Source organism: Kiritimatiellia bacterium, from assembly GCA_018001225.1.
In the GTDB taxonomy this organism is placed as follows: Bacteria; Verrucomicrobiota; Kiritimatiellia; order CAIQIC01; family JAGNIJ01; genus JAGNIJ01.
Genome location: JAGNIJ010000032.1, coordinates 1 through 52,176, shown reverse-complemented (window position 1 = coordinate 52,176; position 52,176 = coordinate 1). Strand labels below are relative to the sequence as shown.

The 52,176-nt window shown below is 67.5% G+C and carries 33 protein-coding genes; 19 read left to right on the top strand and 14 right to left on the bottom strand.

Features of this window, described 5'->3' with window-relative positions; all coding sequences use genetic code 11:
• Both KA248_11060 and KA248_11055 read left to right on the top strand, forming a co-directional pair.
• The coding region (locus KA248_11060; protein ID MBP7830447.1) for a DUF459 domain-containing protein at nt 1–691 on the top strand (691 nt) is incomplete at its 5' end.
• A complete protein-coding gene (locus KA248_11055) occupies nt 688–4,383 on the top strand; it encodes a tetratricopeptide repeat protein (GenBank protein ID MBP7830446.1) in 3,696 nt (1,231 codons plus the stop codon). The genes KA248_11060 and KA248_11055, both read left to right, overlap by 4 nt.
• A gap of 146 nt (nt 4,384–4,529) precedes the next feature.
• Here KA248_11055 and KA248_11050 read toward each other — a convergent pair whose 3' ends face one another.
• The 4 genes from KA248_11050 to KA248_11035 all read right to left on the bottom strand — a co-directional run bounded on the left by KA248_11050 (nt 4,530) and on the right by KA248_11035 (nt 15,447).
• A complete protein-coding gene (locus tag KA248_11050) occupies nt 4,530–6,017 on the bottom strand; it encodes a glycosyltransferase family 2 protein (protein ID MBP7830445.1) in 1,488 nt (495 codons plus the stop codon).
• Nucleotides 6,018–6,099: 82 nt separating this feature from the next.
• Nucleotides 6,100–10,011: a polysaccharide deacetylase family protein gene (locus KA248_11045; protein ID MBP7830444.1), complete on the bottom strand. Its 3,912-nt coding sequence runs from the start codon at nt 10,009–10,011 to the stop codon at nt 6,100–6,102.
• Between the two features lie 86 nt (nt 10,012–10,097).
• Nucleotides 10,098–11,525 (bottom strand): glycosyltransferase family 2 protein, encoded by a 1,428-nt coding sequence (locus KA248_11040; GenBank protein ID MBP7830443.1) that lies wholly within the window; start codon nt 11,523–11,525, stop codon nt 10,098–10,100.
• A gap of 4 nt (nt 11,526–11,529) precedes the next feature.
• Nucleotides 11,530–15,447: a tetratricopeptide repeat protein gene (locus KA248_11035; GenBank protein ID MBP7830442.1), complete on the bottom strand. Its 3,918-nt coding sequence runs from the start codon at nt 15,445–15,447 to the stop codon at nt 11,530–11,532.
• 240 nt (nt 15,448–15,687) lie between these two features.
• On the opposite strand from KA248_11035, the gene KA248_11030 reads away from it, so the two are divergent.
• The 4 genes from KA248_11030 (at nt 15,688) to KA248_11015 (ending at nt 18,159) form a co-directional block, all read left to right on the top strand.
• Entirely contained in the window at nt 15,688–16,077 is a 390-nt protein-coding gene (locus KA248_11030; protein ID MBP7830441.1) for a response regulator, read from the top strand.
• Nucleotides 16,074–16,958: a hypothetical protein gene (locus KA248_11025; GenBank protein MBP7830440.1), complete on the top strand. Its 885-nt coding sequence runs from the start codon at nt 16,074–16,076 to the stop codon at nt 16,956–16,958. Before KA248_11030 ends, KA248_11025 begins: the two co-directional genes overlap by 4 nt.
• 14 nt (nt 16,959–16,972) lie before the next feature.
• Entirely contained in the window at nt 16,973–17,803 is an 831-nt protein-coding gene (locus KA248_11020) for an AAA family ATPase (GenBank protein MBP7830439.1), read from the top strand.
• 83 nt (nt 17,804–17,886) lie between these two features.
• Nucleotides 17,887–18,159, top strand: coding sequence for a hypothetical protein (locus tag KA248_11015; protein MBP7830438.1), 273 nt, complete (start codon nt 17,887–17,889; stop codon nt 18,157–18,159).
• A gap of 24 nt (nt 18,160–18,183) precedes the next feature.
• On the opposite strand, the gene corA is transcribed toward KA248_11015, so the two are convergent.
• Nucleotides 18,184–19,305 (bottom strand): magnesium/cobalt transporter CorA, encoded by a 1,122-nt coding sequence (gene corA / locus KA248_11010; GenBank protein MBP7830437.1) that lies wholly within the window; start codon nt 19,303–19,305, stop codon nt 18,184–18,186.
• Between the two features lie 87 nt (nt 19,306–19,392).
• The gene (locus KA248_11005; protein ID MBP7830436.1) at nt 19,393–20,301 is read right to left on the bottom strand and encodes a TIGR01777 family oxidoreductase; all 909 of its coding nucleotides are present in this window, start codon (nt 20,299–20,301) and stop codon (nt 19,393–19,395) included.
• A gap of 100 nt (nt 20,302–20,401) precedes the next feature.
• Here KA248_11005 and KA248_11000 point away from each other — a divergent pair, with 100 nt between their 5' ends.
• From KA248_11000 to KA248_10965, 8 genes are all read left to right on the top strand, one after another.
• A complete protein-coding gene (locus KA248_11000) occupies nt 20,402–21,628 on the top strand; it encodes an MFS transporter (GenBank protein ID MBP7830435.1) in 1,227 nt (408 codons plus the stop codon).
• A gap of 128 nt (nt 21,629–21,756) precedes the next feature.
• A complete protein-coding gene (locus KA248_10995; protein MBP7830434.1) occupies nt 21,757–22,641 on the top strand; it encodes an AraC family transcriptional regulator in 885 nt (294 codons plus the stop codon).
• A 439-nt stretch (nt 22,642–23,080) separates the two neighbouring features.
• The gene (locus KA248_10990) at nt 23,081–25,318 is read left to right on the top strand and encodes a YvcK family protein (protein MBP7830433.1); all 2,238 of its coding nucleotides are present in this window, start codon (nt 23,081–23,083) and stop codon (nt 25,316–25,318) included.
• A gap of 11 nt (nt 25,319–25,329) precedes the next feature.
• Nucleotides 25,330–26,757, top strand: coding sequence for a hypothetical protein (locus KA248_10985; protein ID MBP7830432.1), 1,428 nt, complete (start codon nt 25,330–25,332; stop codon nt 26,755–26,757).
• Nucleotides 26,758–26,858: 101 nt separating this feature from the next.
• On the top strand, nt 26,859–27,566 hold the full coding sequence (locus KA248_10980) for an ABC transporter permease (GenBank protein ID MBP7830431.1): 708 nt from the start codon (nt 26,859–26,861) through the stop codon (nt 27,564–27,566).
• The gene (locus KA248_10975) at nt 27,563–28,318 is read left to right on the top strand and encodes an ATP-binding cassette domain-containing protein (protein MBP7830430.1); all 756 of its coding nucleotides are present in this window, start codon (nt 27,563–27,565) and stop codon (nt 28,316–28,318) included. Before KA248_10980 ends, KA248_10975 begins: the two co-directional genes overlap by 4 nt.
• Nucleotides 28,315–29,205 (top strand): MCE family protein, encoded by an 891-nt coding sequence (locus KA248_10970; GenBank protein MBP7830429.1) that lies wholly within the window; start codon nt 28,315–28,317, stop codon nt 29,203–29,205. The genes KA248_10975 and KA248_10970 overlap by 4 nt, the downstream gene beginning before the upstream one ends.
• Nucleotides 29,206–29,219: 14 nt before the next feature.
• The gene (locus tag KA248_10965; GenBank protein MBP7830428.1) at nt 29,220–29,528 is read left to right on the top strand and encodes a hypothetical protein; all 309 of its coding nucleotides are present in this window, start codon (nt 29,220–29,222) and stop codon (nt 29,526–29,528) included.
• 9 nt (nt 29,529–29,537) lie between these two features.
• Here the strand turns inward: KA248_10965 and guaB are convergent, their stop codons facing one another.
• On the bottom strand, nt 29,538–31,028 hold the full coding sequence (guaB, locus tag KA248_10960; protein MBP7830427.1) for an IMP dehydrogenase: 1,491 nt from the start codon (nt 31,026–31,028) through the stop codon (nt 29,538–29,540).
• A gap of 371 nt (nt 31,029–31,399) precedes the next feature.
• Between guaB and KA248_10955 the strand changes: the two genes are divergently transcribed.
• Entirely contained in the window at nt 31,400–31,942 is a 543-nt protein-coding gene (locus KA248_10955) for a PEP-CTERM sorting domain-containing protein (protein MBP7830426.1), read from the top strand.
• Between the two features lie 222 nt (nt 31,943–32,164).
• Here KA248_10955 and KA248_10950 read toward each other — a convergent pair whose 3' ends face one another.
• Nucleotides 32,165–34,039 (bottom strand): hypothetical protein, encoded by a 1,875-nt coding sequence (locus KA248_10950; protein MBP7830425.1) that lies wholly within the window; start codon nt 34,037–34,039, stop codon nt 32,165–32,167.
• A 328-nt stretch (nt 34,040–34,367) separates the two neighbouring features.
• Here KA248_10950 and KA248_10945 point away from each other — a divergent pair, with 328 nt between their 5' ends.
• Nucleotides 34,368–35,657, top strand: a complete 1,290-nt coding sequence (locus KA248_10945) for an SUMF1/EgtB/PvdO family nonheme iron enzyme (protein ID MBP7830424.1) — start codon at nt 34,368–34,370, stop codon at nt 35,655–35,657.
• Here the strand turns inward: KA248_10945 and KA248_10940 are convergent.
• Together KA248_10940 and KA248_10935 are read right to left on the bottom strand one after the other, a co-directional pair.
• On the bottom strand, nt 35,597–37,495 hold the full coding sequence (locus KA248_10940; protein ID MBP7830423.1) for a tetratricopeptide repeat protein: 1,899 nt from the start codon (nt 37,493–37,495) through the stop codon (nt 35,597–35,599). The genes KA248_10945 and KA248_10940 overlap by 61 nt on opposite strands.
• Nucleotides 37,492–38,571: an SGNH/GDSL hydrolase family protein gene (locus KA248_10935; protein MBP7830422.1), complete on the bottom strand. Its 1,080-nt coding sequence runs from the start codon at nt 38,569–38,571 to the stop codon at nt 37,492–37,494. Before KA248_10935 ends, KA248_10940 begins: the two co-directional genes overlap by 4 nt.
• Before the next feature lie 182 nt (nt 38,572–38,753).
• Here KA248_10935 and KA248_10930 point away from each other — a divergent pair, with 182 nt between their 5' ends.
• Nucleotides 38,754–40,490, top strand: a complete 1,737-nt coding sequence (locus KA248_10930) for a tetratricopeptide repeat protein (GenBank protein ID MBP7830421.1) — start codon at nt 38,754–38,756, stop codon at nt 40,488–40,490.
• Nucleotides 40,491–40,577: 87 nt separating this feature from the next.
• Here KA248_10930 and KA248_10925 read toward each other — a convergent pair whose 3' ends face one another.
• Nucleotides 40,578–42,080: a tetratricopeptide repeat protein gene (locus tag KA248_10925; GenBank protein MBP7830420.1), complete on the bottom strand. Its 1,503-nt coding sequence runs from the start codon at nt 42,078–42,080 to the stop codon at nt 40,578–40,580.
• Nucleotides 42,081–42,401: 321 nt separating this feature from the next.
• Here KA248_10925 and KA248_10920 point away from each other — a divergent pair, with 321 nt between their 5' ends.
• Both KA248_10920 and KA248_10915 read left to right on the top strand, forming a co-directional pair.
• Nucleotides 42,402–44,576: a tetratricopeptide repeat protein gene (locus KA248_10920; GenBank protein MBP7830419.1), complete on the top strand. Its 2,175-nt coding sequence runs from the start codon at nt 42,402–42,404 to the stop codon at nt 44,574–44,576.
• Between the two features lie 50 nt (nt 44,577–44,626).
• The gene (locus KA248_10915; protein ID MBP7830418.1) at nt 44,627–47,014 is read left to right on the top strand and encodes a hypothetical protein; all 2,388 of its coding nucleotides are present in this window, start codon (nt 44,627–44,629) and stop codon (nt 47,012–47,014) included.
• 45 nt (nt 47,015–47,059) lie between these two features.
• Here the strand turns inward: KA248_10915 and KA248_10910 are convergent, their stop codons facing one another.
• The 3 genes from KA248_10910 to KA248_10900 all read right to left on the bottom strand — a co-directional run.
• Complete coding sequence (locus KA248_10910; protein ID MBP7830417.1) at nt 47,060–48,865, bottom strand: tetratricopeptide repeat protein; 1,806 nt, start codon at nt 48,863–48,865, stop codon at nt 47,060–47,062.
• 13 nt (nt 48,866–48,878) lie between these two features.
• Nucleotides 48,879–50,684 carry a tetratricopeptide repeat protein gene (locus tag KA248_10905; GenBank protein MBP7830416.1) on the bottom strand — a complete coding sequence of 602 codons (1,806 nt, stop codon included), beginning with the start codon at nt 50,682–50,684 and terminating at the stop codon, nt 48,879–48,881.
• A 71-nt stretch (nt 50,685–50,755) separates the two neighbouring features.
• Nucleotides 50,756–52,176: tetratricopeptide repeat protein (locus KA248_10900; protein MBP7830415.1), on the bottom strand; the 1,421-nt coding region annotated here is incomplete at its 5' end.

Here is a 52,176-nt window from a genome sequence, read left to right as displayed (position 1 = left end):
CGGGTGGGTGCTGGCGGCGGGGCTCGCGCTCCCGGGGGCGGGCCGGGCGGCGGACGCGCCCCGGCGCGTCCTGATCCTCGGCGACTCGATGATGCGCACCCCGGCCCATTCCATCGAGCTGGAGTTCTCCAAGCGCGAGGGTGTCGAGACGCGCCTCTTCACCTCCCTGGGCTCCGGGCTGGCCCGGCTGGACGTGATGGACTGGCTGGACCGCATCCGGCAGCTCGTTCCCGAGTTCAAGCCGGACGCGACGGTGATCTGGATCGGCACGAACGACCTGCAGCCGATGCGCACGCCCCAGGGCATCGTCCGGCCCGAGGATCCGGGGTGGGCGGCGGAATACGCGCGCCGGGTGGGCGAGGCCATGGACCTGCTGGGCTCGGGCGGCGGCCGGGTGTACTGGCTGGAGCTGCCGGACATGCCGAAGCCGGAGCTGCAGCAGAGCACGGAGCTCATCAACGGCATTTTCAAGGAGCAGGCGGCGAAGCGGGAGTTCGTGACCTTCTACGAAACGCGCCGCACCTTGAGCCGCAAGCCGGGCACGTTCTCGCGGTACATCTCCCAGCGCAACGGGATGCCGCTCTCGGTCCGCGACTCGGACGGGGTGCACCTGGACCGTAACGGCGCCGACCTGATGGCGCGGAAGCTGGCGGAAACCTTCTGGCCGCCCGCGCCGGCCGCCACGCCATGACACGACTCCTTCCAGAGATGCGGGATCGCCTCCTCCGCGCGGCGGCGGGCGGGGCGTGGGTCCTGCTGCTGGCCCTCGCGGCGGCGGCGGCGCGGGCGCAGGAGCCCGAGGCCGCGCCCGCGTTGCCGGAGGCGCGGGCCCCGGTGGAGGCCGTCGCGGGCGAGGCCGCGGCCGCTGCACCGGCCGAGGCGCGGGAAACCGAGGACGTGGCCCGCGTGACGCCCGCCATGGCCAGGATGTACGAGGCCATGGTGGACGTGCAGGACCAGCGATACGACGAGGCCATCCCGAAGCTGGAGTGGGTGATCGAACAGGACCCCAGCCTGCACGGCGCGTGGGAGGCCCTGTGCGCCGCCTACTGGCAGTCGGGCCGGCGCGACGAGGCCCGGCGCACGGGCGAGCGGTTCGTGGCCATCGCCCCGGAGCAGCCCCGGGCCTACAACTTCCTCGCGCAGGTGGCCACCTCGGACGGCGACCTCGACCGGGCCGAGGAACTCTACCGGAAGAGCCTGGCGCTGAACCCCAACCAGTACGACACGCGCTTCTCCTACGCCCGCGTCCTTTTCTGGAACGGCAAGCGGGAGCCGGCGCTGGCGGAACTGCAGAGCCTGTACCGGGAGGACACGGCCCGGCTGGACGTGGAGCTCCAATTGGCGCGCGTGCTCTACGCGAACGAGGAGTACGAGCAGTCGCTGGAACACTGGAACGCCATCAACGAAATGGTCCCGGACTACCCCGAGTACATGATCCCCCGCGCGCAGGTGCTGGTGCTGATCGGCGCGCTCAAGGAGGCCCAGCTCGAGGCGGAGCGCATCCTGGAGATCGATCCCGACAACGAGGCCGCCCTGAACATCCTGACGGACCTCGCCATGCGGGCGCGCCTGCACGACGAGGTGATCCGGAGTCTCCGGCGGGTACGGGACCTGGCCGACGGCGACCTGGCGAAGGCCAAGATCGCGCGGCGGCTGGCCTACTACCTGAAGAGCCAGTACGACCGCGACCCGAAGAACTTCACCATGAAGGCGTGCGTGCAGGCCGCCCAGGACGCCTACCGGTGGGACCCGGGCGACGTGGACGGCCTGCTGTTCTACGCCGAGATGCTGGTGCTGGACAAGGAGTACGGTCGGGCCGAAGAGCATTTCCGGGAGGTGCTCACGCAGCACAACCCGCACAACCTGCGGGCCAAGTACGGCCTCTACGAGACCTCCCTCGGGCGCATGCTGCTCGACGAGGCCGAGGCGCAGCTCGAAGACACGCTGATGAATTTCGATCCCAACGATCCCTACCGGCACTACTTCTGGGCGCAGCTCCACTTCGCGCGAGGCCGCTACTTCGACGCCCAGGAGTCGCTCGAGCGCCTCGAGCAGGAGGGCGCCGAGGGCTCGGTGTTCACGCTCCTGTACCACGGCCTCTCGCCCAGCGAGTGGTCCGCCATGCCCTCCGTCCGCCAGTTCCGCGACCACATGATGACCCTGAAGCGGGAGGGCTACCGGTTCATCGAGCCGGAGCAGTTCGCCGACTATTTCGCCCAGCAGAAGACGCCGGACCTGGTCGAGAAGCGCTCGCTGCTGACGCGGATGGTCCAGGCGGTGAAGCGCGCCTTCTCGGAGGAGACCCCCGAGCCGGTGGTGACGGTGCGCGATTACTCCCCGGAGCGCATCGTGTGCGTGACCTTCGACGACGGGATGCGCTCCAGCTTCCGTTGGGCCACGCCCGTGGCGGAGGAACTCCGCATCCCGATGACCATGTTCATCCCGGTTGGGAACATCTTGAGCAACGACATCCGCATCGCGAGCTGGCCGGAGCTGCGGGCCTACGAGCGGACCGGCTGGTGGACCATCGGCAGCCACCTGATGGACGCGAGCACCCCCACGATCACCAACCGGCCGGCCGGCACCAACCGGGTTGGGTGGGCCGACCGCGTGCTGGACGTCCTGACCCCCGACACGCCGGACCGCGCGGCGGAGACGGGCGCCGCGTCGGTCACCAACCGCGCGCCCCTGACCGAGCGCGACCTCCGGCGCGTGCACCCGCTGCCGAACCTGCTCTGGGTCCGGGACAAGGACCGCCAGGAGACCCTGCGCGAGTACTACCGGCGCATCCGCCACGAGTTCCTCGACAGCCGGAACATCCTGCGGCGCGAACTGGAGCTGCCGGAGGGCATCCTGGCCGTTTCCTATCCCATGAGCGACGTGGGCCAGCAGACGTACTGCAACATCGATCTCTTCAACGTGCCGGAGACCATCCTGAACGAGGCCGAGCTCCACTACCGCATGGGCTTCCGCCAGAGCCGGTACGGGTATGCCATGAAGCGCGACAACCCCCTGCTGTACCAGCGGTTCGAGCCGGACCGCCACGACTCGGGCCAGGACCTGCTGCGGGACGCGCTGCGCAACCACCCCGTGTTCCTCGCCCGCCGCACGCGGGCCGAGATGGCCGCCATGCAGGGCGAGATGCACACCGCCCTGGACATGATCGAGCTGCTCAAGCGCGACAACTACCCCGAGGAGGACCTCGCCGAGCTGTCCGCGTACGTCCAGCGCCGGCTGGCCCGCCTGGTCGCCGTGCCCGAGGCGGTCCAGGACGAGACCGACGAGGAGCGCAAGCGCCTCGTGGACATCCGCCACCCGTACCTCGGCATCGAGGGCGAGTCCGTGAAGGCCAACGTCATGATCGACGAGTGGCACGTGGCCTTCAAGGGCGGCTTCAACATCAACCCGCGCCTGCTCATCGAGGGGCGCGTCGGCTACGGGAACATCGACCAGGAGGTCACCTCCAACGAGTGGACCCAGGTCTTCGTCACCAACGTGACCACGCGCCAGACGATCAGCAGCACGACCGAGAACGGGACGAACACGGTGGAGGACGAGACGATCGTTTCGTTCGTGCAGTCGCTGCAGGGCACGAACATCGTGCACACCACGAACTACAGCGCCAGCGAGACGATGATCGGCGTGGCGGCCGCCTACATCTTCCAGAACGGCTCGATCGCGCACTTCGACCTGCGGCAGCGGAGTTTCGACGGCGACCTGGCGGGCGAGTCCGTGATCACGTACGCGCTCCAGTACATGTGGCGGCCGGCCCTGGCGATCGACATGGCCATCCGGTACGAACACGACATGATGCCGTCCGCCCGGGAGATCATCGAGTACGACGGGGCCAGCCTCGGGGCCGTGTGGCGGGTGCGGGACTGGTGGAACGCCACCGGCCAGGGCGTGTACCGGATCATGGACGACGACAATTCCCTGCTGCGCCTGATGGCCGAGAATTTCTGGCGCATCTCGCAGCGCTACGACATCTGGGTGGGCCTGCAGAACTCGCTGGTGACCACGGACATGGACAGCGACCTGTACTGGACCCCGTACTGGGACCAGCGGCACGTCGCGGTCATCCGCGTGCGGCGCACCTTCCCGGATTACTACGGCATGGTGCGCGTGAACGTCGGCGCGCAGAAGGCCAAGGGGCGGCCCGCGGACATCGAGCTCTACCGGTCGCGCGCGGCGGTCGGGGAGATCCAGGGCTGGTATCCCGGCGAGGGGCCGGACGAGGACTGGCACCAGGTGGTCGGCGTGGGCGCCAGCGTGGTCCGCCGCTGGGCCAACGGCTGGGAGATCAAGGGCGAGACCTCCATCAACGCCATCGGCGAGACGACCGAACGCCAGATGTACGGGAGCCTGATCTACCGGTTCTGATACCCCATCCGGGTGAAGGCGGGCAAGATTTCGGGCTCGCGGGAGCTCGCCCCTCCAAGGTTCCTGCCATTGGAGGGCGGAGCTCTGCGACGCCGTTTGTGCCGCCTCTCACCCCTGCGCGGTATGGCGGGCCCCCGCCGCCGAGGTCAGCGCGTGCCCCACTTGTTGGTCCGCATCGTGGCCAGCGCGTAGTACCCCTGCCAGCTGAAGAAGATCACGTAGGTCATCATGAAGAGAAAGGCCGTCCACCAGTGCGGCCGGCCGGTGCGCTCGAGGTAGTACAGCCCCCACAGCAGCGTCACCACGAAAACGCCGGTGATGTAGAACCCCGGCAGGTGGCCGGTCATCAGGGGGTAGGCGATCAGGGCGCGGAACATCACCAGCGGCGCGATCATCGGCAGCAGCGTCAGCGCGTACCACGAGATCGCGGCGACCGGGTGCTTGCGCCAGACGAAGCGCCCCGCGAACAGCAGCTCCCGCACCCAGGACCGCTTCCAGCGGCACTGCTGGACGATGTACTTCTTCCAGTGCTCGGGCACGATGGTCGTCGCCAGGGCCTCGTCGTCGTACAGGATCTTGTAGTCCCGCAGCAGGTAGTTCGTCAGGCTGCGGTCGTCGCCGTAGGTCGCGTAGTTGCCCAGGAACTTCTGGTGCAGCCAGCGGTCGAGGACGTGCAGCACGCAGGCCTTCCGGTAGGCCGAGAAGCAGCCGGGGCAGCAGCTCACGCAGCCGAACAGGCTCTCGGCGGCCTTCATGACCCGGTACGAAACGAAGTAGCGCACGTCCTGCATCTTGGTCAGCATGTTGACGTCCACGTTCTCGACGTCGGTATGCCCGGAGACGGCGGCGACCGTCGGGTCCGCCAGGCCCTGCACGACCTTGCGGATCGCGCCGGGCAGCAGGAAGCTGTCCGAATCCACGTAGACGAGCACCTCGGCCGTGGCCAGCAGGGCGCCGACGGCCATTCCGTGGCGCTTGCCCTTGTTGCGCACGAAATCCACGATGATGAGGCCCGGGTGCCGCTCCTGGGCGCGGATCATGTCCCGGAGCGTGTTGTCGGTGGACCCGTCGTTGACGACGACGACCTCCAGCTTGGAGTGGGGATAGCCCTCGCGGTAGATCCGGCCGATCGTGGTTTCTATGGCCTCTTCCTCGTTGCGGCAGGCGACCGCCACGCAGACCGTGGGCTCGTAGCCCACGTCCACCGGGGCGACGTAAAAGGCCGCCAGCAGGAAGCGCGAAAGGATGAATACGCCGACGCAGATGCTGTAGGTGTTGACCCAGGGCTGGTACCAGAAGTAGTCCAGGTTCCGGATCTTCATCATGACGACGAGGGCGAGCATGATCAGCGACAGGATCGCCAGCCCCCGGGCCATCCACCGCGGGAATTTCCGGTAGCGGTGCACCGCGACGCCGTCCGTCACGGTCTGGGGCTCCGGCGTCGGGGGCTCGGGCTCGAACACCTCCGTTTGCAGGCGGCGCAGGCAGAACGGGCAGACCGGGGGGAGGGGTCGGGCGATGACGCGGATGGAGAGCTCGCACGCGGAGCAGTGCCCGATGCTTCCCCGGCGGGGGGGCAGCTTGGCGGACGCCTCCGCCGGTGTCATCCTGGCGGTCGCTGAAGTCGGTTCCATTCGCTGTTCCACGCTGGACCGGCGCCCGGCCGGCCGGAAAACCCGGACGAGAGTATCGCGCAGGACCGGGCGCGTGTCAGCATCAGAATAGAACGACGGCGTCGCCCGGCGCCCGCCGCCAGAACCCGTCGGACTCGTCCACCGCCAGTTCCTCCGGGAGGAGGATCGGCAGCATGTGGACCTTGCGCGCGCCGGGGAAGAGGCCGGAAACGGCGGAGATCTCCCGCAGCATGGCCGAGCGGCTGTCTTCGTCCAGGAACACGGCGAGCAGCGTCAGGTCGGTGCCCAGCAGGGCCTGCTCGGCGCGCTCCAGCCATTCCGGGGGCGGGAGCTGCAGCATCGTCAGCGTGAAGCCGTCCACGTCCTCCTCGGTGGCCCGCCGGGCCAGCTCGGCGGGGTCCAGGTTGCGCCAGTCGCACAGCCGGACCACCGGCAGGAGCCGGAGCCGGTGGTAGCGGGCGAAGATCCGGACCTTGCGGAATTCCTGGTCGCCGTCCCGCCGGATCGTGCCGTCCATCTCGTGCCGGTACCAGAAGGGTGCGACGGTGGACAGGTCCTGGACGCGGGGCTTGAGCATCTCCACGCTGGCCGCGTCGTCCGGGGGCTCTTCGCGGCGATGGAAGCTGGCCAGGCGGATGGGCCGCGGGCCGCCCTCGATCTCGCGGAGGGTCACCTGCGCGACGCCGAACTGCGCGGCCCACGCGCCCGCGCCCCACCAGCCGAGGCCGAGATCGATCGGGATCGAGACCGGCGTCCGGAAGATGGGCTGATCCTCCACGTAGCCCTGGGCGCCGTCCCCGCGGAGTTCCAGGCGCAGCCGCAGCGGGCCGTCCGGCCGGGTCCAGGGCTGCGTTTCGTTCGCGATGATCTGGTCGCCGCGCCAGATCTGCAGGTAGATCTGCCCTTCCTGGTCGAACCCGAAGCGCACCATGCCGCCCGCGCTGCGCCGGGCGTACAGCCAGAAGAACCCGCGGGGCTGGTCGATGACGGCCTCGATGTAGCCGCTGTGCAGGCCCTCCGACCGGGTGAGTTGCACGTAGGCCTCGGTCTCGAACGGGTCGGCGGCGAGCAGGAGCCGGCCGGACCCGACGCGCCCCACCTCGACGGAGCTGATCCAGTCCGGCGACAGCGCGCCGTGGCGGAAATCCTCCCGCGCCGCGCGCGCCCGCGGCAGCATGGAGAGGAGGAGTTCGCGGCTGTCGTCCCCGGCGCGGGCCGCCAGCTTCTCGAGCAGGTCCATCAGGATCCAGGATTCCGGCCGGGCCAGCAGGTTCTGGTCGCGGACGGCGGAGATAAGGGGCATCTCCATGCCTGGCCGGGATCCGACCTCGACGATCTTCCGCAGGTTGTCGTAGCGATCGCGCGGTTCGGTCAGCAGGCCGTGCAGGAGGCTGCGGGCCTGGAGGTTGTCGGGATGCTGCTCGAGGACCCGGCGGATGAGTTCGCCGGCCTCGGCGTGCCGGTCGTGGCGCGCCAGCCACTCGGCCTTGCCCAGGAGGATTTCCGGGTCGTTCGGGAAAATCGCGGCGTATTGGTCCAGCAGGGCGAGGGCGCTGCCCGGGCCCTCCCCGCCGCCGTTCATCAGGCGCGACATGCGGATCACGAGCCCGATCTGCCCCGGGCTGATGTCGAGGCTGCGCTGGTAATACTGCAACGCGGTCGGGATGTCGCCGCGGCGCAGGTACACGTCGCCGATGAGCATCAGCGGCTCTTCGTTGTAGGGCTCCTCCTTCTGCCACGTGGTCCAGATCTCGATGGCATGCTGGAAGCTGCCGGACAGGAACGCCCGCTGGCCCCGCCGCCGCCAGATTTCGGCCGGGCTTTCAGTTTCGCTCCGGCGGGTCTGGCTGTCGCCCGGCCCCAGTTGATAGTACACGCCCAGCGGGGCCTCGTCGTGCTCGGGGTCGGCTTCCTCGACCTGGATCACGCGGTGCGCGGCGTCGCCGAGCCGGACGAGGGGCACCGCCAGGGCGGGGTCCCTCGAGGTAGCGACCCGCAGGTTGGGCAGGACGGTCATCAGGGCCTTCAGGGCGGCGTCCTGGATCACGTAGCGGGGCAGGCGGACGATCATCAGCCGGCTCTTTTCGGCCAGCAGGGCGTGAAGTTTCTGGAGCCAGGCGGTGAGGACCACGGGGGCGAGCCCGGCGTCCGTGCGCGTGAAATCGAGCAGCACGCCCTCGGCCCCGATCTCGTCGAGCTGCCCGGCCAGCGACTCCGGCTCGAGGCGCGCGACCCCGGCGTTGTCCTCGAACAGCACCTCGGGCGTGAACCGGAGATGGTAAATCCCCGCCACGGCCTTGAAGAGGCGCGCGTCCCAGGCGGGCTGGGTCAGGACGCCGCGCGTGCCGATGCTCATCCAGGGCGGCGCGAGGTGCGAGATGCGGTCGCCGTTGCGGCTGATCCAGTCCGTGAGGCGGTGCTGCCCCTCCACGGTCGGGGTCCAGGTGACCACGGCCTCGCGGGTCCGCCGGATGTGCAGCGAGGAGACCTGCGCGCGCGCCGCGCCCTCGTCGGGATGCCAGACGCTCAAGCCCGCCATGCCCGGCACGGGCTTGCCGTGGATCTGGAGCACGTCCAGGAACAGGGGCTGGCCGTTGAGGCGGATGAAGATCAGGCTCTCCCGCAGGGAGACTTCCAGATGGTTCTTCTCCGGCAGGAGCTTCGGCACCTGCCGGGAGGCCAGGGTCACGGGCTGCATGCCGGCGGATTTCTGGCGCAGCCACAACTGGCCGTGCTCGTCCATCCCCAGGTAGATGTACCGTTCGCCGTCCGCCGTGCCGCGCAGGAACAGGCCGAGCTGGCCTTTTTCAATGGAGAATTCCATCGAGAGGGTGAAGTCGCTCAAGGTGTCGCTGCCGTTGATCCAGGCCTTGGCGCCGGTCGTGTTCGTGGCGGCGCCCAGTTCGATCGCGCCCCCGGCGAGGGAAAAGACGCCCCAGTCCGGCAGCCAGGCGAGGGGGGTCTTGAACAGGTACTCCGGGCTGTACTCGTCCCGCGGCCAGGCGTGCCGCAGCCGCTGGACCAGCTCCTCCGCGGTCCAGTCGGACTGCACCATCAGGCGGGTCAGGTGGCGCGGGTCGCTGTCGCGGGTGTTCAGCGCGGCGGAACCGAGGACGAAGCCCAGGTCGTACTGCTGGCCCACGAGGTCGAGGTTCAGCCGCCGGGTCAGCACGGCCCGGTCGTCGTATTGCCCGAAATCGCCGTAGGGGAAGGCGAAGGCGCGGGGCCGGGTGCCCGTCTGCTTCTCGATGATGTCGAGGCACTGGAGGTGGTCCGCGGCCAGGCGGCCGGCGTACTGCTCCAGGGTCTCGTACCGGTTTTCCGGCGTCAGCCATTGCGGGGTGGTCAGGAAATGGCCTTCGGTCCCGGCCGGATCGGCGGGGACCAGGCTGAACCCGTCGTGGCTCTGGGCGCCGATCTCCCACCCGCCGACGCGCAGCATCCGCCGGACATAGGGCCAGCGCAGGCTCGACGGTTCGCCCTCGAGGATCGGCCGCGTCCAGATGAACATCACGCCGTGGTACCCCGCCCGCCGCAGCACGCTGCGGGCGTCGAAGTACGAGGACTTGCGGGACTGGTCGAAGGTCAGCAGGAGGGCGCCCCGCGGGACGGGCTTTCCCTCGTAGATGAGCTGGCGCGCCTCCTCGAGGGTGAGGGTCACGTAGCCCCGGGCCTTCAGCGCCTCGATGTGCTCCCGGAACCGGTCCGGCGTCACTTCGCGTTCCTGGTCGGAAATGCCGGCGTAGGACAGCGCCAGGAACGAGTACGCGTCGCGCGGGCCGCGGTCCTGGGCGCGCTGGGCGGCCTTCCGCAGCATCCAGATGTGGAACGGCACCCACCACGCCGCCAGCAGGCTGACGACCAGGAAGAAGTACAGCCAGGACTGCAGGTACGACGCCTTCAGCGCGCGGATGCGCGCGTCGCTGTCCGGCGGCGGGACCGTCGACTTCGGGTGGACGGGCGGCGGCGGGCGGTTCGAGGCGCGTTCGCTCACGGCTCACCGCCCCCCGTCGCCGTGCCCGCCCCGGTGCCGCGGGTGCCCCAGGCCGCGCGGCGCAGCGTCGCCAGGGCGTAGTAGATCTACCAGCTGAAGAACAGGGCGTAGGAGAAGGTGAAGAAGAACCCGGCCCACCAGTCCGTTCGCCCGGTGCGGCGCAGGTGCTCCATCGACCAGATCAGGGTGATGGCCATCACGCCGACCACGTACGGCGCGGTCACCGTGCCCATCAGCAGCGGGCCGATGACGAGGGCCTGCAGGATGATCAGGGGCTCCACGATCGGCATCCACATCATCACGTACCACGACAGCGCCGGGATCGGGTGCTTGCGCCACATGAACTTGCTGGCCCGGAACACCTCGCGCGCGTACGAGCGCATCCAGCGCGCCTGCTGCCGGACGTACTGTTTCCAGTTCTCGGGCGCGAGCGTGGTCGCCACGGCCTCGCTGTCGTACAGGATCCGGTAGTCCTTCAGCACGAAATTCGTCAGGCTGCGGTCGTCGCCGTAGTTGCCGACCTTGCCGAAGCACGTGCTGTGGATCCAGTCGTCCAGCACGTGCAGGATGCAGGACCGCCGGTAGGCCGAGAAACACCCGGGCAGGCAGCTCACCATCCCGAACGTGCTCTCCGCCGCCTTCATGATCGTGTACGAGAAGTAATACCGCACGTCCTGCATCCGCGTCAGCAGGTTGACCTTGGAATTCTCCACGTCCGTGTGCCCGGAAATGCCGCCCACGGTCGGGTCCACGAACCCCTGGATCACCTTGCGCACGGCGTCGGGCATCAGGAAGGTGTCGGAGTCCACGAACACGATGAAATCGCTGTGGGCCATCAGGGATGCCGCCGCCATGCCGTAGACCAGGCCGCGGTTGCGCTCGAAGTCCACGATGACGAGCAGGGGAAAGGCCGCCTGGGCCTTCAGCATCTCCTCGAGCGTGTTGTCGCGGGACCCGTCGTTGACCACGATCACTTCCGTCTTCCAGTGCGGGTAGTCCTGCGCGAAGACCTGGGCGATGGTCTGGGCGATGGACTTCTCCTCGTTGTAGCAGGGGATGGAGACCGTCACGGGCGGTTCGAACCCGACGCTCGGCGGCGGGGAGTAGAACGCGGCGAAGAGAAAGCGCGTGAGGATGAAAATCCCCACCACGAGGCTGAAGATGTTGACCAGCGGCGAGTACCAGTAGTGCTCGATATTGATCAGCTGCAGGTAGATGACCATGGTCAGCAGCAGGATGCCCCCGGCGGCCATGAGCACCATCGAGACGCGGGGCGGCGGGTGATACAGGCGCCGGAGGCGCTCCTCGAAGTTGTGTTCGGCCTTGTTCTCCGCCGGCGGCCGCGGGGGAAACGATTCCTGTTTCATGCGGCGCTGGCAGAAGGGGCACACCGTCGGGCGGGCCGCGTCGAGCACGTACACGCTCAAGAAGCAGTCCTCGCAGTGGCACCGGTGGCCGGTCTTGGGCGCGTGCGCCGGGGCGGGCGGCCCGGGCGGGCTGGAGGTCGCGGGCATGGCGTCAGAGGATCAGCACCGCGCTGGGCGAGCGGTCATCCTGGGGCTTGGGCGGCGCATCGGGCGGATGGGTCTCCGGCACGATCATCGGCAGCGTGTGCGTCGCGCGCGCCCCCGGGAACAGCCCGACGTACGGCGCCACCTCGCGGAGCTCGGCGGTCTTCTTGTCCAGGTCCAGGTGGGCGACGAGGATCGTCAGCGAGGTCCCCAGCAGCGCCTTCTCGGCGCTCTCGAACCATTCCGCGGGAGGCATGCGGGGCACCATGAGCGTGAAGCCGTCCACCCGGTTGGTCTCCGCCAGCGGCACGAGCTTGGCCACGTCGAGCGTGCGCAGCGAAACGTCCTGGACCGCGGGCAGCAGCCGCACCTGGTGGTAGCGCGAGAAGATGCGCACGTCGGGGAAGTCGCCCTCGCCCCGTTTCTTCACCTCGCCGTCCGTGTCGTGGAAGAACCACGGCGGCGTCACGGCCGAGATCTGCTGGATGTGCGGTTTCAGGCGCGCCAGGATGTCCTCGTCCGTGACGCTCTCGCCCCGGCCCTGGAACCACCCGATCTGGACGGGGAGCGGGCCGCCGCTGACCTCGCGGATCAGCACCTGGGCCTGGCCGAACTGCGGGGCCCACGGGGCCAGGCCCCACCAGCCCAGGCCCATGTTGCGCGGGATCGACAGCGGCGCGCCAAAGGCGGCCTGGCCGTCCACGAACCCCAGCGCCCCGTCGCCCCGGATCTCCAGGCGCAGCCGGATCGGCCGGTCGGGCTTCACCCAGTAGCGGGTGTTGCGGGCCAGGATCTGTCCCCCGCGCCAGACCTGCAGGTACAGCTGCCCCGACTGGTCGAAGCCGAAGCGCACCATGCTGCCGGCCCCGCGCCGCGCGTACAGCCAGAGATAGCCCCGGGGCTCCTCCACCAGCGCCTCGACGAAGCCGTTGAGCAGGCTGTCCGACCGGACCAGGCGCAGGTAGGCCTCCGTCTTGGCCGGGTCCGCCGCCAGCAGCATGCTGCCCGCCTGGTCTTCCTCGTAGTTCACCGAGCTGATCCACTCGGCCGACAGGCGCCCGGAGCGGAAATCGTCGAAGGCCTTCTGGTCGCGGGGCAGCAGCGCCGTGTACAGCTCCCGCTGCTCCTCGGGGGCCTCGACCGCCATGCGCTCGAGGAAGTCCATCAGCAGCCAGGATTCCGGCAGGGTGAAGAGATCCTGCTCCTGGATGGCCCGGGCCAGCTGCTGCTCCAGCCCGGTCTGGGACCCGACCTCGACGATCTTCTTGAGGTTCTCGTACTGCTTCCGCGCGTCCTTCAGCAGCGGATGGAGCATGGTGCGGGCGCGCAGGTTCTCGGGGAACAACTCCACCACCTTGCGGACCAGGGCCGTGGCCTCCTCCTCGCGCCGCTGCCGGATCAGCCACTCGGCCTGCGCCAGGGCGATGTCCGGATGATTGGGGAAGATCCGCGCGTAGCGGTTCAGCAACTGCATGGCCTCTTCCGGCTTGTTCGCGTTGACGCCGAGGATGCGGGCCATGCGGATCACCAGCCCGATCTGCCCCGGGTTGAGGTCGAGGCTCTGCCGGTAGTACTCCATCGCGGTCTCGATGTTGCCCTCGCGCAGGAACACGTCGCCGATCAGCGAGACCGGTTCCTCGTTGTTGGGTTCCAGCTCCTTCCAGTGCGTCCAGATCTCGCGCGCCTTCTGGAAATCCCCGATCCGGAACGCGGCGCGCCCTTCCTGGCGGAGCCATTCCGCGTGCATCTCCGTGCTCCAGGTTTCGTCGGGCTGGGTCAGGCCGGAGAGCTCGTAGTAGAGGGTGAGCTCGAGATCGCGGTAGGGCAGGGGGGCGGTCTCCTGCTTCAGCACGGGCGGCGTATTGGTCGAGGCGACTTCCGCGGCGGCCGACACGGTGGCGTCCTCCGTCGTGACGATCTGCGCGCCGGGCACGGCCTCCATCACGCTCGGGAGGGTCGAAGGCTGCTCCAGCACGGGCGGCAGTTGCACCAGCATGCTCAAGCCGCTGGCCGCCAGCACCCGGCTGGCCTCCTTCAACCACGAGGTGAGCTGCGAGAGGATCATTCCGCGCATGGTGCCCCCCAGGTTCAGTACCACCCCGTTGGCCCGGATGTTGCGGGCTTCTTCCGCCAGCGTCCTCGGCGACAGGGTCGCGAGCGCCTCGAAGCTGTCCAGCCGCACCTCGGGGGTGAATTGCATACGGTAAATCGACGCGAACGACGAAAACAGCCGGGGGTCCCAGCGGGGTTGCTCCTGCAGCCCGTGCGTCGAGACGACCATCCACGGCGCGGCCAGGTGGCTATACCGGTAGGCCTCCCCGCGCAGCCAGTAGGCCAGGTCCAGCGAGTGACCGAGCGTCGGCTCCCAGGTCAGGACGCTCGGGCGGAACGGCTCGAGGTCGAAATCCACCACCTCGGCCAGGGCCGTCCCGATATCCGGGTGCCAGACGCTGCAGCCGATCATGCCCGCGCGCACGACGCCGCGGGTGTTGATGATGTTCTGGAACAGCGGCTGCCCGTTGACCTGCGCGTAAAAAAGCCGGTCGCGGATGAAGACCTCGAGCTCCACGAACCCCTCGGCGTCGGGCGTGTAATTGGCCGAGGCCAGCGTGAACGGCTTCATGCCCGCGTGCTTCTGGCGCAGCCAGACCTTGCCCTCGTCGCCGAGCCCCAGGTAGACGTGCTCCTCGCCGTCCGGCGTGGCCCGCATGAACAGGCCGAACTGGCCGTGCTCGACCCTCGCCTTGAGCCGGGCGTGGAAATCCCGGAACGTGTCGCTGCCGTTCAGCCAGACCTTGGCCCCCGTCGTGTTCGTCCGCGCGGTGAAGCGCACGAAGTCCGGGCCCATGCCGACCCGGCCCCAGTCCACCACCCACGCGGCGGGGGTGGAGAGAAGGGCCTGGCGCGAGTAGCCCTGCGGATGGGGCCAGGCGTTCTCCAGCCGCGCCACCAGCTCTTCCGTGCTCCACCGCGGGTTGACCAGCAGCCGCCGAAGGCGCCGCGGGTCGCTGTCCTTCGTGTTCAGCGCCGTGTTGCCGAGGACGAAGCCCAGGTCGTAGTAGCGGCCCACGAGGTCCATGTTCAGCCGGCGGGACAGGACCGCGCGCTGGTCGAACTGCCCGAAATCGCCGTAGGGGAACGCGTAGGCGAACGGCTTGCCCGGCAGGTTTTCCTGGATGAACGCCAGCGCCGCCTCGTGGTCCGCGATCAGCCGCGCGCTGAACTCGGCCGGGCTTTCATAGCGGGTCTCTTCGGCGATCCAGCGGGGCGCCGCCATGAAATTCCGCCGGGTCCCGGCGCTGTCCGCCGTGATGCGGGAATAGCTCCGGTGGCCCTGGACCCCGATTTCCCAGCCGCCGCCCTGCAGCATGGTCCGGATGTAGGGCCACCGCAGGCTCGCCGGATCCTCGTCCACGATCGGCGCCGTCCACAGGAAGGCCACCGCGGTCCAGCCGGCCCGCTGGAGCGGCCCGCGCGCCTCGAAGTAGGCCGCCTTGCGCGACTGGTCGAACGTCATCAGGATCGCCTTGCGCGGCAGGGGTTTGCCCTCCTGGTACAGGGCCCGCACGTCCGCCAGGCTGATCGGGATGTACCCGGCCTTCCGCAGGGCCGCCAGATGGTCCTTGAATTGCAGCGGCGACACGTCCCGCGGGCGCTCGGAAATGGATTCGTAGGCGATGGCGACAAACTCGTGCCGGTCCCGGACGCCCTGGTGCGTCGGGCGGAAGGCCAGCAGCCGCAGCAGGGCGATGCGCAGCGGGAAGGCCCAGGCGACCGCCATGCAGATCAGCAGCAGGAAGTAAAACCAGCTCTGCCGGTACGTGGACTTCAGCAGCGCAATCTTTTGGGGAGCGACCGGGAGCGGGGTCTTCTCGTCGGTCTTCAGCAGCCCGCGCAAATTATGGTCCGGATCCCTCGCGCTCACAGGGTACCTCGTCTTCCTCGCCCGCTGCTTCGCATAGTGCGGCAAACGCGAATCCAACGCCAGCCGAAAAACGGGCGGCGGCCCCGCCCGCCGGCGGGCCCAAGACCCGGCCCCGCCGCCGGATACCGCGCGCGCCCGGAAGTTATTTCTTGTCAAGCTTCCCGCGATGGATAGGATATCGGATGGAAAAGATTACTGTGCGCGCCGCGGCGGGCGAGCGGCGGGAGGATGGAGGAGTCTATGGCCAAGATTCTCGTGATCGACGATGACGAGCAGGTGCGCAACTACCTGAACCGCCTCTTTCAAAAGCTCGGACACCAGGTGGTCCTGGCGGCCGACGGCACCGCGGGCTGCGAACAGGCCAGGAACCCGACCGTGCAGGTGATCGTGACCGACCTGGAAATGGCCGGCTCGGTGAGCGGGATGGACCTCGTGCGCGCCCTGCGCAAGGCCCGCCCCCAGTGCCCGATCATCGTGGCCAGCGGCTTTCCCACCGACGAGCGGCTCTCCGAGTGCGAGCAGCTCGGCATCAAGGATTTCCTTACCAAGCCCTTCGAGCTCTCGTTTGTGAGCGCCGTGCTGAAGAGACTCCTGGGGAGCGGCGAGGTCGCCTCGGGTCAGGTGCAATGATCGCTAAAACGCCACTGGGAGTGCCGTTTTTCGATGCCGCCTACGGAGGCGTGTACCAGGGACGGTCCACGCTCGTGACCGGGCGGACCAACACCGGCAAGACCGTGATGGCCTTCCAGTTCCTCCGTCAGGGGCTGCAGCAGGACGAGCGTTGCCTGATGCTGTCCACCCGGCAGGCCGCCGACCTGACCATCTGCGCCGACTCGCTGGGCCTCCCCATCAGCAACGCCGTGGAAGCGGAGAACCTCATCCTGCTCGAATACAGCGACTTCGTGTTCGGCATGGACCGCACGGACGCGGTGAACCTGCCGGCCGACGGCTTCAACCAGTTGAAGGAAGTCATCGAGACCCACTCCATCCGCCGGGTCGTCATCGACACCATCGTGCCGTGGGTCGCCATCCAGGACGTCGAGCATCTCGGGCAGTACGCGCTCTCCTTCGCCCGGGCGTTCGACCGCCTCGGTACGACCACGCTCATGACCCTGCCCAAGCCGGTTTCGGCCATGGCCCATCGCCTTCGCAAGATCCTGGAGGAGATCATTCCCATCTGCATCTACCTGAATCCCTCCGAGAAGAGCGACCGCCTGCTCTTCCAGGTCACCAAGTACCTTGGAGAAAAGAAACCCGGCCCGCCGATCGAATATGACATCGTCAACGGCCTCGGGTTGACCGAGTTGTCGGCGGAACCGCCGCCCCCCGCGGCGCCCGCCGCGGGACCGGCCGCCGCTGCCCGGAAAATGACGCCCTCCCGGCCCTCGATGCCGGCCGGCGGGGAGGCGCCGTCCGGTCCTCGGATCAATTTTTCCAGCGTGATGCCCGGACTGCGCACGGACGAAATCCCGAGGGGGCCCGGCGGCCAAGGCGAGCCGCCCGGCCGTTGAAAGCGTAGAAACGAGTGTACATAACCTACTGGAATCTCAAGGAAGAGCCGTTCCAGAATGTGGCCGATACTCGCTTCGCGTACCTGTCCGACCAGCACCGCGAGGGATTGGCCCGGCTGACCTACCTCGCCCTCAATCGCAAGCTCGGCGGCGTGCTGACCGGCGCCTACGGCGTCGGGAAGTCCATGATCCTGCGGCTGCTGGCCACCCAGGTGCATAACGAGAGCCAGTCGCGGTTCGTCGCGCTGGACTATGTCCCGGGCCCCGTGCCGCTCTTCGCCCAGCAGATCCTCCGCCAGATCGGCTGCCGCCGCGTCCCCGACGCGCCGCCCGATCCCCTCGAGGCCATCCGCCTGCTCAACGAGGAAATGCCCTCCCTCGGCCACGTGGTGCTGGCGCTGGACGAGGCGCAGATGATGGCCGACCCGGAGACCTATCATTTCCTGCACCTGCTGACCAACCTGACCCTGGCCGGCCGCGAGAACCAACCCTTGAGCCCCGCCTTCACCATCATCCTCGCCGGCTACGTGGAGCTAGACCAGCTTCGCAAAGCCGACGAGTCGCTCCTGCAGCGTCTTCAACTGACCTGGTGCCTCCAGCCCCTGAACGAGGACCAGACGATTGAGTACATCCAGAATCGCATCCGCGTGGCCGGGGGCGATTTGTGGATCTTCGATCTGGACGCCATGCGTGCCATGTACACGGTCACCCACGGCCTGCCCCGGGTGCTCAACAACGTCGCCGACATCGCCCTCATGCTGGGCAGCGCGGCCCGCGTGCGGCAAATTACCCCGGAAATCGTGGCCCAGGCCGCCCAGGATGTGGCCGGCGCCGGGTTCGCTTGAACCCCATTTTGACGAAAAAAAATTGATTTACTTTCCGCGGGGAAGGGGGTAGATTCATTTTCTAGAAAATGGAGTAGAGTTGTATGTTTGACTCACCCCTTACACTAACCGGTGTCATCGCCACGATCTTGAGCGTGGTGTTTGCGATCGCCGCCTGGATGAATACCCGGCGGCGCCGCCAGGCTATGGCCCATGTGCCGCCCGCGGCCAATCCCGCGGACACCCGGTCGGGTACGCGGATCACCTTCGAAAGCGTCTCCACCGGCAAGCAGTCCGTTTTCAAGAAGGTCGGCCCGAACGGTCAGCCGGCCGAGCCGCTGCAGACGAACCAGGAACACGTCTACGCTTGGGAATAAGGTTCCGTCGCGCGGTCTCTGGAGCTACCGGTCGGCGCCCAGCCAGCCCTTCCTGCGGAAAAAGGCGAGCATCACCAGCACCGTCAGGGCCATCAGCCCGAGCGCGAACGGGTAGCCCAGTTTCCAGTTCAGTTCCGGCATGTTCCACGGCGAGGACTCGGGGTTGAAGTTCATGCCGTAGATCCCCGCGATGAACGTCAGCGGGATGAAGATCGTCGCGATGATCGTCAGCACCTTCATCACCTCGTTCATCCGGTGGCTGACGCTGGAGAGGTACACGTCCGTCAGGTCCGACGCCGTCTCCCGGTAGGTCTCGACCAGGTCGATGATCTGGATCGTGTGATCGTAGCAGTCCCGGAAGTAGAGCCGCGTGTCCGGCGCGATCATCGGCAGGGAGTCGCGGTACAGGGCGTTGAACATCTCCCGCAGTGGCCAGATGGCCCGGCGCAGCGTGCGGAGGTCCCGCTTGGCGTTGTGCACCAGCGTCACCGTCGCGCGCGCGGGCTTCGAGAGCACCTCCTCCTGCAGCGCGTCCAGCCGGTCGCCGAACCGCTCCAGGATGGGGTAGCAGGCGTCCACCACGGCGTCCAGCAGGGCATAGCACAGGAAGTCGGCGCCCGCGGAACGGATGCGATGGCCGGACTTGCGGATTCGCTCGCGCACCGGGTCGAAGCAGTCGCCGGCCTTCTCCTGGAAAGTAACGACGTAGTCGGGGCCGAGGAAAAGGCTGATCTGCTCGGTCAGCACGTCCTCGCGGAACTCCACCATCCGCGCCACGATGAACTGGTTGTCCCGGTAGGGCTCCACCTTCGCCCGCTGGTGCACGTTGATCACATCCTCCAGCGCCAGCGGGTGGATGTGAAAAAGCTCGCCCAGCGCCTTCAGCGTGTCCGCGTCGCCCAGGCCGTCCACGTTGATCCAGGTCACCGGCCGCCGGTTCAGCAGCGCGCGCAGGGCATCGATATCCTGCGGATGGTCTTCCGTGAATCCGTCCGGCCCGTACGCGATGACCGTGATGGCCGGTTTCGGCGCGCGCGGATCCACGACCAGCGTCCCCGGCGCGGCGCCCGGCGGGGCCCGGTGATGAAACCGTTCCTCGGGCATCAGGACGGGCGGCGGAGGACGGTCCTTTTTCTGGCGGCTCATGGGTTTTCCAATGTTTGGAAAAAACCGCGCCTATTTTTCCAAACATTGGAAAACTTGCGAGCCGATTTTTCCAAACATTGGAAATAATCAGGCGGGGGCGGCCAGCGCCTGCCGCAGCGCGCCGGCGAGGGCCGGGAACCGGAACGCGAAGCCGGCGGCCTCCAGCTTCCGCGGCGCGACCCGGGCGCTCGCCAGCAGCAGCGGCCCCGCCATCTCGCCCAAGACCAGCTTCAGGACGAAAGCCGGGACGCGGAAAAAGGTCGGACGATGCAAAATACCGCCCAGCGTCCGCGCGAAGTCGCGGTTCGTGACCGGCTGCGGGCTGACCGCGTTGACCGGCCCGCGCAGGGTCTCGTCCCGCAGCGCGTGCCGGATCGCGCCGACGGCGTCGTCGAGGGCGATCCAGCTCATGAACTGCCGGCCCCCGCCGAGCGGGCCGCCGAGGCCCAGCCGGAACGGCGGCAGCATGCGCGGCAACGCCCCGCCCGCGCGCGCGAGCACGACGCCGAACCGCAGGTTCACCACGCGGATTCCGGCCTCCGTGGCCGGCCGCGTCGCGGCCTCCCAGTCGCGGCAGAGGTCCGGGAAGAAGCCGCTCCCCGGCGCGCTGTCCTCGTCCAGGATCTCGTCGCCCCGGTCGCCGTAGTACCCGATGGCCGACGCCGCGACCAGGACGCGCGGCGGGCGCGGGAGCCGCGCGAAGGCTTCGCAGAGCTGCCGGGTGCCCGTGACGCGGCTGTTCCGGATGCGATCCTTCTTGGCCGCCGTCCACCGCAGCGCGGCGATGCTCTCGCCCGCCAGGTGAATCACGGCGTCCGCGCCTTCCAGCGCTTCGGACGGAAAGGCGCCTTTCTCCGGATCCCAAGCCCGCGCGGCCGGCGGGCCGGCGCGTTTGGAGACGCGGGGTAGGGGGATGAGAGTATGCCCGTCCGCCTGCAGCACCGGCCGCAGCGTGGACCCGATGAGCCCCGAGGCGCCCGTCATCACGATGTTCAAGTGATCGGTCATGAGGACCGCCTCACTATACGGCGGGCGTGGGCTGAACGCAACGGAGCGCGGGATTGTCCCGCCGCGCGGGCCCGGGTAAGATGTCCCCATGGCTTCTTTCGGCAGCACATCCTCGCGCGGCCTGCTGGCCGGGCTCGGGCGCAACGTGATCGTCCTGGGCGTCGTCAGCCTGCTGACCGATATCAGCAGCGAGATGCTCTACCCCGTGATCCCGCTGTTCCTGACCGCGGTGCTCGGCGCGCCGATGACGGTCGTGGGCCTGATCGAGGGCGCCGCGGAGGGCGCGGCCAGCCTGCTGAAAATGCTCTTCGGCTGGATCTCGGACCGGGCCGCGCGGCGGAAGCCGTTCGTCGTCTGGGGCTACGGGCTCTCCGCGGTCAGCAAGCCCCTGATGGCGCTCGCCGGCGCGTGGCCCGTGGTCCTGCTGGCCCGGCTGGTGGACCGGACGGGGAAGGGGATGCGGACCTCGCCGCGCGACGCCCTGATCGCCGCCTCGTGCGATCCGGGGCAGCGCGGCAAGGCGTTCGGCCTGCACCGCGCCATGGATACGGCCGGCGCCGTGGCGGGTCCGCTGCTCGCGCTGCTTTTCCTGGCCGTGTGGCAGGTCGGCTACCGGGCCATGTTCGTGATCGCCTTCATCCCGGCCGCGCTGGGCGTGCTGGCGCTGGCCCTCGTTCGCGCGGGAGACGGCGAGCCGTGCCCGAAGTCGGCGGTGCCGGCCGGCCCGCGTCCGCCGCTGTCCGCCGGCCTGAAGAAATTCGTCGCGATCTACGGGGTCTTCGCCCTCGGCAACAGCAGCGACGTGTTTCTCCTCCTGCGCGCGAAGGAGGCGGGCCTGGGCGCGTCGGGCATGCTGTGGGTCTACGTGTTCTACAACGCCGTCTACGCCCTCGCCTCGACGCCCGCCGGCTGGCTCTCGGACCGGTTCGGCCGCCGCGCGGTGATGACCGGCGGGCTCGCGGTATTCACGCTGGTCTATCTCGGGTTCGCGCTCGATCCCGCCCCGGCGGCAATCTGGGTTCTTTTTGCGCTCTACGGTTTCTATGCCGCGGCCATGGAGGGCGTGGCCAAGGCGCAGGTGGCGGACCTGTCCGTCCCGGAGAACCGCGGCACGGCGATGGGGCTCATGCATTCCGTCACCGGCCTGCTGGCCTTCGCGGCCAGCGCGGCCGCCGGGTGGCTGTGGTCGAACGTGAGCCCGTCCGCGCCGTTCTTCTACGGCGCCGCCTGCGCGCTGGCGTCGGCGGCGCTGTTTATTCTGTGGAAGGACTGTAGTGGCGCTTCTGCGAAGCGCCCTGATGGAAGCGGCTCATAGAGCCGCCGCTACAGCAGGGGCCGGCTTGTTGTAGTGGCGCTTCTGCGAAGCGCCTTGATGGCAGGGCGCCAATCCGCAAGATCGGGAAAGCGCGCGACCGCGAACAAGGATAGGGTGCGGCCATGATGATGAAATCCAGGAACGGCGCGCGACCCCGGCCCGGCACGGAACGCGACTACCAGGAACGGATCCAGCGCGTGCTTCAGCACCTGCAGCGGCACGTGGACGAATCGCTGTCGCTGGACGGCCTGGCCCGCGTGGCGTGCTTCTCGCCCTTTCACTTCCACCGCCTGTTTACGGCGTTCGTCGGGGAGACCCCCGGCCAGCACCAGCGGCGGTTGAGGATCGAGCGGGCGGCCGCCCGGCTCCGGCATACGCGGGAGCCGGTGACGGTGATCGCCCTCGAGGCCGGCTACGAGACGCCCTCGGCCTTCACGCGCGCGTTCCGGCAGCATTTCGGCCGGAGCCCGGTCGGTTTCCGGCGAATGAAGAAACCCGGACCGCCCTCGGCCGCGCCGCGGGCGGCCCCTCAACCCAGGGAGAAGAAGATGGAACACCGGATCGAAACGTGCAAGGAGCGGAAGGTCGTATTCGTGCGGCGGGTGGGGCGCTATGACAAGTCCGCGGGCGAGGCGTGGGGTGCCGTCTGCGGGTTTGTCTTCCCGCGCGGCCTCGCCGGGTGCAACGCGGAGTTCATCGGCATCAGCTACGACGACCCGGACATCACCGCCGAGGACAAGCTCCGCTACGACGCGTGCATCACGGTTGACCGCGACGTGAAGCCCGAGGGCGAGGTCGGGGTGCAGGCCATTGCCGGCGGGCGGTATGCCGTGTTCACGCTCAAGGGCCCGTACGACGGGCTGAAGGCCCTGTACCGCGGGATTTTCGGCCAGTGGCTGCCGTCGAGCGGGCACCAGTTGCGCAACGCGCCGTGCTTCGAGAAGTACCTGAACAGCCCGGACCAGACGCCCCCGAAGGACCTCCTGACGGAAGTCTTCATCCCGATCCAGTAGGCCGCCGGGCGTGCGCGGTCCTGTTTGAATTCAATGCGCCGCCCCCGGCCCGTCGCCTGAAAACCCGCGGCCATACTTTGCAAAGTATGGCCGCCCCCCGCGCGTGTGTGTTTTTTCGGAGCCCAGGCCGTCTCTCGCCGGGATTTCGAAAGAAACAGGTGGTCCGCGCGCTCCGTCGCGCGGGCGGCCCGCGCCCGCGGATCGGCGGGCCGGCCTGCGTCTGTCGGAACTCATGGGAGACCGTGTAACCGCCCGAATCTTTGGCGAACTGGAGGAAAACACACCAAGGGGTAAAGTGGAGGCGGGACGCCCTCGTCCCGCTCGATGCGCCGCGGGGGCGCGGCGCCTCCAAGCTTCGCTCAAGAGCTGGGTGTAACCGCCGCGCGCGGAGAAAAAAACTTCATCCCGCGGACCTCATGCGGTACCATGAACCCCACCGATGAAGAGCCATTCCTCGAGAGCACTGCACCGGCGTCCGGCGGTCCGGTCCGCCGCGCCGCGGCCGCCCGTGGAGCCCCTTCTGGATTACGTGTTGAGCGGGCGCGAGCCCGACCAGGGGCTGCCCGAGGGCGTCCGCGACCTCGCCGGGAAGGTATTTCATTTCGACGGGCAGGACAGCCGCGTGGTGATCCTGGGCGGCGGCACGGGGATGTCCACGGTGGTCGGCGGGAACTCCGGCATGCCGGACTGGGCCGGGCGCCCGTTTGTCGGGCTCAAGCAGGTCTTTCCCAACCTGGACGTGGTGGTGTGCACGACCGACGACGGCGGCTCGACGGGTCGGCTGGTCCGCCGCCTGCCCATGGTCGGCATCGGCGACATTCGCAAGTCCCTGCTGTCTTTCATTCGCCGGGAATTGCTCCAGCGCGCGTACTCTCTGACGGACAGCGAAGTGCTGCCCGTGGTCAGCCTGATCCAACAGGTGTTCAACCATCGATTCCGTGAAGGCGAGCACGCGGATCGAATTCTTCGCGATCCGTTGTGTCTCCTGGCGCCGGGGCTGCGCGGGGTCTGCCCGCCGGCGCTGGCGGCCGGCTTGCGCGGGCTGGGCGCATACATTGCTCCGGGAGGCGGCGGGCCGGCGCTGGCGGCCGGCAAGCATTGCCTGGGCAACCTGCTCCTGACGGCGGCGATTTTCCAGGCCGCCGGCGGCCGGTCCACCGCGGCGCCGGGGGCCCGGGCGCTGCGTGCCGGGGTGGACCGCCTCGCCCGGCTGATCGGCTCCCCCGCGGGGCACGTGCACGGCGCGACGGCCACGCCCGGCGAACTGGTGTTCCGCTATGCCCACGGGGTCGAGGTGACCGGCCAGCACAAGTCCTCCCACGCGCGGCGCGGGTTTCCCATCGACTGGATGCGGGCGGATTTCTCCGCGCCGCCCGAAGTGCCCGCCGTCATCCTTCGGAAGCTGCGCGAGGCGGACGTCATCATCACGGCGCCCGGGAGCCTGTACTCGAGCAACATCGCGCTGTTGCAGGTCCCCGGCATCCCGGAGGCCATCCGCGCGAACCGCCGCGCGCTCAAGGTGCTCGGCGCGAACTTCTGGGTGCAGGAGGGGGAGACGGACATCTCCCCGCACAACGCGCACTCCGGGTTCCTCGTGTCCGAGCTGCTCGAGGCGTACGACCGCAACGTGCCGGGCGGCGCGCGCGGCCTGTTCGACGTCGTGCTGGCCTCCAACCTGGAACATCTGCCGGGCGATATCCTGCGCAACTACGCCCTCGAGGGGAAGAAGCCCATCCACCTGGACCGCGCCCGGGTTGAGGCCATGGGCTTCGTCCCGGTCGAGTCCATGCTCTTCACGGTGGACCGGAGCCCCTATACCAACGCGGTGCAGCACGACCCGGAAAAATTCGCGTTGGCGATCCGCGCCCTGCTCGTCGCGGACGGCCATATGCCGGCGGCCTGGCTGGTGCCCGGGCGGAAGCCTCGTCGCGTGCCGGCGGAGATTCCCGTTCCGCGGCGCCGCCCCCCGATCCCGTGCCGCTACATGCAGACCCTGCGCCGCCAACTGCACGCCAAGCGGTTCGAGCCCGCCGGGTTGCGCGATATCCTGCTCGATCTCGCGTGGCGGAACCGGGACATCCTGCCCGAGCACCTGCGCATTTTCCGTGCCGTGCGCGTGGTGCCGGCCTCCCGCTGGCATCGCAGCGGGGACTGGGACAGCGTGCTGGGCTATTTCGATCCCGACGATCTCACCATCAAACTGCACGCGAGCCTGTTGCGCCGGCCGGACCGCCTTCGCGAGGACCTGGTCATCGCGCTCGGGGAGGCCGTGCTGGGACGCTACATCGCGGGGCGCACCTGGTCGAAGAACATCAGCCTGGCCTCCCATGCCGCGCGATGCTTTTCCATCCGTCTATTGCCGCCCGCCCGCCGGTGCTCCTGTTTGAACCCGGCCCAACTGGAGGCCTACCTCCGCCTTGCGCGGATGAATCCCTGCCCGCACGAGCAAGGAGACTGGTGCATCACGGTCAACGGCGACGAGGGATTCCTGCCGCCCGGGCTCCTCTTCGGCATGATGTACGCCTGGTATCTCTACAATGCCTGGGGCGGCGCCATGGAGTACGAGATGTCCCTGCTGCACTGGCGGCCCGACGACTTGATCCCCTGCCAGGCCCGCGAGCGGGAACGCAAGCAGGCGCTCGTCGATTTCTTCCGCACGGAAGTGTTCCGGCGGTGAACCGGGCCGTCATGAGGGCGTATGCCGCGATACTCCTGGCCGGCCTGGCCGCAGGGAGCGCCCGCGCCTTTGACGGCGGGGAATACGACTGGGGCTTCCTGGCCAGCCGCCTCGAGGACGCCGGCGGCGACCTGCGCACCCGGGGGCTGGGGCCCGTCTTCGAGCGGGCCCGCGCCCCGGACGGGGCGCTTTTTTCGGCCGTCCGGCCGCTCTTCTGCCATGGCGTGAACGCAAGGGAGGATCGCCGATTCACCGAGATGGTCTGGCCGATAGCCACCATCCGCCGGTTCCTGGCCGAGTTCGACACCCGCGTGCTCCTGGCCTACTACAAGCGGTTCAACGTCGAAGCAGCCCGGTACCGGTTCATGATCCTGCCGTTGTATTTCCAGGGCCGCGACAGGAAAGGGCAAGGATACCGGGCGTTGTTCCCGCTCGCCGGCAGCATCCACGAGTTCCTGGGCCAGGACGAAATGGACTTCTTCCTCTTCCCGCTTTGGAGCTACTCCTCGATCAACAGCGTCCGGACGCACAATGTGCTCTGGCCCGTCTACTCGCGCACCAAGGGCAAGGGCATCTCGCGGTTCCGGGTGTTCCCGTTCTACGGCTACGCCCGGCACCGCGCCCGCTACGAGAAGGGCTTCGTGGGCTGGCCGTTCTACACCTGGGCGCGCTATACCTATCCCGATGCCCAGGGCCGCGGGTACATCGTCTTCCCGCTCTGGGGCCATTTCAAGATGCCCGACCAGGAGGCCTGGCTGTTTCTCCCGCCGTTCTTCCGTTTTTCGGCCGGCGAGCGGATGAACTACTCCTATGCGCCGTGGCCTTTTTTCCAGCACAGCGCGGGCCAGATCGAACGGCTCTACTTCTGGCCCATCTGGGGCCGCCGCACCATGGCCGGCCTCCGCTCGTCGTTCTTCCTCTGGCCGATCTTCCGTTCCGAGCGGGTGGACCGCGGGGCGACCGTGCGCCGCAAGTTCTGGGCCCAGCCGTTCGTCTATTCGCAGGTGGACCTTTCCCGGCCCGCGGATGGGGGACGCGCCCGCGCGGTAATGCGCCACCACCGGGTCTGGCCGCTGGTCTCCTACCGGCAGGAGGGGCCGGCCCGGCGCCTGCGCCTGCTCGAACTGTGGCCGCTCTGGAACACCGGCCCCGTGGAGCGGAACTGGGCGCCCTTCTGGACGCTCTTCACGTGGACGAAGGTTGGCGAAAACGCGGACACCGAAGTATTATGGGGCCTCGCGCGCGACCGGGTCCGCGGCGCGGAGCGGCGTCACGTGTCCCTCTTCCCGTTCTGGGAGTGGCGGCGGGACGACCGCGAGGGCGGCGCCCGGGAGTGGAACGTGCTGAAAGGCCTGTTCGGCCGCCGGCGGGACGCCGGCGGAACGTCGTACCGCGCATTGTGGATCCTGCGCTGGGGCGGCATGGAGAAAGAGCCATAATCCATCGAGAGCCAGAGTATTTCGAGCCGCCGATCAACTTTTTCGCGCACATCGGCCGGCGCATCCTGCTGACCCTTCGCAACGCCGGCCGCTCGCTGGTGATGCTCGGGGAGGGGATCCTCTGCCTCCGGTTCGCCTTCGCCAAGCGCGTCCGGCACGAGGTCCTCTTCCAGATGTTCGTCACCGGCATCAAGAGCCTCGGCGTCATCACCGTGGTCGCCATGTTCACCGGGATGATCCTCGCCCTGCAGACCGGCCTCGAACTGCGCCGGTTCGGCCAGGAGGTCAACATCGGCACCGCCGTCGCCGTGGTCATGATGCGCGAGATGGGCCCGTTCATGACCGGCCTGATCATCGCCGCCAGCGTCGGGTCCGCCATCGCCGCCCAGATCGGCACGATGGCGGTCTCGGAGGAGATCGACGCCCTGGAACTGATGTCCATCAACCCGGTGAAGTTCCTCGTCACGCCGCGCCTGATCGCGCTGGTCGTGATGATGCCGATCCTGACGGTCTACACGAACATCCTCGGCATCGTCGGCGGCGCGATCGTCGGAACGACCCAGCTCGGCGTGTCCCTGACCGCCTACTTCGACAACGCGACGCGCTACGCGGAGAACAAGGACCTGTACGTCGGGCTGTTCAAGGCCGTCCTGTTCGGCGTCATCATCACGACCGTCGCCTGCCACCAGGGGTTCTCCACCTCGGAGGGCGCCGTGGGCGTGGGCCGCTCCACGCGCAAGACGGTGATCATTTCGTTCCTGACGATCCTGGTGGTGGGCTACATGGTGACGAGGCTGTTCTACTCATGATCCGGTTCGAAAAAGTCACGCGGCGGCTGGGCGGGCGGCTGGTGCTCGACGCCGTGGATTTCGAGATCGAGAAGGGCGAGACCTTCGTCATCGTCGGCTCCTCCGGCGCCGGCAAGAGCGTGACGCTCAAGCACATGGTGCGCCTGCTGACCCCCGACAGCGGCCGGGTGTGGGTCGGCGACGACGTGGTCAGCGAGGCCCGCGGGGCCGAACTCGAGCGGATCCGCTCGCGCTTCGGCGTGCTGTTCCAGGGCGCGGCCCTGCTGCAGTGGCTGAACGTCGGCGACAATGTCGCCCTTCCGCTTCGCGAGCATACCCGCCTGGGCGAGGACGAGATCGACCGCCTGGTCGAGGAGAAGCTGCGCCTGGTCAACCTCGAGGACATCATGGAGAAGTTCCCGTCCGACCTCTCGGGCGGCATGCGCAAGCGCGTCGGCCTGGCGCGGGCCATCGTCATGCAGCCCGAGATCATCCTGTACGACGAGCCGACCTCCGGGCTGGACCCCGTCACCTCCCGCACGATCGACCAGCTGATCGACAACCTGCGCCGCGAGCTGGGCGTCACCAGCGTGGTGGTGACCCACGACCTCCATAGCGCCCTCGCCATCGGGACGCGGATCGCCATGCTCCACGAGGGAAATATTGTTGAAGTTTCAACGCCGGAAGAGTTTATTCGGTCCAAGCAGGAAGTGGTACGCGGCTTCCTGGACGCGCAGTACATCACCCAGCGCGGGGCGTGGGAAACAGCATGAAACGCAGCCGATTGCAGGAAACCTCGATTGAAGTGACCGTGGGCGCCTTCATGTTCATGGTCCTGCTCGCCCTCGGGTTCTTCACCATCGTCTTGAGCCGCGAGAACCTGTTCGCCAAGCGCTACGAGCTGGACGTGGTCTTCAAGCACGTGCTGGGACTGCGGCAGGGGGACAACGTCTTCGTCAGGGGCGTGGACGTCGGCAAGGTCAAGGCCCTGCACATCACCCCGGAGGGCGTGCACGTGCTGGCCAGCCTGGAGCAGCCGGTGACGCTGCGCGAGGATTATAAGATCGAGATCCTGCCGTCGTCCGTGCTCGGCGGGCGGTACCTGGGCGTGCACGAAGGCTCGGAGGACAACCCCCTGTTGCCCGAGGGCACGGTGATCCGGGGCGTGACGCCGGTGGACCTCCTCGACGAGGCCACGCGGACGGTGCAGCTCATCAAGAAGGGCGTCGAGGAAGGCAGGATCATCGAGAATATCAGCGCCGCCGCCGACGGCGTCCGCAAGCTCATGGCCCGCCTGGAGGAGGGGGAGGGGACGCTCGGTAAACTGCTGACCGACGAGACCCTCTACGCCAACCTCAAGGACATTTCCGAGAACCTGAAGCAGATCACCGCGCGGGTGAACGACGGCAAGGGCACCGTCGGCCGGCTGCTCTCCGAGGACGACACCCTGTACCAGGACCTCTCCGCCGCCGTCGCCGCCGTCAAGGACGTGACCGTCTCGATTGCCGAGGGCGACGGCACCCTGGGCAAGCTGACCCGGGACGACGAGTTGTATGAGCAGGCCAAGCTGCTGATGAACGAAATCCGGGGAGCCATCGACGACCTGCGGGAGACGACGCCGGTCACCACGTTCACCAGCGTATTTTTCGGGGCTTTTTAAAAGGGAGAACTGCCATGACATCGCTTTCCGCCAAAACCCTGTGCGTGTGGCTGGTCGCCGGCCTGATCTTCGCGGGGCTGCCCGTCGCCGGCGAGGCGGCCATTTCCGACAGCAGCACCGAGGGGGCCGTGATCACCGTGGGCCTGTTCGTGACCATCGTGGCGGTGCTCTTTATCGTCGGGTTCAAGTCCGACATGGACAACGTGTTCGGGCATCGCGCGCAGCGATCCAACATGGCGCGGTATTCGGAAGGGGACCTCTCCGTCCTCGAATACGAGCCCCCGGCGTCCGGATCGGGACTCGGGTTTCGGCTGGCGTTTTGACCGCCGGCCTCACGTCCGGTAATTCGGCGCTTCCTTGGTGATGGTCACGTTGTGCGCGTGGCCCTCGGCCGCGCCGGCGGGGGTGACCCGGACGAACTCGCCGCGCTCCTGGAGTTCTCCCAACGACCGGCAACCGACGTAGCCCAAAGCGAGGCGCAGTCCGCCGCAGTATTGCGTCAGCACCTTCTGCACGGTCCCGGCGTACGGCACCATGCCCTCGATCCCCTGCGGCACCAGGTCGTCCGGGTTGACGTTCTCCTGGCTGTAGCGCTTGCGGCTGCCCTGGCCCGCCTGCATGGCGCCCAGGCTGCCCATGCCCCGGTAGCCGACGTATTGCCGCCCCTGGTACAAAATCTTCTCGCCGGGGCTTTCCTCCGTGCCCGCGAGGACCGAGCCCATCATCGCCGTGTCGGCCCCGGCGGCGATGGCCTTGGGGACATCGCCGGAGTGGCGGATGCCGCCGTCCGCGATCACCGGGACGCGGCCCTCCAGCGCGCGGGCGCACTCGTAGACGGCCGTCAGCTGCGGCACCCCCACGCCCGTGACCACGCGCGTGGTGCAGATCGAGCCCGGCCCGATGCCCACCTTCACCGCGTCCGCGCCGGCGTCCGCCAGGGCGCGGGCCGCCTCGCCCGTGGCGATGTTCCCGGCGACCACGTCGAGCGCCGGGAACTCGGTCTTGACCCAGCGCACCATCTCCAGGACGGCGGCCGAGTGTCCGTGTGCGGTGTCGATCACCACCGCGTCCGCCGGCCCCTCGGCCAGCCGCGCGACGCGCTCCCGGTCGCCCGGCGCGATGGCCGCGCCGACCCGGAGCCGGTGCTGCGCGTCCCGGTTGTACTGTGGCTCGGCGTTCTCGATCAGCGTGCGCACGTCGGTGTACGAGTACAGCCCCACGAGCCGCCCGTCCTCCACGAGCGGCAGCTTCCCGATCCGCTCGCGCTGCATCAGGTCGTAGGCCTGCCGCAGGGTGGTCCCCGCCGGCGCGGTGACGACCTGCCGCGTCATCACCTCGGTGACCGGCGCGTCCGGGTTGCGCGCGAACTTGACGTCCGCCGAGGTCAGGATGCCGACCAGGCGGTCCTGGCCGTCGAGGATGGGAAACCCGCTGAACGCGTACCCCCTGGCCTGCCGCGTCTCGCGGACGGTCCGCAGGGTGTCGGTGTCGCGGAAGGTCACCGGCTGCCCGATGAGCCCGTTGAGGTGGGATTTCACGGTGCGGACGATCCGCGCCTGGTCCTCGATGCAAAGGTTGCGGTGAATGATCCCGAGGCCGCCGAGCATGGCCAGGGCGATGGCCATGCGCGCCTCGGTGACCGTGTCCATCGCGGCGCTGACGAACGGGATGTTCAGGCGGATGCGACGGCTGAACGGCGCGGAGAGGTCGGTGTCCGTCGGCAGGAAATCCGCGAAGCGGGTCACGAGGCAGACGTCGTCGAACGTCAGGCCCTCGCGGGGGAAGGCGGCCATGAAGGCGTCGAGCGTTGGGTTACGGGTCATCGCACCGGTCCTTTTGGCCTGCGGACCATGGCGCGATCCGGCCGTTGTGTCAACGCCGAAATCCGGCTTTGAAATCCGCCCCTATACGGTATTGGATATGGATACGGCATGTTCGGCCTTATCGATCCTGAAACACAACCCGGCGGGCTGTCCGGCCGAGGTTTTCAATGATCTGAACAATGTTTTTTTTACAGACACAAAGTAAATCGCTTTAACAAGCTTGCTGTTAATATATTACAAAGATAAAAAAAAATGATAAATACCCTTGACTGGTTAGCTGGCAATATGTGACAAATAATACATCGTTTATGTGTGGTCGTAGTGGATCACGCAGCGAGAAGTGAAGGTAACAACAACAAAGGAGTTATGAGATGCGTAAGCTGATCGTACTCGCAGCGGTATTGTTTGCGGCGCAGATGGCGATGGGCCAGTCCCTGCAGTGGATTGGTGACTCGGCGGTTTATCACGTTGAAGGCACGACGTGGTACAACGCCAGCGCCACCTGGGCGGCGTCCGGGTTCAACGGTCATGGCTTCGGCGATGTCATGAGCCTGACCCTCGGCGGGGAAGCTGTGACGTGGGAGCGCGTCATGGGCGTGACGACGGAAATGGGCTACGGCATCGATGGCACCCATCAGGCCTATGTCGACCTGCCCTGGCTGGAGCAGTCCGGCAACAACGACAAGTGGCAGAACATGACGGGTGCGGATGTGGCGGCCAGCGCGAGCCTGGGCGCCCACACGGTTGCCGTGTATTTCCGCGCGACGGCCGATGCCGGGACCACCTTCCAGTGGGACAGCAACGGCGGCGCGAACTACAGCGCGACCTTCACGAAGGTTATTCCGGAGCCGACCACCCTGGCGCTGATTGGCCTGGGCGTGGCCGGTCTGGTGGCCTATCGTCGTCGTCGCTAAGTCGACGTCAAGATGGATAGAAGAAGCGGGCCTTTCGAGGCCCGCTTCTTTTTTTCGGCGCGAAGCGCCCTGGGGTGCGCCGGCAAGCGAAGCGCGACGGCGCTCTGACTGGGAAGAGCGGCGTGGCGCTCGAAGACTCGCTTCCCGCCGCAGTCCAGAGCGGTGTCGCGTCGCTGCGCTCCTTGCCACCGCACTCCAGAAGGCTCCTTGTTAGCGCTGCCCTTAAGGCGACGGCGGCGAGTCGGGAGAATCGGAAAGCACTTTCATCAATTCGGGATAGGCCGACAGGAAGTAAATCGGCTGGACTTTCCCGCCCAGGACGAAATCCGCGGGGAACAGCGCGCGCATCGCTTCCTCATCCGCCTTGCCGTTTCGCAAGACGGCCTCCAGCCTCATGTCGGTCCAGACGGCGTTGAGTTCCTCGCGCGAAGCCCCGGGGTTTCGCGCCAGGTATTTTTCCGCGTAGATCCGCCGGAACGTTTTCCGCGGAAGGCGATCCGGGCGGTAGATCACGTAAGCCGAACCGCCATAGCGCTCGACACGGTCGACCGGTGAGAATCCTTCGAAGCGGGGCGGCTCCTCGCCTTTGGACGCCATGAGCACCAGGGCATCCGCGGCGTCCAGCGCTTCCTCGCGCGTGAGGGTTTCATAGGCGTGGTTCCAGCCGCACCGTCGGTTGTACAGGTTGAAGGCGGCCAGCAGGAAGAAGTCCATGAAGGCTTGGTAGCCGTTTGGCAACAAGGCCGCCGGCCGCTGCCCGTGGCGGTCGAGGTCGATCGTTCCGCCGGGGGCCAGCGACCACGCGAAGGCCAGCGCCTCGTTGGGATCGAATCCGGAAAGGAGCAGGCTTCGCGTGAATCGCCAGCGATCGACGTCCGGCCGATCGGGACGCGTCCAGTAGCGGGCGGCGTCCGGGGTCATGGAAAACAAGGCCCCTGAAACCTGGTCGAGTCTCATCGGGCGGTTCAGGAAATAGGGAGCCTCGACCCGTCCGGCGGTCACCGCAAGGTACGGAACCGCGGCCAGGAGGCATGCCGCGGCGCCGATCCGGGCGCGCTGGCGGAGGGGGACCAGGTCGCGGAATCCGTGTCCGGCCAGCAGAACGAGGGCGGGAATCGCAGGAGCCAGGTGCCTGACTTCTCGAACCGGCATCCAGGCGAACACGCCGACCGGAATCAGAACCCCCAGCCATAGGCCCAGCCGCTCGCGATCCCAGCGCCCATGGTGAAAGGGACGGGCCATGGCCAGGAGAACCAGGATGGGCAGGCCTGCCCATCCCAGGTAGCTCTTCGCGATTTGATGCGGGTAAAACCAGGCGGCCGCCCAGGACATGGCCTCGGGCGGACCGATCAGGCGCATCGTGGGGATGCGGGTGTTGCCGATGGAAGAGTAGTATTCAAACATGCCCGGAAAATAAAGAAAGGCGATGGCGATGACGGATAGAACCGGGATGACCACGATGCCCGCAAGCCAGAGCAGGCGCCGCGGGTTCCGCCGGCGCCGCGCCGTCGCGGCGTCCGCCAGGATCGGGCCCAGGATAAAAAGCGGGTAGGTCATCTTGATCGCGAACCCGGCGGCCATGAGCAAGCCGAGACGGAACGCGTTGCGCTTCTCTCCTTCGCGAAGCCAGGCCAGGTAGTGGAGGGTCACCAGGGCCGTCAGTGGAAACTCGATATACAGTTCACGCGATAACCCGAACATCGCCGGGCCGGCCATCAGGACCAGCAATCCGGCGGGCGCCCATTCCCCGAGGTCCCGGCGGCGGCAAATCAAGACAAAGGCAATTCCCAGGCCCGCGAGCCAAAGCGCATGGACCCCCAGCGCCCAGGGGATCGAGTCGTGCACGAAAAGAAAGGCCCCGAGCAGCAGGGGATAAAAGGAGGCTACAGCGAAATCCTTGAACCCGCCTCCCAGGGCCAGATGGCTGGCGGCTTCGTAGTATTGCTCCGGGTCCATCCAGGTGAAGCCGTCGCGCGAGCGGATGTCCAGCAGCAAGTGAGCGGCCAGCACGGCCAGCAGGCCGAAATAGAAGACGGCCCGCGCGCGCGCGGGGCGACGATCACAGGGGGTTGCGCCGGGTTCTGTCGGGCCATGCATGGGGCCGTGGTACCAAAAGCGCGGCGGCCGGGCAAGCGCCGCGCGGAGCGCCTTGGAGTGCGCCGGCAACGAGTCCGCGAGGCGACGGCGCTCTGACCGGGAAAAGCGGCTTGGCGACCCGATGCGCTTCGCGATCGGGACTTCCCGCCGCACTCCAGAGCGGCTTGACGACGCTTTTGCGATCAGGGTACTTGTAAAGGATATGTGCAAATACAAAGCCCATTTGCCTCGTACGCGGCTACTCTGCCTATCTCTCTGTCTGGGCGTCCCAGCCGTTTCCGCCCGGGCGGCCGAACCGGAAACCGCCGGGACCCGGTCCTGGAACGGGGTGAGCTGGTTTCACGACGGCACGGCGGCGCTGTATCGCGTGGAAATAACGACTGAACTGCAGGCATCCAACGCGTGGAAGGCGGCCGGCGCGTATCTGCCCACCGGCCAGTGGATGTCGGTCCGGCTGAACGTCACGAACGCCCCGATGCGCTTCTACCGGGTCTGGGCCGACACCTCGACGGCTTTCCGGACCCGGCACGCGATGGTCCTGGTTCCCGGCGGTGTATTTGCCATGGGCAACACGTACGGGGATCCGGCCCTGGTCGAGGGCTGGCCGCGCGAACTGCCGGTTCATGACGTGCCGGTAAGCCCGTTCCTGATGGACAAGTACGAGGTCTCCAATGAAAAGGCGGCCGAGGTCTTCCAGTGGGCTTATACAAACAACCTGCTCGGCGTCAATCCAATCGACGCCCATCCCCATGCCCAAGTCGTCAACCTCGAGGGCGTCACCCAGACGCTCTATCGATTGGACCAGACTTGGAGCCAGATCGGCTTCACGAACGGCGCGTTTTACGTGAAGAACAACCGGACGAATTTTCCCATCATCGGCATTACCTGGTACGGCGCCCAGGCCTATGCCAACTACCGCAGCGACATGGAGGGACTCCCCCGGGCCATTGGGTTTGCCGTGACGAACTGGTCCATGAACCTTAACGCCGGCGGCTACCGTCTGCCCACGGAGGCGGAATGGGAAAAGGCCTGCCGGGGCGGCATCGCCGGCACGCATTTTCCATGGCCGAATGATTCCGTGTACGGGCCGTCGAACTACCTGTATAACATTGACGTGGTCAAGGCGAACTACGCGGATGGCCGATATCAGCCGTGGACCAATCAGCCGCCGCACCCCTGGTATTTTGAGACCATCGCCACGACGCCCGTGGGATATTACGACGGCCGCCAGCAGATTGATTTCAGCGTTCATCCCCTGACGGACTGGATGAGCGGCGCCGATGCGGGGACCACCCAGGACATGGCCAATGCCTACGGTCTCTACGACATGGGAGGGAACGCGTGGGAGTGGTGCTGGGATTGGTATGCCACCAATTGGTATTCAAGCCCTTCGGCCAGCCTGCCCGATCCCGTCGGGGAGACCAATCGTGCAAACATCGACCCGCCTGTTGTGGTGCGCGATCTGGGCGCCAAGATCCTTCGCGGGGGAGGCTGGTATCCCGTGAGCCTTACCTTTGGCTCCGATCCCACTTACTTGCGCTGCGCCTATCGCGAGGGTCAGTGGCCTGATGTGCCAATGGTCAGCGCCGGGTTCCGCCTGGCCCGCTCCATCCGCTGAAGCGCCGGGAGAAATCCGGGCCGGATCCGCAGAACCTCCTCGTAGCAGGCCATGGCGTCATCGGGCCGGTTCATACGCAGGTAGAGATCGCCGAGATCGAGCCGGGCGGCCAGGTGCCCGGGCATGTGAGCCAGGCCTTCGAGGTAGTGATCCCGCGCCTTTTCGAGTTGCCCGCGCTCCATGGCGATCCGCGCGAGATTGAACCAGGCGGGGGCATGGGCGGGGTCCTGCCGCAGGGCCTCGAGGAAATATGTCTCGGCTTCGTCGAGCTTCCCCTTTTGGGCCCGCAGCAGGCCGAGCTGGTTCCAGGCGTGCGCCTCGGCCGGATTCTCCTCCACGGCCCGACGCGCATGGAACTCGGCCGTCTCGAAGTCGCCCCGGTCATACGCGCCCACGGCCACGAGGCGGTCCAGCTCGGCCTTGTAGTTCCACTGCTCGGCGTCATACGGGCCGCCGAGGCTGGTCGCGACGGCCGCCGTCACGATAAGAATCAAAGAAAAGGCCAGGCTTGGCGTTCGGGTTAAAGTGGCACGGCCGTCCCCGGCCGTGGGGAGCACGGGCGAGACGCCCGTGTCACTTTTCCGGATCCACTGCTTGAGTTGTCCGGCCAAGGCCTGCACCCCGGCCGCCGCGAAGACGATCAGCAGCGGCAGGACGGGCAGCCGGTAGCGGTCGCAGACGTGGATGAGGATGATCCCGGCGGCGTAGGCCAGGATCATCAGCGCCAGCCGGTACGGCCGGCCGCGGCGCGCCACGAGGCCCAGCGCCGCCAGCCCGGCCAGGATGGCGAAGGGAAAGCCGAACCGGCCGATCTTCCACGTCGTCAGCGCGAGCAGGGAGGAGACCGGGCGGAAGGTGTACAGATCGATGTTTCGAGGAATCTCGCGGGACGAGAAGAACTGCGCCGTCTTGACGCCGAGGTGTTTGAGCCATGCCGCCGGGCGGGCGCGAATGTCGCGGAAGGCCTCGCGGTAGTAGAAGTCCTGCATGTCCCTGTCGGTGTGCGCGCCGTTCAGCTCGGGCCAGAGAGTCAGGTTTTCCCAGGCATGGCCCGGGCGGATATTGATGGTCCGGCCCGGGTCGGCGCTGTTGCCGATGTAGAAGTTGATGCCGCCGGTCGTGGGAAGCCAGCGGAAGGCGCCCGTGGCGAAATGGATGCCGTGGAGAAACGGGTAGGCTGTCAGGATGAATCCGACCACCAGACCGCCCAGCCATGGCTTGATTCCGACGGTCTTTCGCTCCGACGGGCGAATTAGCGGGGCCAGGACCGCGACAGCCCAGGCGGGCACGAGGGGCGGCCGGGTGAAGAGGCAAAGGGCGCCGAGAATGCCCAACAGCACAGGCTTCGCGCGGCCGGCGGGTCGGAGCGATATCCACGCGGACAGGGTCAGCCACAGCCCGGCCCAGGTCTCCGCCAGCAACTCGCCGTCATAGTAGATCATCGGGCCATAAACGGCCGCCAGGACACCCGCCAGGATGCCGGTCCTGCGCGAGCCCACGCTGGTTCCCATCAGGGCCGCGACCACGCAGGTCAGCGAGCCGGCCGTGATCTGCAGGAGCTTGGCCGCCCAGATGGAGGCGCCGAAAGACTGATAAACCTGCGCCAGCAGCATGGGATAAAACCAGGGCTGCCAGGCCATCTTGGGCAGGTCAGAAGCCCCGCCCGCGAGGCGCAGCGCCAACTCGTGATATTCCCTCGCATCCACGAGCGGGAAATGAAAAGAGGGATGACCGGAGACCTGGAGCAGGTACACGAGCCGGAGGGCCCACGCCAGGAGAAAAATGCCCGCATAGGGCGCCGCGCGGCGGAGCGGGGATTCGGTGGAAAGAGCCCTCATGGAAGAACGCCTTCCGAGAGCAGGCGGCGGGCCACCGCCTGCGCCGCCTCTTCGTAGCCGAGGGCATTGGGATGGAGAAGGTCGGAGTTCAGTCTGCGCCCCAGATCGGTCGCGCGCCGGCGAAACATGTCGAGAAGATCCATCACGGGTAAATCCAATGACCTCGCTTGCTCGGCCACGCGGTGATGCAGCGCCGCCAGGGTCCGGTCGTCGGCGTCGGAGAACACCGGCATGATGATCACGTACACGGGAATGTTGCGCTCCAGGCTCCACGCGCGAATCCGCTCAAGCCCCCGGCAGACCCGCAGCCAGGCCTCGGGTTCCATGTAGAGGGAGGCATAGAAAGCGATGCCGTTTCCGGCGAGCAATTGGAACATGTCGTTACGGGGATGCGGCATCAGATTCTGATCCGGGGGCGATTCCCGGCTGCCGAAGAAGCCGGCCGCCGTGTGATTCAGGATAAGCCAGAGCCGGCTTCCCCCGAGCCGGCGGGAGGATTGGCGCCAGAGTGCCTTCACGTAGTTCCGGTCGGGCGAGGTCAGCGCGGAGCGGGTCAGCAGCAGATCCAGTTCCTGGCTGTAGCGCTGCGCGTCGTTCAGCGAAAAGAGGTAGAGCACGAGATCCGGGTGAAAGCCGGAGACTTTCGTCTCCAACGTTTGCGCCACCTGCCCGATGGCATAGCCGGGCACCCCGAAATTGAGCACCTCCACGGGCCGGCCCGAAAGCGACGGATGCCCGCCGAGAATCCGTTCCAGGTGCACCGGAAATGTGTGGCGATTGTCGGCGCCCATGCCGAACGCGATGGAATCGCCGACGCAGGCCACGCGGAGGGCGCCGGGTGCGCGCGCCGTTGTCCGCTCGACATCCCTCATGCCCAGCGCATTGACGAGGACGTCTTTGGACGGGTTCTGAAAACCCGGAACCAACTCGTAGCGGAGTTCCGGATCGGACGACAGCGTGACCATGCCGAGTTCCACGTGAAAGACATCCGGCCCGAGGTTGAACAAGCGGACGGCGGCCTCGCCCAGCACGAGGGCGGCGGCCGCGGATCCAGCCGCCAGCAACGCCCTTTTCATGGCGGAACGAGCCGGCGATGGCGTGTGGTCCGTCATATGCCGCGATGTGTAACCAAAGCGGCCGGAACGCGCAAGCGGCAGTTTCGCCTTGATTCCGAGACCCCGTCATGCCGCCGCGCCGGGATTCCGGGGTTGCCGGTGCGGGAGCGGCGGGGATACTATGCCCGGCGATGGAACCATGTATGCAGCCGGTTGAAGCCAGCGTGCCGAAGTCCGGCATGGCGCGCCGGCTTGTCCTTCCGCTCGGTTTGCTGCTCCTGGTCTTTGCGGCCTATGCGCCGGTCTTGAAGGGGGATTTTATCTGGGATGACGAGGCGTACGTCGTGGACAACCTGACGTTGCGCTCCGCGGCGGGGCTGCGCGCGATCTGGATTCCTGGAAACACCACCCAATACTATCCCCTGACCTTCACGGGGTTCTGGATCCAGTACCATCTGTGGGGACTGAATCCCCTCGGGTACCACGCCGTCAATGTTCTCCTGCACGGGTTGACGGCGATCCTGCTGGCGTACGTCCTGCAGCGCCTGGGCCTGCAATGGGCGTGGTGGGCCGGGGCGCTGTTTGCGCTGCATCCCGTCAACGTCATGTCGGTCGCCTGGATCACCGAGTTGAAGAACGTGTTGAGCGGTTTTCTTCTCCTCGGCGCCCTGCTGTCATATGTTGTTTACTTGGAGAAAAAAGAACCCGGCCGCGGCGCCTCACCACGTCCTTTTTATGGCCTGGCCTTCGTATTGTTTGCCGGCGCGATCCTGGCCAAATCGGGCGCGTTCATCCTCCTGGTCGCGCTCCCGTTGATCGCCTGGTGGAAAAAGGGCCGGGTGTCCCGGGCGGACTGGCTGGGGTATCTCCCCTGGCTCGGCTTCAGCGTGGCCATATCCCTGGTCACGATTCATCTCGAACACACTCCCGTGTGGGAGGCTCCGGATCCACCGAGTTTTTCCTATCCGCAGCGGCTGATCCTGTCGGGGCAGTCCTTCTGGTTCTACCTGTCGAAGGCGCTGCTCCCGCTGGACCTGGTGTTCTTCTATCCGCAATGGACCGTGGACGCGGCCCGGGTGTCGAACTACGCTTGGCCGGCCTCGGTGCTGATCCTGCTCGCGGTCCTCTGGGCGCGGCGGAACCGCTGGGGCCGGGGCCCGTTGGTCGCCGTGTCGCTGTACTACTTTTCGACCGCTGGACTGATTCTGCTGCACGTGCTCTACATGACCCGGTTCACGTACGTGTCCGATCACTGGCAGTATTTCGGCCTGATGGCCCTGATCCCCATGCTGGCGGGAGGCCTGTGGCACGCGTTGCCCCGCCGCCCGGGAGGACGGGCGTGGACGCTGGCCGTGTTGTTCGGCGTGTGCGTCGTGCTGATCTGGCGCCAGTCCGTGCCGTATCGGAACCTGGAAAGCCTGTGGCGGCACACGTTGCGCGGGAATCCGCGGTCCGAAATCGCCCTCATCAACCTGGGCACCCTTCTGGCGCAGCAGGGGCGGTTGCAGGAGGCGATGGAGCAATACCAGCGAGCGCGGCAAATTCACCCGGACCACCTCGATGTCCTGGACGGGATCGGCGGCCTCCTCGCCATGCAGGGGCGGGGCGCCGAGGCCCTGGAGCATTACCGGCAGGTGTTGCAGCGGTACGAGGGGAGCGCCTCGATCCACGGCAACTACGCGGCGCTGCTGTTTCAGTATGGGGATGTCCGGGCGGCGCTGCCTCACATGGAGCGGGCGCTGAAGATGGCGCCCCGCCACCGGCGGGTGCGCGCCAACCTGCTGGGCGCGCTGACCAACCGCGCGCGGCGGGAGGTCCGGAACGGACGGACCGCGGAGGCGCGGGAGCTATGCCGGGAAGTCCGCGCCCTGGATCGGGAACTGGGGGACAGCCTTGTCGAGAAGGTGCGTCTGGTCGATCGTGCGCCCGGCCGCGAATAGGTCGCGCCCTGCTGGTGGAAAGTGGCGTCGCACCCCGATGCGCTTCGCGATCGGGGTTTGCCGCCGCACTCCGGAGATCGTCGGCTATCATTCGGCGGCTCGTCCCAACTGCTCCAGGGCCATGGCCAGGTTCTTGCGCACCTGCGGATCGTGGGGCGCCAGCCGCAGCGCCTCCTCGAGATGCGGCATGGCGGCCGCGGGGTCTCCCTTCAGGATCAGCGTCCACCCGAGGTTGTTGTGCGCGATGTAGTAGTCGGGACGAAGGCGGATCGCTTCCCGGAAGCGGGCCAGCGCGTCATCGAAGCGCTTACGGAACAGCAGCTGCCGGCCCAGGTTGTAGTGCATGGTGTAGTTATTTTCCGTCACGTCAAGGGCCCGGCGGAAAAGGGCTTCGCTGTCCTTCCAGTGCGGAAGGATGAGCCGCGTGACCAGTCCGAGGGCCAGGACGGCCGCGGCGGCCGCCGCGAAAGCCGCCGGGCGCCGGCGTCCCCGCGCGGCGTCGAAGAGCGTCCAGACCCCCATCAGCAGGAGGCCCAGCATCGGGACATACATGTACCGGTCGGCGATCCGGTGCAAACCGAGCGATACCAGGCCGATCACCGGCACCAGGGTGCCGAGGAACCAGAGCCAGCCGACCAGGAGCCACGGCCGTCTGTGCCGCTGCCGGACGGCCCATGCCGAGATCGCGCCGAGAATCAGCAGGGCGCCCAGGACCGGTCCGGCCGTCGGGGGAACGGTCGGAGCGGGATACAGCACGCACAGCCCGCGCGGCCGGAAGACCAGCCGGAGATAGTCCACGTAGAAAACGGGCAGATAGGCCAGGCGCGCGCCCAGGGGCAGGGGAGCCGCCATTTCCGTGGCCCCGGCCATGACCTGGGTCTTCAGCGCGCTCAAGATGAAGACCGCGACAAGAATGAACAGCGGCGCCTTCTCCGCGAGCAGGTCCTTCCACGCGCGCCATGAAATCCGTCCGAATCCGTCCACGCGCCGCAGCGGCCAGACGTCGAGCAGCAGGAGGGTGAACGGCAGGGTGACCGGCATGGGCTTGGCCATCAGGGCCAGGGCGAAGCCCGCCAGAACGGGCATCATCGCGTTCGGCGACGGGCGCCGGGTAAAACGAATGTACAGGCCGATTGTCGCGAGCCAGAAAAACGTGCTCACGAGGTTCTTGCGCTCGGCGATCCAGACCGCCGAATCCGCGTTCAGCGGGTGCGCCGCCCACAGGGCGGCGACAGCGAAGGCGGGCCAGACGCCGCCCGCGACGCGGCTCAACAGCAGGAACAGCAGCGCGGTGTTGGCCGCGTGCCAGAGGAGGCTTTGGAGATGGTGTCCCGCCGGATTCAATCCGAAGAGCTCAACGTCGAGCATGTGCGACCACATCGTCAGCGGGTGCCAGATGCCGGCCACCGGCTCGCGGAATGAGCACAGAACTCCCTCCAGGGTCAGCCCCCGGCGCACCCAGGCGTTTCCCGTGACATACAGCGGATCGTCGTAGTCCACGAAATCGCATTTCAGCGCGGGATAGTACAGGGCCATGGTCGCCAGGAAGAGGGCAAGGGCGAGCAGGGCATGTTGAAGAGAAGGTTTCATGATTCACATGCCACGAGACTCATGGCCGGCCGCCAAAAGCGGCGTGGCGTCCCGATGCGCTTCGCGATCGGGCCTTCCCGCCGCACTCCAGAATGGTTGCCGGCGCGGAGCGCCTTGGAGTGCGCCGGACCGTCTTCGCCCTTCGGGCTTCGCCGCGGCAAGCAAGCGACGGCGCTCTGGATGGGACGAACCGCTTGTGAAAAGAGCGCTACAACGCCGAGACATGGGTGCGGGATGACCATGGCATGATAGTACCCATTACGGAATCCGGCTCCAAGGGCATGCTTGTCTCATGAATGGCCTTTTGTCATTCTGCGCGCCGTGAAAACCGTCCTGTTCAAGGCCGGGCTGGCCCTGCTGGCGCCGGCGCTGGCGCTGGCGCTCATCGAAGGCGCGTTGTGGGCCGCCGGGGTGAGCCCTGGCCAGTCGCCCCTCCTGCGGGTGGAGCGGGCCGATGGCGCCTGGTGGATGACGAATCCCCGCTACGGAGCCGCGATTTTCCCCCGCGACAACCCGCCCCGCCTGCCCCCGCTGTGGATCCCCGCCGAGAAAAAGCCCGACGAAATCAGGGTCGTGGTCCTGGGGGAATCGGCCGCCGAAGGCTTTCCGCTTCCGGCGTTCAGCCTGGCGCGCGTGGTGGAGGTCTCGCTGGCGCACCGCCTCCCGTCCCGCGACGTGCGGGTGCTCAACCTGGCCATGACCGCCATCAATTCGCACCAGGTCCGGAAGATCGGGCTGGAAAGCCTGAAACTGAAACCGGATGCGGTGATCCTTTACGCGGGCAACAACGAGGTGATCGGACCCTACGGCCCGGGTTCGGTGTTCGGCTCGTTCCATGCCCACCCCCTCGTGATGGGGCTGGTTCAGCGCGCACGGACCCTGCGACTCGCTCGCCTGTTGGACCGGTGGAGGCTCGGGCAGGCGGAGAAAAAGACGGACGATCCGGTTATTTGGCACGGGCTCTGGGAGTTTGAAAACAAGCCCGTGGACGAGAAGAATCCGGCGCTGCCCTCGATGCGCCGCTATTTCAGGAAAAACATCGGGGATCTCGTCCGCCGGCTGGCCGGCCGCGGCGTGCCCGTGGTCGTGTGCACGATGGGCGTCAACCTGCGCGACTGGCCGCCGCTTGGAGCGGCCTGGGCGGAGTCGCCGGCAGGGCAAGCCCTTTCCCTGCGGGGCGCCATCTCCGATCCCGGCGCGGTGCAGCACGCCGGCGTGGCCTACGAGACCGGCCGCGCGCTGGATGCCGTCGGGCGCACGGAGGAGGCCTTGACCTGGTTCCGCCGGGCTTGCGACCTGGACACCTATCGTTTTCGCGCGGATTCCGGGCTCCAGGCCATCCTGCGGGAAATCGCGCTTCGCCACCGGGAAGAAGGCGTCGTGCTGGTGGACGTGGATCGCCGGCTTCACGAGTCGCCCGTGCTCATGGCGGACCGCGAGCGGTTCTTTGAGCATGTCCATCTGACCATGAAAGGCCGCCTGGAAGTGGCCGAATGGATGGCGGAGGCCGTGCTCGGCCTTCCGACGATCAAGCCGCTGGCGTCGGCCGGGCCGTCCCTGTCGAGGCGCGAGCTGGTTGAGCGCCTTCTCTTCCTGCCTGTTCATGAATCCAAGGCGTGGTCGGCGATCGCCCTCCTGTACGACAACCCGCCGTTTGCCGGCCAGTCGGACGCCGCCGAGCGGGTGCCGTGGATGCGCGCGCAGAGTTTGTCCTTGCGCGAAACGTCGCGGAGGGACTGGCCCCCCGAACAATTCGAGCGCCTTGTCGAGGCCGCCTCCGCTTCGCGGTCGCGCGATCCCTACTTTCACTACATCGCGGGCTCATACCGGATGGAGGCAGGGCGGTGGGCGGAGGCCGAGCCATCCTTTCGGAAAGCCATGGAGCTCTGTCCGCATTTTCCGGATGCGCAGCTATCCCTGGCGCAATGCCTGGTCGGGCGGGGGGCCCTCGAGGAGGCGGCGAGGCTGGCGGATGAGGGATTGGCCTGGATGCCTAACATGGCGGATTTTCTCGGGTTGCGGGGGGAGATTTATCTCCGCGGCGGCCAGATCGCCGAGGGTATTGATGCGCTGGAGAAGGCGTTTGCGCGGCGTCCGAGGGACGTCGGGCTGCTGATCACGCTGGCCCGGGCCTATGCGCAGAGGGGGGACCTGGACCGGGCGGAAGGGCTTTATCGCCGGGGGCTGACCTTCGTTCCGGAGAGCCCTTTCTTTCTCAACAACCTGGCCGATCTCCTCCTGCAGCGCGGAGCTGTGGATGTGTTGCAGGCCAGGGAGATCGTCGGGCTCGCCGAAAGGGCGGTCGCTTCGGACCCCGAATCCCATCAGGTCCGGATGACCCTGGCCCGCAGCTTGGAAGCCGCGGGCCGGCGGGATGAGGCGGGGCGTGTTCTGGAGGAGGCCCTGGCGCTGGCCGTCCGGGCCGGGGATTCCAATGCCGTGCGGCAGCTGACCGATATGCAAAAGATCCCTCATGACGCTCCCGGCCGCTTGTAGCGTGATCCGTCCCCGGTCGTGGAACTTGTCATGGGCATGAGAAGGGCCACATGAAGCGTTTTGCGAGAAAGCTGTTTTTCTCTCTTGCCGCCACGGTTCTTTTTTTCCTGATGCTGGAGTTGGGCCTTCGCGGCGTGGGGGCCGGATACCCGGCCGCCCTGGTGAGGCCGGCCGCCGCGGAAGGGCAGCCCGGCTGGGCCGAGAATCCTTTCTGCACCTATGCCTATTTCATGCCGCCGATGGCGCGGCTGCCGCTCCCGTTTTTTATCGAACGGGAGAAGCCGGCCGGGGTGGTCCGCGTCGTGGTCCTCGGCGAATCGGCCGCCATGGGCGATCCCGTGCCCGCCTTCGGCCCCCCGCGCATGCTGGAAGCGCTCCTCGCGCTTCGCTATCCCGGCCGGACCGTGGAGGTCGTCAACGCCGCCATCACGGCCATCAGCAGTCCCGTGATCCGGGAGCTGGCGCGCGACCTGCCGGCTTTGAAACCGGACGTAGTCCTGCTCTACATCGGCAACAACGAGGTGATCGGCCCGTACGGCCCGCTGACGTTTTTCGGGCGCGCCGGGAGCGACATCATGGTTCGCGCGGCGGCGGCGCTGACCCGCCTGCGCCTGGTCCGTTGCGCCGGGCTCGCGGCGGCGATGCTGATGGAGACGCGGGGTCCCCTGGCGTTCCAGGGCCTGGCCCGAACCATGGATTCCCCCGTGTCCGCCGACGATCCCCGCCTGCCCGGCATGCGGCGGCGTTTTGAGCGCAACCTGCGCGACATCGTCGCCGCCGCGCGGGCCGCCGGCGCGGAGGTGCTTGTGAGCACCGTCGCCGTCAACCGGATGGATTGTCCTCCGTCGCTTTCCGTGCATCGAAAGGATCTGATCGAGGCCGCGCGCCGGGATTGGGAGCGCCACTATGAAGACGGCATGACGGCCCTTCGGGCCGGCGATGCCGCGCAGGCGCTAACCCGCTTCGAAGCCGCCGCGCTCCTGGACGAGGCCCACGCCGAGCTGGCGTACCGGATGGGGCAGTGCCTGGAACGACTGGGCCGGAAGGCAGAGGCCGATGCGCGCTTCGACCAGGCGAAGGAAAAGGATGCGTTCCGGTACCGGGCGGACAACGGGATCAACAAGGTCGTGTCCGATGTGGGCGCCGCCTTCGAGGTCGCCTTCGTGGACGCCGATCTCAAAATCCGCGAGCAACGGCGGGACGCCGACCTCTTCGTGGATCATGTGCACTTCAGCCCCGAGGGCAGTTATGAACTGGCCCGGCTCTGGGCGGAAGAACTGTCGCGTGGTCCGGCGTTGGAGTCTATCGAAACAGCCGGAATGGAATGGCCGGCGCCGGACGAAGTGAAGAAAGAGTGCCTGTTCACGCCCCTGGCGGAATTATGGTTCGCGCAATCGCTGCTGGCCCGCTATGGCCGGCCTCCGTTTTCGCGGCAACCGGACGCCCCCGAACGCCTCGCGGCGCTGACGCGGCAGTTCCAGGCCCTTTCCGTGCGCGTGCAGTCCATGGACGTGGACGCCGCCCGGTCCCTGTTCCAGGACCACCTGGCCAGGCGCCCGCGGGACACCATGGCCGCCGGTTTGTGGGCCCAGGTTCTTCTGTCCTTCCATCGCTACCGCGACGTGGAGGCGTTCGCGGCGCCGCTCGCGCGCAGCCAGCCGCACCGCCGCGACGTCCGGGAATTGCTTGCGCGGGCCCTGGCGCCGCTGGGCCGGCCGGCGGAGGCCGCGGAGGCCTTGCTCGGGTGGGCGCACAAGCACGGCTTCCTGGCCGCCCAGGCCGCCTGCGATCACATGACGGAACTGCTCCGGAACGGAATGGAAGACGAGGCCCTGGCGTACGGGCGTGCCGTGGCCGGCGGGATGCGGGCGCTGGACTACCGCTGGCGCGTCACGCGTTTTGTGGCGGGCCTGGAGAGTCTCGTCGCTCGCCGCGACGAGGCCCTGGCCCTCATGCGCCAGGGGAACCCGGAGGCCGCCGCGCCCGTCTGGCTGGATCTTGCCCGGACCCGGCCCGACTGGCCGGTTGCCCCATACTGGCTCTCGGCGATCCATGGGCTCCAGGACAGGACGGCGGAAAGCCTCTCCATGATCCAGCAGGCCGCGAACCAGTGGTCGTTTGCACGGGCGTGTTACCACCTCGGTCTCTGGGAAGCGAAGTTCGGAAGCGCGGAGAGAGCGGGGACGTATTTCCGGGACGCCGCGATGGTGGCCGGGGACGACGATGCCCTGGCCGACGGCCTGGCTTGGACGCTCGTGGCTCATCCGAATTCCGCCGTGCACGACCCGTCGCTGGCCCGGGAAGTCCTGCGGCGGTCCTGTTCCGCGGCCGGCGGCGAGGAAGCGGTCGAGAAGGCGATTCAGGAGCGCATCGAAGGTCTCCGCGGGAACGCCCCCGCGGCCGGGTCGCCGACGTCCGGCCCGATGGGTTATTTCTGAAGCGCCGACGTCCGACGAAGGGGGAGGCCGGCGGCCAACCTGGGTTCAGCGGGTCATGTCGTGCTGGTCCAGGATCATCTCGTGCTCCCGGACAAGGTCGGGGGGGTGGGGCGGCTTATAGGGCTTGCCCTGGCGGTATTCCTCGGCGCGCGCGGCCAACAGATTCATGACGCCGGCCGGCTGTCCCTTTTGCGCGGCCAGGGTTGCGGCGGCCTCGATATGCCGCGCGGCTTCCTCGGTTCGCCCCATCCGGGCGTTCAGATCCGCCAGCAACAGGCGGAGACGATAATCGTCGGGCCGCAACGGCAAGGCCCGGAGGGCATACGGCTCGGCCTCCGCCGCGCGATCCAGCGCCAGCAGCAGCCGGGCCAGGTTGCCGAGCACCGGGGGCGCGTCCGCTCGAAATTCCAATGCCTTGCGGTACGAGACGATGGCCTCTTCGTACCGGCCGGCGAATTGCTGGGTCAGCCCCAGGTTGTACCAGGCCCCGTATCCGGTCGGGCCCGACTGGATCGCTCTTTTGAAGGACGCGATACCCTCATCCACCCGGCCGGCTTGCAGGAACAGTGTTCCCAGATTGTTATGCGCGCGGGAGTTTTGAGGCCACTGGGCGACGGTGTCGGTCCATAGGCGGATGGGGTCGCGGTAGACCTCGTTCCGCCGCCAGGCCGCCGTCCCGTACACGGGAATCAAAACGAGCAGCGCGAGCGCCAGGCCGCGCTGGAACTTCCGGTCATTTCGCGTAAACCACCAGCCGGCCAGGAGCACGGCCAGGATCAGCGGGAACAGCGGCAGGTACATCCGGTGCTCCGCGATGGTCTGTCCGAGGACGGGGTTGATGCTGGAGGAGGGCGCCAAGATCAGGAAGAACGCCAGCGCCAGGAAGCCCATGCCGGGCGCCTTGAACAGCAGTACGACGGAGAGTGAGAGCAGGGCCAGGATCGCCAGGCCCGCGGACCACACGGCGGCCGGATCTTGGATCAGCACCACGCCGTAATCGAACACGAGCGGATGCGGCCAGAGCGCCAGCTTGATGTAACGGTTCAGCGCCCAGGCCTGCGTCATCAGGTACGGCCACCAATTCGCCCCGCCATGCCGGATCGGGTCCCGGAGCATAAACAGGAACAGCAGGCCCCACGTGGCGCACAATCCCGCGTAAAAGCCTTTGCGCCGGCGAAACAGTTCGCGCCACGACCCGGCCAGGAAAATACGGTCGTACGCCAGCGCCAGCATCGGCACGACCGCCATGACTTCCTTGCAGCCCATGCCCAGTCCGCAGGCCCCGACGCCGAGCGCCTTCCAGGCCAGCGGCCGACGGGATGTCGTCGAGCGCTGCACGGCGTACAGGGTGGCCACCGTGAAAAAAGCCGTCAGCAGCTCGGTTCGCTGGTTCACGTAGTTGACGGCCGCGGTGTTCAAGGGATGGGTCAGCCACAGCAGGACGGCCAGGGCCGCCAGGACGGGCGTGGCCCGCGCGAGGTCCGCTTCCTGCCCGCGCCCGCGCAGGGTACGCATCAAGAGCGCGTAGAGCAGGAGCCCGTTCAGGATGTGCACGGTGATGTTGAAGACGTGGTAGCCCGCGGGATGATAGCCGCCCAGCGCGTAGTTGAAGGTATGCGCGATATTGATCACCGGGCGGCGCGCCAGCGTGAGTTCGTCCGTGCCGACCGGCGGCGTCAGGACGGAAAACACGTCCCGCCAGTTCCGCACGCTGGGATTGGTCAGGAGGTTCCAGTGGTCATCGAGGTAAAACGGGATGTCGAGCGTGTGGCCGTAGACGAGGAGGCCGGTGAGCACGATCAGCGCGGGCGCGAGCCAGGCCCGGCGGGTACGGTCAGTTGATGGTGACATTCAGAATCCTGCCTTACCGGGCCATGTCGTGATGGTCCAGGATCACCTCGTCCACGCGAATCCGGCCCGGCGGATGAACGACTTCAAACGGTTCCCGGTTACGGTAGCTTTGCGCGCGGGACGAAAGCATCTCCAGGACGGGCCCGGGCTGCCCCTTTTGCCGCGCGAGGTTCGCGGCCGTCTCGATGAGCTGGACCGCCTCGTCCTGCCGCCCGGCCCGGTAGGCGATATCCCCCAGGAGCAAGAAGAGGCGGTAATCGTCGGGCCGGAGTTGCGCCGCCCTTTGCGCGGCAGGCCCGGCTTCGTCCGCGCGGCCCAGCGACAGGAGCGCCCGCGCCATGTTGCCGAGGGCGGCCGCAGCGTCCGGGCGCAAGGCCAGCGCCTGCCGGTAGGAGGAAACGGCGTCCTCCTGCCGGCCCACGTAATATTGAGTCAGCCCGAGATTGTACCAGGCCTTGGCGTTGCGCGGATTCAACCGCACCGAAGCCTCAAGGGCCGCCAGGCCTTCGCGGATCCGCCCGGCCTTCATGAGGAGCGTGCCGAGATTGTTGTGGGCCCGATCGTTTTCCGGCCACGCGGCGATGGTGTCGGTCCAGAGCCGGATGGGATCCCGGTACACCTCGTTCCGGCGCCGGGCCGCCATGCCGTACACGGGAACGAGCAGCAGCAGCGCGAGCGCCACGCCGCGCTGAAGCTTCCGGTCCGCGCGCGTGAACCACCAGCCGGCCAGGAGCACGGCCACGATCAAGGGGATCAGCGGCAGGTACATCCGGTGCTCCGCGACGGTCTGGCCGATCACCGGATTGACGCTGGAGGTGGGCGCGAGGATCAGGAAGAAGGCCAGCCCCAGGAATCCCATGCCGGGCGCCTTGAACAGCAGCGCGACGGAGAGCGCAATAAGAACCAGGACCGCCAGGCCCGCGGACCATACCGCGGCCAGGTCATGGATCAGCACCACGCCGTAATCGAACACGAGGGGATGGGGCCAGAACGCGAGCTTGATGTAGCGGTTCAGTGCCCAGGCCTGTGTCAGCAGGTACGGCCGCCAGAGCAGCCCGCCGGTCGCGCCTGAAAAGCGGAGCAGGAATACGCCGAGCAGGCCCCACGTGCCGAACAACGCCGCGTAAAAGCCCTTCCGCCGGCGGAACACATCGCGCCAGGACCCGGCCAGGAAAATGCGGTCGTACACCAGCGCCAGCACCGGAACGACCGCCATGACTTCCTTGCAGGCCATGCCCAGCCCGCAAGCCCCGACCCCCAGCGCCTTCCAGGCCAGGGGCCGGCTGGATGTCGTCGAGCGGTGCAGGGCATACAGGGTGGCCAGCGTGAAGAAGGCCGTCAGCAGCTCGGTGCGCTGGTTGACGTAGTTCACGGCGGCGGTGTTCAGCGGGTGTGCCACCCACAGCAGCGCCGCGAGCGCGGACAGGATGGGCGCGGCGCGAACAAGCTCGGAGTCCTGCCCCGGGCCGCGCAGGACACGCCGCAGGAGGGCGTAGAGCAGCAAACCGTTCAGGATGTGCACCGCGATGTTGAACGCGTGGTATCCCGCGGGGGCGTAGCCGTCCAGCGCGTAGTTGAAGGCGAAGGTGAGATTGATGAACGGGCGGCGCGCCAGGTTGATCTCGTCCGCCCCGACCGGCGGGGCCAGGACGGAAAACATGTCCCGCCAGTTCCGCACGCTGGGGTTGGACAACAGGTTCCACTGGTCGTCCAGGTAGAACGGGATGTCCAGCGTGCAGCCGTAGACGAGGAGCGCCGTCAGAACGATTAAGGCGGGCGCGATCCAGGCCCGGAGCGGACGGTCAGTGGATTGTGACATGGGCCTTTCCATAATTCGAATCTTCATGACGCGCCCGGGTTGAAAATCGAGCCCATGGGGAGACGCCGCTTTCAGTCGGCTCGGGGCGTTCGGTTTTCATTGACGGGGCTCGTGGTTCCTTGCCGGGCCATCTCGTGGTGCAGAATCAACTCGTCGGGTTGAACGCGGCCGGGGGCTCGAACGTCCCGGTATGGCTCTCCGCGACGGTATACTTCAGCGCGGGCGGCGAGCATGTCCCGGATGGAGCCCGGCGGTTCCTGCGGCCCGACCAGGGCCAGGGCCGATTCGATGTGCTTCACGGCTTCATCGAACCGCCCGGCCTCGGCGCAGGCCGCCGCCAGGGCGTCCAGGATCATGGGATTCGGGGCATGCAGTTCCCGGGCCGCGCGCTCGGCCAGTTCAACGGCCCGGTTCCCGTCGCGGACGCCATCGTCCGGCGCGGTGGCCAGTATCCACGAGGCGATGTACAGGGTGTCCACGGAGGGCCGGGCCGCGGGCTCGGTGTAGGGCGCGAGAAAAAGCGCGGCGGCTCTCGCGCGACCGAGCTGAAGCAGCTTGTGGGCCGCGGCGAACGGCGTCGCGAGATCCGCGGCTTGCCGCAGGATCGCTTCTCCTTCGTCCCGTCGCCCGGTCTCCACCAGGGAGGCGCCCAGGTACAACCGGGCTCGCTCCCACCGGGGATTCAGTTCTAACGCCTTCTCGTAGGCCCTCGCGGCCTCGCCCGGCCCGCCCATGCGCTGAAGCACATCGCCCATCAGCAGGTGAAGACGTTCATCGTCGGGCCGGATGAGCAGGGCCTGCCGCGCGAGCGGTTCGGCCTGCTCCGCGCGGTCCGTCATCAGCAGCATCCGCGCCAGGTTGCCGATCGCCGCGGGGGCGTCCGGCCGCAGCTCCAGCGCCCGCCGATACAAGGCCAGGGCCTCCTCGTGCTGCCCGCGCTCCTGGTGGTACAGCGCCAGGTTGTACCAGCCCAGGAAAAAGCCCGGATTGACCCGCACCGATTGTTTGAAGTCCGCGGCGCCTTCGGCCTGCTGCCCCGAGTTCATGAGCAGCGCGCCCCGGTTGTTGTAGGCGCGGTCGTTGTTCGGCCACTTGGCGATGGTGTCGGTCCACAGGCGGATCGGGTCACGGTAGACCTCGTTCCTCCGCCAGGCGGCGGCGCCGTACGCGAGGACGACGAGAAACACCGCCGCCGCGAGGACGCGCTGAAGCGCCGGGTCCTTGCGCGTGAACCGCCAGCCGGCCAGGAGCACGGCCAGGATCAGCGGGATCAGCGGCAGGTACATCCGGTGCTCGGCGATGGTCTGGCCCAGGACGGGGTTGACGCTGGAGGAGGGCGCGAGGATCAGGAAGAAGGCCAGGCCCAGAAAACCCACGCCGGGCATCCTGACCAGCATGACCCCCGACAGGACGGCCAGGAACAGGATCGCCAGGCCCGCGGGCCAGACCACGGCCAGCTGGTTCACCAGCACCATGCCGTAATCGAACACCA

What these genes read in the sequence shown, in the direction of transcription:
- KA248_11055 (MBP7830446.1), top strand. Translation starts at nt 688, where the DNA reads ATGACACGACTCCTTCCAGAGATGCGGGATCGCCTCCTCCGCGCGGCG.
- KA248_11050 (MBP7830445.1), bottom strand. Translation starts at nt 6,017, where the DNA reads ATGGAACCGACTTCAGCGACCGCCAGGATGACACCGGCGGAGGCGTCC.
- KA248_11040 (MBP7830443.1), bottom strand. Translation starts at nt 11,525, where the DNA reads ATGCCCGCGACCTCCAGCCCGCCCGGGCCGCCCGCCCCGGCGCACGCG.
- KA248_11030 (MBP7830441.1), top strand. Translation starts at nt 15,688, where the DNA reads ATGGCCAAGATTCTCGTGATCGACGATGACGAGCAGGTGCGCAACTAC.
- KA248_11025 (MBP7830440.1), top strand. Translation starts at nt 16,074, where the DNA reads ATGATCGCTAAAACGCCACTGGGAGTGCCGTTTTTCGATGCCGCCTAC.
- KA248_11015 (MBP7830438.1), top strand. Translation starts at nt 17,887, where the DNA reads ATGTTTGACTCACCCCTTACACTAACCGGTGTCATCGCCACGATCTTG.
- corA (MBP7830437.1), bottom strand. Translation starts at nt 19,305, where the DNA reads ATGAGCCGCCAGAAAAAGGACCGTCCTCCGCCGCCCGTCCTGATGCCC.
- KA248_11000 (MBP7830435.1), top strand. Translation starts at nt 20,402, where the DNA reads ATGGCTTCTTTCGGCAGCACATCCTCGCGCGGCCTGCTGGCCGGGCTC.
- KA248_10995 (MBP7830434.1), top strand. Translation starts at nt 21,757, where the DNA reads ATGAAATCCAGGAACGGCGCGCGACCCCGGCCCGGCACGGAACGCGAC.
- KA248_10990 (MBP7830433.1), top strand. Translation starts at nt 23,081, where the DNA reads ATGAAGAGCCATTCCTCGAGAGCACTGCACCGGCGTCCGGCGGTCCGG.
- KA248_10985 (MBP7830432.1), top strand. Translation starts at nt 25,330, where the DNA reads ATGAGGGCGTATGCCGCGATACTCCTGGCCGGCCTGGCCGCAGGGAGC.
- KA248_10980 (MBP7830431.1), top strand. Translation starts at nt 26,859, where the DNA reads ATGCTCGGGGAGGGGATCCTCTGCCTCCGGTTCGCCTTCGCCAAGCGC.
- KA248_10975 (MBP7830430.1), top strand. Translation starts at nt 27,563, where the DNA reads ATGATCCGGTTCGAAAAAGTCACGCGGCGGCTGGGCGGGCGGCTGGTG.
- KA248_10970 (MBP7830429.1), top strand. Translation starts at nt 28,315, where the DNA reads ATGAAACGCAGCCGATTGCAGGAAACCTCGATTGAAGTGACCGTGGGC.
- KA248_10965 (MBP7830428.1), top strand. Translation starts at nt 29,220, where the DNA reads ATGACATCGCTTTCCGCCAAAACCCTGTGCGTGTGGCTGGTCGCCGGC.
- guaB (MBP7830427.1), bottom strand. Translation starts at nt 31,028, where the DNA reads ATGACCCGTAACCCAACGCTCGACGCCTTCATGGCCGCCTTCCCCCGC.
- KA248_10955 (MBP7830426.1), top strand. Translation starts at nt 31,400, where the DNA reads ATGCGTAAGCTGATCGTACTCGCAGCGGTATTGTTTGCGGCGCAGATG.
- KA248_10950 (MBP7830425.1), bottom strand. Translation starts at nt 34,039, where the DNA reads ATGCATGGCCCGACAGAACCCGGCGCAACCCCCTGTGATCGTCGCCCC.
- KA248_10940 (MBP7830423.1), bottom strand. Translation starts at nt 37,495, where the DNA reads ATGAGGGCTCTTTCCACCGAATCCCCGCTCCGCCGCGCGGCGCCCTAT.
- KA248_10935 (MBP7830422.1), bottom strand. Translation starts at nt 38,571, where the DNA reads ATGAAAAGGGCGTTGCTGGCGGCTGGATCCGCGGCCGCCGCCCTCGTG.
- KA248_10930 (MBP7830421.1), top strand. Translation starts at nt 38,754, where the DNA reads ATGCAGCCGGTTGAAGCCAGCGTGCCGAAGTCCGGCATGGCGCGCCGG.
- KA248_10925 (MBP7830420.1), bottom strand. Translation starts at nt 42,080, where the DNA reads ATGAAACCTTCTCTTCAACATGCCCTGCTCGCCCTTGCCCTCTTCCTG.
- KA248_10915 (MBP7830418.1), top strand. Translation starts at nt 44,627, where the DNA reads ATGAAGCGTTTTGCGAGAAAGCTGTTTTTCTCTCTTGCCGCCACGGTT.
- KA248_10910 (MBP7830417.1), bottom strand. Translation starts at nt 48,865, where the DNA reads ATGTCACCATCAACTGACCGTACCCGCCGGGCCTGGCTCGCGCCCGCG.
- KA248_10905 (MBP7830416.1), bottom strand. Translation starts at nt 50,684, where the DNA reads ATGTCACAATCCACTGACCGTCCGCTCCGGGCCTGGATCGCGCCCGCC.